General features: G+C 54.7%; 56 protein-coding genes, 1 tRNA gene, 2 pseudogenes and 2 riboswitches. Of the genes and pseudogenes, 48 read left to right on the top strand and 11 right to left on the bottom strand.

The genetic code is table 11. From position 1 onward, the window contains the following. Window positions 1-332: 332 nt before the first annotated feature. The 15 genes from A6M21_RS16415 to A6M21_RS16345 all read left to right on the top strand — a co-directional run bounded on the left by A6M21_RS16415 (window position 333) and on the right by A6M21_RS16345 (window position 11,701). Window positions 333-1,658 (top strand): sigma-54 interaction domain-containing protein, encoded by a 1,326-nt coding sequence (locus tag A6M21_RS16415; protein WP_066671259.1) that lies wholly within the window; start codon window positions 333-335, stop codon window positions 1,656-1,658. 204 nt (window positions 1,659-1,862) lie between these two features. Then, window positions 1,863-2,231, top strand: coding sequence for a NifB/NifX family molybdenum-iron cluster-binding protein (locus A6M21_RS16410; protein ID WP_066671256.1), 369 nt, complete (start codon window positions 1,863-1,865; stop codon window positions 2,229-2,231). After that, window positions 2,222-2,644, top strand: a complete 423-nt coding sequence (locus tag A6M21_RS16405) for a DUF5320 domain-containing protein (protein ID WP_242868893.1) — start codon at window positions 2,222-2,224, stop codon at window positions 2,642-2,644. The genes A6M21_RS16410 and A6M21_RS16405 overlap by 10 nt, the downstream gene beginning before the upstream one ends. Before the next feature lie 84 nt (window positions 2,645-2,728). After that, complete coding sequence (locus A6M21_RS16400; RefSeq protein ID WP_066671250.1) at window positions 2,729-3,109, top strand: iron-sulfur cluster assembly scaffold protein; 381 nt, start codon at window positions 2,729-2,731, stop codon at window positions 3,107-3,109. 129 nt (window positions 3,110-3,238) lie between these two features. After that, entirely contained in the window at window positions 3,239-3,442 is a 204-nt protein-coding gene (locus tag A6M21_RS18855; RefSeq protein ID WP_161486104.1) for a hypothetical protein, read from the top strand. Window positions 3,443-3,457: 15 nt separating this feature from the next. Further along, the gene (locus A6M21_RS16390; RefSeq protein WP_066671246.1) at window positions 3,458-3,859 is read left to right on the top strand and encodes a pyridoxamine 5'-phosphate oxidase family protein; all 402 of its coding nucleotides are present in this window, start codon (window positions 3,458-3,460) and stop codon (window positions 3,857-3,859) included. A gap of 62 nt (window positions 3,860-3,921) precedes the next feature. After that, the gene (locus A6M21_RS16385; protein ID WP_066671244.1) at window positions 3,922-4,161 is read left to right on the top strand and encodes a hypothetical protein; all 240 of its coding nucleotides are present in this window, start codon (window positions 3,922-3,924) and stop codon (window positions 4,159-4,161) included. 55 nt (window positions 4,162-4,216) lie between these two features. After that, on the top strand, window positions 4,217-4,507 hold the full coding sequence (locus A6M21_RS16380; RefSeq protein WP_345788114.1) for a hypothetical protein: 291 nt from the start codon (window positions 4,217-4,219) through the stop codon (window positions 4,505-4,507). 241 nt (window positions 4,508-4,748) lie between these two features. Beyond that, window positions 4,749-4,997, top strand: a complete 249-nt coding sequence (locus tag A6M21_RS16375) for a TM1266 family iron-only hydrogenase system putative regulator (RefSeq protein ID WP_066671243.1) — start codon at window positions 4,749-4,751, stop codon at window positions 4,995-4,997. Between the two features lie 23 nt (window positions 4,998-5,020). Further along, the gene (hydG, locus tag A6M21_RS16370) at window positions 5,021-6,472 is read left to right on the top strand and encodes a [FeFe] hydrogenase H-cluster radical SAM maturase HydG (RefSeq protein ID WP_066671241.1); all 1,452 of its coding nucleotides are present in this window, start codon (window positions 5,021-5,023) and stop codon (window positions 6,470-6,472) included. Window positions 6,473-6,878: 406 nt separating this feature from the next. After that, window positions 6,879-6,995, top strand: a riboswitch (molybdenum cofactor riboswitch). 122 nt (window positions 6,996-7,117) lie between these two features. Next, complete coding sequence (gene modA / locus A6M21_RS16365; protein ID WP_066671238.1) at window positions 7,118-7,954, top strand: molybdate ABC transporter substrate-binding protein; 837 nt, start codon at window positions 7,118-7,120, stop codon at window positions 7,952-7,954. A 29-nt stretch (window positions 7,955-7,983) separates the two neighbouring features. Beyond that, window positions 7,984-8,796 (top strand): ABC transporter permease, encoded by an 813-nt coding sequence (locus A6M21_RS16360; protein WP_242868892.1) that lies wholly within the window; start codon window positions 7,984-7,986, stop codon window positions 8,794-8,796. Between the two features lie 31 nt (window positions 8,797-8,827). Beyond that, on the top strand, window positions 8,828-9,565 hold the full coding sequence (locus A6M21_RS16355; protein ID WP_066671236.1) for a Rossmann-like domain-containing protein: 738 nt from the start codon (window positions 8,828-8,830) through the stop codon (window positions 9,563-9,565). Between the two features lie 23 nt (window positions 9,566-9,588). Beyond that, window positions 9,589-10,659, top strand: a complete 1,071-nt coding sequence (locus tag A6M21_RS16350; RefSeq protein WP_066671234.1) for an ABC transporter ATP-binding protein — start codon at window positions 9,589-9,591, stop codon at window positions 10,657-10,659. A gap of 265 nt (window positions 10,660-10,924) precedes the next feature. Next, window positions 10,925-11,701, top strand: a complete 777-nt coding sequence (locus A6M21_RS16345) for an enoyl-CoA hydratase (RefSeq protein ID WP_066671232.1) — start codon at window positions 10,925-10,927, stop codon at window positions 11,699-11,701. Between the two features lie 107 nt (window positions 11,702-11,808). Here A6M21_RS16345 and A6M21_RS18525 read toward each other — a convergent pair. Then, window positions 11,809-11,905: transfer RNA gene (locus A6M21_RS18525), tRNA-OTHER, on the bottom strand. Between the two features lie 136 nt (window positions 11,906-12,041). Here A6M21_RS18525 and A6M21_RS16340 point away from each other — a divergent pair. From A6M21_RS16340 to A6M21_RS16325, 4 genes are all read left to right on the top strand, one after another. Then, a complete protein-coding gene (locus tag A6M21_RS16340; protein WP_078060817.1) occupies window positions 12,042-12,530 on the top strand; it encodes a YidH family protein in 489 nt (162 codons plus the stop codon). Window positions 12,531-12,669: 139 nt separating this feature from the next. Continuing rightward, window positions 12,670-13,473: an ABC transporter substrate-binding protein gene (locus tag A6M21_RS16335; protein ID WP_066671293.1), complete on the top strand. Its 804-nt coding sequence runs from the start codon at window positions 12,670-12,672 to the stop codon at window positions 13,471-13,473. Window positions 13,474-13,958: 485 nt separating this feature from the next. Then, the gene (locus A6M21_RS16330) at window positions 13,959-14,657 is read left to right on the top strand and encodes a response regulator transcription factor (protein ID WP_066671229.1); all 699 of its coding nucleotides are present in this window, start codon (window positions 13,959-13,961) and stop codon (window positions 14,655-14,657) included. A gap of 1 nt (window position 14,658) precedes the next feature. After that, on the top strand, window positions 14,659-16,029 hold the full coding sequence (locus A6M21_RS16325; protein WP_066671228.1) for a sensor histidine kinase: 1,371 nt from the start codon (window positions 14,659-14,661) through the stop codon (window positions 16,027-16,029). A 56-nt stretch (window positions 16,030-16,085) separates the two neighbouring features. Here A6M21_RS16325 and A6M21_RS19525 read toward each other — a convergent pair whose 3' ends face one another. From A6M21_RS19525 to A6M21_RS16300, 5 genes are all read right to left on the bottom strand, one after another. Beyond that, window positions 16,086-16,394 (bottom strand): ArsR/SmtB family transcription factor, encoded by a 309-nt coding sequence (locus tag A6M21_RS19525; protein WP_427854643.1) that lies wholly within the window; start codon window positions 16,392-16,394, stop codon window positions 16,086-16,088. Continuing rightward, window positions 16,378-16,635 (bottom strand): FmdB family zinc ribbon protein, encoded by a 258-nt coding sequence (locus tag A6M21_RS16315; protein WP_066671215.1) that lies wholly within the window; start codon window positions 16,633-16,635, stop codon window positions 16,378-16,380. Before A6M21_RS16315 ends, A6M21_RS19525 begins: the two co-directional genes overlap by 17 nt. Before the next feature lie 79 nt (window positions 16,636-16,714). Beyond that, entirely contained in the window at window positions 16,715-17,572 is an 858-nt protein-coding gene (locus tag A6M21_RS16310) for an ATP-binding protein (protein ID WP_066671213.1), read from the bottom strand. Further along, window positions 17,560-18,411, bottom strand: a complete 852-nt coding sequence (locus A6M21_RS16305) for a P-loop NTPase (RefSeq protein WP_066671211.1) — start codon at window positions 18,409-18,411, stop codon at window positions 17,560-17,562. The genes A6M21_RS16310 and A6M21_RS16305 overlap by 13 nt, the downstream gene beginning before the upstream one ends. Beyond that, a complete protein-coding gene (locus tag A6M21_RS16300) occupies window positions 18,408-18,791 on the bottom strand; it encodes a NifB/NifX family molybdenum-iron cluster-binding protein (RefSeq protein ID WP_066671206.1) in 384 nt (127 codons plus the stop codon). Before A6M21_RS16300 ends, A6M21_RS16305 begins: the two co-directional genes overlap by 4 nt. Before the next feature lie 564 nt (window positions 18,792-19,355). Here A6M21_RS16300 and A6M21_RS16295 point away from each other — a divergent pair. Next, the gene (locus tag A6M21_RS16295; protein ID WP_066671290.1) at window positions 19,356-20,579 is read left to right on the top strand and encodes a (Fe-S)-binding protein; all 1,224 of its coding nucleotides are present in this window, start codon (window positions 19,356-19,358) and stop codon (window positions 20,577-20,579) included. 368 nt (window positions 20,580-20,947) lie between these two features. Here the strand turns inward: A6M21_RS16295 and A6M21_RS16290 are convergent, their stop codons facing one another. Further along, window positions 20,948-22,339 (bottom strand): aspartate aminotransferase family protein, encoded by a 1,392-nt coding sequence (locus A6M21_RS16290; RefSeq protein ID WP_242868891.1) that lies wholly within the window; start codon window positions 22,337-22,339, stop codon window positions 20,948-20,950. 380 nt (window positions 22,340-22,719) lie between these two features. Between A6M21_RS16290 and ylxM the strand changes: the two genes are divergently transcribed. The 22 genes from ylxM (at window position 22,720) to A6M21_RS16180 (ending at window position 39,617) form a co-directional block, all read left to right on the top strand. Continuing rightward, window positions 22,720-23,064 (top strand): YlxM family DNA-binding protein, encoded by a 345-nt coding sequence (gene ylxM, locus A6M21_RS16285; protein ID WP_066671202.1) that lies wholly within the window; start codon window positions 22,720-22,722, stop codon window positions 23,062-23,064. Window positions 23,065-23,086: 22 nt separating this feature from the next. Next, complete coding sequence (gene ffh / locus A6M21_RS16280) at window positions 23,087-24,457, top strand: signal recognition particle protein (protein WP_066671287.1); 1,371 nt, start codon at window positions 23,087-23,089, stop codon at window positions 24,455-24,457. 32 nt (window positions 24,458-24,489) lie between these two features. Next, window positions 24,490-24,756 carry a 30S ribosomal protein S16 gene (gene rpsP / locus A6M21_RS16275; RefSeq protein ID WP_066671200.1) on the top strand — a complete coding sequence of 89 codons (267 nt, stop codon included), beginning with the start codon at window positions 24,490-24,492 and terminating at the stop codon, window positions 24,754-24,756. Window positions 24,757-24,783: 27 nt separating this feature from the next. Continuing rightward, window positions 24,784-25,011 (top strand): KH domain-containing protein, encoded by a 228-nt coding sequence (locus tag A6M21_RS16270; protein WP_066671182.1) that lies wholly within the window; start codon window positions 24,784-24,786, stop codon window positions 25,009-25,011. A gap of 82 nt (window positions 25,012-25,093) precedes the next feature. After that, entirely contained in the window at window positions 25,094-25,516 is a 423-nt protein-coding gene (locus tag A6M21_RS16265; protein ID WP_066671180.1) for a YlqD family protein, read from the top strand. Next, window positions 25,509-26,021 (top strand): ribosome maturation factor RimM, encoded by a 513-nt coding sequence (rimM, locus tag A6M21_RS16260; RefSeq protein ID WP_066671178.1) that lies wholly within the window; start codon window positions 25,509-25,511, stop codon window positions 26,019-26,021. Before A6M21_RS16265 ends, rimM begins: the two co-directional genes overlap by 8 nt. A 1-nt stretch (window position 26,022) precedes the next feature. Next, window positions 26,023-26,811: a tRNA (guanosine(37)-N1)-methyltransferase TrmD gene (gene trmD / locus A6M21_RS16255; RefSeq protein WP_066671176.1), complete on the top strand. Its 789-nt coding sequence runs from the start codon at window positions 26,023-26,025 to the stop codon at window positions 26,809-26,811. 78 nt (window positions 26,812-26,889) lie between these two features. After that, on the top strand, window positions 26,890-27,231 hold the full coding sequence (gene rplS / locus A6M21_RS16250; protein WP_066671173.1) for a 50S ribosomal protein L19: 342 nt from the start codon (window positions 26,890-26,892) through the stop codon (window positions 27,229-27,231). A 68-nt stretch (window positions 27,232-27,299) separates the two neighbouring features. Beyond that, window positions 27,300-27,863 carry a signal peptidase I gene (gene lepB, locus A6M21_RS16245; RefSeq protein WP_066671171.1) on the top strand — a complete coding sequence of 188 codons (564 nt, stop codon included), beginning with the start codon at window positions 27,300-27,302 and terminating at the stop codon, window positions 27,861-27,863. A 37-nt stretch (window positions 27,864-27,900) separates the two neighbouring features. After that, window positions 27,901-28,746, top strand: coding sequence for a ribosome biogenesis GTPase YlqF (gene ylqF / locus A6M21_RS16240; protein WP_066671169.1), 846 nt, complete (start codon window positions 27,901-27,903; stop codon window positions 28,744-28,746). A gap of 96 nt (window positions 28,747-28,842) precedes the next feature. Further along, complete coding sequence (locus tag A6M21_RS16235) at window positions 28,843-29,637, top strand: ribonuclease HII (protein ID WP_066671167.1); 795 nt, start codon at window positions 28,843-28,845, stop codon at window positions 29,635-29,637. Window positions 29,638-29,823: 186 nt separating this feature from the next. Continuing rightward, window positions 29,824-30,180, top strand: coding sequence for an NADH-quinone oxidoreductase subunit A (locus tag A6M21_RS16230; RefSeq protein WP_066671164.1), 357 nt, complete (start codon window positions 29,824-29,826; stop codon window positions 30,178-30,180). Then, complete coding sequence (locus tag A6M21_RS16225; RefSeq protein ID WP_078060812.1) at window positions 30,171-30,710, top strand: NADH-quinone oxidoreductase subunit B; 540 nt, start codon at window positions 30,171-30,173, stop codon at window positions 30,708-30,710. Before A6M21_RS16230 ends, A6M21_RS16225 begins: the two co-directional genes overlap by 10 nt. Beyond that, window positions 30,703-31,161: an NADH-quinone oxidoreductase subunit C gene (locus A6M21_RS16220; protein WP_242868890.1), complete on the top strand. Its 459-nt coding sequence runs from the start codon at window positions 30,703-30,705 to the stop codon at window positions 31,159-31,161. The genes A6M21_RS16225 and A6M21_RS16220 overlap by 8 nt, the downstream gene beginning before the upstream one ends. Before the next feature lie 36 nt (window positions 31,162-31,197). Continuing rightward, complete coding sequence (locus A6M21_RS16215; RefSeq protein WP_078060811.1) at window positions 31,198-32,298, top strand: NADH-quinone oxidoreductase subunit D; 1,101 nt, start codon at window positions 31,198-31,200, stop codon at window positions 32,296-32,298. 24 nt (window positions 32,299-32,322) lie between these two features. Beyond that, window positions 32,323-33,375 carry an NADH-quinone oxidoreductase subunit NuoH gene (gene nuoH / locus A6M21_RS16210; RefSeq protein ID WP_066671159.1) on the top strand — a complete coding sequence of 351 codons (1,053 nt, stop codon included), beginning with the start codon at window positions 32,323-32,325 and terminating at the stop codon, window positions 33,373-33,375. 4 nt (window positions 33,376-33,379) lie between these two features. Beyond that, window positions 33,380-33,892, top strand: a complete 513-nt coding sequence (locus A6M21_RS16205; protein ID WP_066671156.1) for a NuoI/complex I 23 kDa subunit family protein — start codon at window positions 33,380-33,382, stop codon at window positions 33,890-33,892. After that, a complete protein-coding gene (locus A6M21_RS16200; RefSeq protein WP_066671153.1) occupies window positions 33,892-34,404 on the top strand; it encodes an NADH-quinone oxidoreductase subunit J family protein in 513 nt (170 codons plus the stop codon). The genes A6M21_RS16205 and A6M21_RS16200 overlap by 1 nt, the downstream gene beginning before the upstream one ends. Further along, window positions 34,398-34,718: an NADH-quinone oxidoreductase subunit NuoK gene (nuoK, locus tag A6M21_RS16195; RefSeq protein WP_427854641.1), complete on the top strand. Its 321-nt coding sequence runs from the start codon at window positions 34,398-34,400 to the stop codon at window positions 34,716-34,718. Before A6M21_RS16200 ends, nuoK begins: the two co-directional genes overlap by 7 nt. A gap of 32 nt (window positions 34,719-34,750) precedes the next feature. Further along, entirely contained in the window at window positions 34,751-36,670 is a 1,920-nt protein-coding gene (gene nuoL, locus A6M21_RS16190; RefSeq protein ID WP_066671151.1) for an NADH-quinone oxidoreductase subunit L, read from the top strand. 1 nt (window position 36,671) lies between these two features. Then, window positions 36,672-38,192, top strand: coding sequence for a complex I subunit 4 family protein (locus A6M21_RS16185; protein ID WP_066671149.1), 1,521 nt, complete (start codon window positions 36,672-36,674; stop codon window positions 38,190-38,192). Then, a complete protein-coding gene (locus tag A6M21_RS16180) occupies window positions 38,193-39,617 on the top strand; it encodes an NADH-quinone oxidoreductase subunit N (protein ID WP_066671146.1) in 1,425 nt (474 codons plus the stop codon). A 151-nt stretch (window positions 39,618-39,768) separates the two neighbouring features. Here A6M21_RS16180 and A6M21_RS16175 read toward each other — a convergent pair whose 3' ends face one another. Further along, entirely contained in the window at window positions 39,769-40,569 is an 801-nt protein-coding gene (locus A6M21_RS16175) for a DUF4367 domain-containing protein (protein ID WP_066671141.1), read from the bottom strand. 225 nt (window positions 40,570-40,794) lie between these two features. Here A6M21_RS16175 and tnpB point away from each other — a divergent pair, with 225 nt between their 5' ends. Next, the gene (gene tnpB, locus A6M21_RS19520; protein ID WP_066671138.1) at window positions 40,795-41,154 is read left to right on the top strand and encodes an IS66 family insertion sequence element accessory protein TnpB; all 360 of its coding nucleotides are present in this window, start codon (window positions 40,795-40,797) and stop codon (window positions 41,152-41,154) included. Between the two features lie 67 nt (window positions 41,155-41,221). Further along, a pseudogene (locus A6M21_RS16165) lies at window positions 41,222-42,169 on the top strand (IS66 family transposase). A gap of 426 nt (window positions 42,170-42,595) precedes the next feature. Here the strand turns inward: A6M21_RS16165 and A6M21_RS16160 are convergent. The 3 genes from A6M21_RS16160 to A6M21_RS16150 all read right to left on the bottom strand — a co-directional run bounded on the left by A6M21_RS16160 (window position 42,596) and on the right by A6M21_RS16150 (window position 44,142). Next, on the bottom strand, window positions 42,596-42,919 hold the full coding sequence (locus A6M21_RS16160; RefSeq protein WP_066671135.1) for a type II toxin-antitoxin system RelE/ParE family toxin: 324 nt from the start codon (window positions 42,917-42,919) through the stop codon (window positions 42,596-42,598). Then, window positions 42,916-43,221, bottom strand: a complete 306-nt coding sequence (locus A6M21_RS16155) for a type II toxin-antitoxin system RelB/DinJ family antitoxin (RefSeq protein ID WP_066671129.1) — start codon at window positions 43,219-43,221, stop codon at window positions 42,916-42,918. The genes A6M21_RS16160 and A6M21_RS16155 overlap by 4 nt, the downstream gene beginning before the upstream one ends. Window positions 43,222-43,407: 186 nt before the next feature. Next, window positions 43,408-44,142 (bottom strand): superoxide dismutase, encoded by a 735-nt coding sequence (locus A6M21_RS16150; protein WP_078060809.1) that lies wholly within the window; start codon window positions 44,140-44,142, stop codon window positions 43,408-43,410. 204 nt (window positions 44,143-44,346) lie between these two features. On the opposite strand from A6M21_RS16150, the gene A6M21_RS16145 reads away from it, so the two are divergent. The 4 genes and pseudogenes from A6M21_RS16145 to A6M21_RS16130 form a co-directional block, all read left to right on the top strand. Further along, window positions 44,347-44,796: a C-GCAxxG-C-C family (seleno)protein gene (locus tag A6M21_RS16145; protein WP_066671271.1), complete on the top strand. Its 450-nt coding sequence runs from the start codon at window positions 44,347-44,349 to the stop codon at window positions 44,794-44,796. A 235-nt stretch (window positions 44,797-45,031) separates the two neighbouring features. Next, window positions 45,032-45,394 carry a YraN family protein gene (locus tag A6M21_RS16140; RefSeq protein WP_066671268.1) on the top strand — a complete coding sequence of 121 codons (363 nt, stop codon included), beginning with the start codon at window positions 45,032-45,034 and terminating at the stop codon, window positions 45,392-45,394. A 222-nt stretch (window positions 45,395-45,616) separates the two neighbouring features. After that, window positions 45,617-45,751: riboswitch (glycine riboswitch) on the top strand. A gap of 71 nt (window positions 45,752-45,822) precedes the next feature. Continuing rightward, window positions 45,823-46,923 (top strand): annotated as a pseudogene (gcvT, locus tag A6M21_RS16135) (glycine cleavage system aminomethyltransferase GcvT); the annotation flags it as partial. Between the two features lie 338 nt (window positions 46,924-47,261). Continuing rightward, a partial coding sequence (locus A6M21_RS16130) for a biotin/lipoyl attachment domain-containing protein (protein WP_486599218.1) occupies window positions 47,262-47,412 on the top strand: 151 nt, incomplete at its 3' end.

Raw genomic sequence — 47,412 nt, 5'->3', positions numbered from 1 at the left:
ATTTATGGGTCCATTATACCCCTTGTTCTTGTATCCTGGTGAATATCCCGGAATTGCTCTTAGCATGTTCTTTATAGTATAAAAGATACCTGCCGGGGAAGGTTGCCGGTTTCCTGGATTTTAGCGGCAACCGTTATCCGGTCGGCAGTGGTCACCGTCCATGTCGGTCTAAAACAGCCGCTTGTTGGCAGCCTGGAGAAAGTATATTTATTGGGAGTCCGGGTGGCATTATCCCCGGACTTTTTACCATGTACAGAAGAAAACCATTGACGGCATAATGGACGTATGTTATAAATTAATTAAAACGGTTATGATCTCAGTGGGGACTGAATATGAAAAAACCCGATTTTAACGAAATCATTTTGAACAGCGTTACTGATGGCGTTTTTACTGTTGATAGCGACTGGCGGATAACTTTTTTCAATCAAGCGGCGGAGAAAATCACCGGCGTTTATGCCTGTGAAGCCACCGCCAGAATGTGCTGGGATGTGTTCCGGGCCAATATTTGCGAATCACAATGTGCGCTGAAGAACACTTTAATCACTGGTAAGCCGGTAGTAAATAAGGCGATATTTATAGTTAACGCCGACGGTAAAAGAGTGCCCGTCAGTATCAGCACTGGCATATTAAAAGATGAAAATGGACGGATGATTGGCGGTGTGGAAACGTTTCGTGATCTTTCCGTAGTGGAGAAGCTGCGTCAGGAATTGGAAAAAAACTATACCGTTGGCGATATGATCAGCAAAAACCACCAAATGCGCGAGATTTTTAAAATTTTGCCTGCTATTGCTGCCAGCGATTGCACTGTGCTGATCACCGGACCCACCGGAACAGGGAAGGAGTTGCTGGCCAGGGCTGTTCACAATTTAAGCCCGCGCCGTGAAAAACCATTTATTGCCGTGAATTGTGCCGCCTTGCCGGATACTTTGCTGGAATCGGAGTTGTTCGGTTATGAAGCAGGCGCTTTTACCGATGCGCGGAAAAGTAAACCAGGCCGTTTTGCCCGGGCACAAGGGGGAACCCTCTTTTTGGATGAAATAGGCGATGTTTCACCAGGCGTGCAGGTTAAATTATTACGTGTGCTTCAGGAGAAGGAATATGAGCCGCTTGGCGCCATTCACCCCGTACGGGCGGATGTGCGTTTGCTGGCGGCGACCAATAAAAACCTTGCTGAAGCTATAGAGAAGGATTGCTTCCGGGCGGATCTTTATTACCGCTTAAATGTAATCAATCTTAACCTTCCTTCCCTGGTTGAGCGCCGGGAGGATATACCGTTATTGGTGGAACATTTTATCGATCATAATAATGCTTTATCTGAAAAAACAATTAGCGGCATATCCGGGCCGGCGCTGAACAGTCTGATGAATCATGATTTTCCCGGCAATATTCGCGAGTTGGCCAACGCAATTGAACACGCTTTTGTTCTTTGTCCGGGCGGGTTGATCGAACCAAAACATTTGCCGTCTTATCTGCATTCAGGTGGAAATGATGCCGTACCGTGCACACTGGCCGGAATGGAAGCGCAATTTATACGTGATGCCCTGGTGCGTAACAACTGGAAAAGGGTAGCCGTGGCAAAAGAACTGGGCATTGATAAAAGCACCCTGTGGCGAAAAATGAAGCAATATAATATCCGGGCGGAAATTAGCAGTCCGTGATTCCGATTCCGGCTTGAAATCGGCGCGGTGAAGAATTCATTGCATTTTGCAATGCCTGGAGCGTCAGATAGGTGCAAAACGCAATCTTTTTTATGCATTTAATCGCCGGTTTATCTTGCTGGTTGCTTATGACTGATTCTTTTCGTTTTATTATTTGATTGGCACGAATGTTGCAAAACATAAAAAGGCAAAAGGGGGTGTCAAATGAATGTAGCGGTTATAAGCTGGAACTCGCTAATTTCTCCTCTTTTTGAAGGGGCACAGAAGGCGCTGGTATTCCGGGTTGGTGCCGGACAAGTTGTTTTCAGCCGGGAAATTAATCTTGATTGTCCATATCCCTTGCAAAAGATGGAGCGGTTATGCGAAGCAGGTGTGCGGACGGTTATTTGCGGCGGAATCAGTGATATTTCCTGCCGGCAGCTTTCAGGCATGGGCATACAGGTTATCTCCTGGGTTACCGGAAGTGTGGATGAGGTTCTTGATGCTTACATTAAAGGCCGGTTGAACCGTGAAAAATTTGCTATGCCCGGCATTTGGCGGCGGCGGTGCCGTTTCCGGAAGGGATGCCGCTAGGCAATACTAAAATTAATCAACAGGAGGTTTTTATTATGCCGCGTGGAGATCGTACCGGTCCTATGGGTGCAGGAGCAATGAGTGGAAGAGGAATAGGTTTTTGTGCCGGGTATAATACGCCCGGGTTTGCCAACCCGGCCAACATTGGCATGGGAATGGGGCGCGGCGGTTTTGGCCGCGGCCGCGGTTGGTTTGCCGGTGCCGGTGGTTATGGCTATGGCCGCGGTGGCAGGTGGAACGCTTTTGGCGGTTACGGCTATCCGGTGGCGGCCGGCGTCAACCCCCAAGCGGGAGCGTTGGATGAAGCCGGTATGTTGAGGGAAAAAGCCAGTTATTTCGAAGGAATGCTGGCAGACATCAAAAAACGTTTAGATGTTTTAACGACCAAAGATGAACCGGAAGCAAAAAAATAAAAACTTAAGCTGGTCACTTGCGTCCGGCCCGGAAACGGTGCACTGTACGTTTCCGGGCCGGTTGGCCATAATCGGGGGGATTGTATGTATACTGATATACTGATGGATCACTTTCAAAGGCCGCGTAATGTCGGTGAAATCCCTGGTGCTGACGGGGTGGGTGTAGTTGGTGATCCCGGATGTGGTGATCATGTTAAAATGCACATCAAGGTTGAGAGAGATTTCCTGGCCGACATAAAATATAAAGTTTTCGGCTGCCCGGCAGCTATAGCAACGACCAGTATATTTACTGAACTGGTCAAAGGGAAGCGTTTGGAAGAAGCCGGGGAAATAACCGATGATGACATTGCTGCCGCTCTGGGCGGGCTGTCCGAGCAAAAAATACATTGCTCCAATCTGGCCACCCGGGCGTTTTACAAGGCTGTTTTAAATTATATTGCCGGCGGTTCGCCACAAAACAAATGAATTTTTTGCCACCAGTAGACGTCAGAATACGAATTGGTAATTGACATGTGCTTTTAAGAATCATATAATGGACTTATGTAAAATATTTTCCACTCTGAAGTGGGAAGAAGGTGAGTTGAATGCCTCGCGGTGATGGTACCGGCCCGCAGGGCAAGGGCCAGGGAAAAGGTGGCGGCGGATGCGGCGGCCAGGGAAAACAAGGTAGCGGCCGCGGTCAGGGCCGGGGCTGTGATCAGGGTCAGGGCAAGGGCCGGGGTTGCGGTCAGGGTCAAGGTCAAGGTCAGGGCCAAGCTTCCGGTGGAAAGCAGGGAACCTCCAATATTTAGTGTGTAAAAAAGGAGCGTTAAGATGAGTAAGTTAACAACCGAAGTCAAAAATGTGATTTCCAGGCAGGGTGTTTTCCCCATCGCCACTGCTTCCAGGGACGGAGTACCCAACGTGGTGCCGATGACTTTCGTCAAAGTTTATGACGATGAAAACCTGTTGGTTGTCGATAATTTTATGCATAAGACCAAACAAAACATAGAATCCAACCCATACATGTCCATTTGTGTTTGGGATCAGGAAAATAAGTTGTCTTACCAAATCAAAGGTAAAGTAACCATTCATGATTTGGGACCGGTTTTTGATCAGGCCCGGGTTTGGGTGAAAGAAAAAATGCCGGCGCTGCAACCAAAATCCGCCGTTTTACTCAAAGTAACCAATATTTACGTTTGTCAGCCGGGTGAAAGCTTGGGTCAAGAGCTATAAATATCCCCTTATGGAGTGAGGTGATAGCCGGTTCCCGGGGCCTTGCGAGGACCGGTTTCTTTATGTTGACTATGCGTAAATTTCACCGTATTTTGGGATTGATTTCGGCGTTCTTTTTTGTTTACATGGCTTTTACCGGCCTGGCAATCAGTCAATTCTCCGGCGTATGGAGAGGCCGGGGCGGAGGCGTAATTTTCAAACTGCATGCGTTGCATATTTTGGGTCTGCCCGTTGCTGAGTTAACAGCACTTGCCCTGATATTTTCGACCCTGTCCGGGGTATATTTATGTATCAAGCGCTAGAAAAATATATTATGAGAATCTTATTTTTATATAAAGCAAGCATTGGAGCTGATTTATGTTGAAGCATCCAACCAACACGCGGATCATTTTTGCTGATTCTATTGATGAGGCCCGAAGAAAATACCGGGATCTCAAAATTAAAAGTAAGGATCCCACCCCTGTATTAACATGCTTTAAAGTCACCGAAATTGAAGATTTTGATCTTTCCGCCGGTTTTAACCTGGTGGGGGAAATTTCTGTGTCTCCGCCGATAATGGAAGAAATACGGCAGGATCCGGCCAGGGCGTATGTGCTGTATATGATGGAAGATACTGATCACGAGAAAAAAATAACTAAATCTAATTGATAACGAGAAGGAAAGATTATCTTTACAGCATAAAGAGCAAGTGTTACAATATTAATGAAATTTGCCATATACCTGCTGGCGGTTTGCCCGGGGGTATAGGGCTTGTTGTTTCACCCGACCGCAAGGCATTTCCAAGCGGGAAGGCATGCATACGGCATGTGTATTTTGTTTTGTCGTTTTGCTCCCTTTCCGTGCCATTGACGGGAAGGGAGTTTTTGGCTGTTGAGGGGGTTATGGCCAGGTGGAAACGAGAATTGGCATTGTCGGTATTGTAGTTGAAGATCTTGCCAGCGCGGAACAGGTTAATGCAATACTTCATGATCATGCATCATTGTTTGTGGGCAGAATGGGGATCCCCTATAGGAAACGTGGCGTGTCTATTATAGCATTGATTGTCGATGGAAGTAACGACGAGATCAGCGCTTTAACCGGCAAACTCGGCCGCGTGCCCGGTGTAACAGTAAAATCCATGATGACTAAAAATAAATAATTAAATGAAAAGGGGCGGAAAGCATGAGTTTTCTAGAAAAGTATCAAAATGAATTTGCGGAATATGACAAACTTGATCATGACTTCATTGATGATGATAAGATCTGGGCGCAGTTAAATAAATGGGAGAACCCGTCCAGAGGGGATGTCCGGAGCGTACTGAAAAAAGCTGAGCAATGCGTGCGGCTGGATCCGGAAGAAACTGCGATTCTTTTGCAAAACAGGGATGAGGCCACCATCCAAGAAATGTATGAATTAGCTCATCAACTAAAAGAAGAAGTCTATGGAGACCGTATCGTGTTTTTCGCTCCATTATATATCAGTGATGAATGCGCAAATAACTGTAAATATTGTGGTTTTCGCAGCAGCAACAAAGCGGTGCACCGCAAAACGCTCAGCATGGATGAAATAGAGCAGGAAGTACGTGTGATGATTGGAGAAGGCCAGAAACGGACTGTGCTTGTTTATGGGGAATCCCCGAAAACGGAAGCGGATTTTATCTGTGAAACGATAAAAAAAGTATACAGTGTGAAAACGCAGCACGGCGAGATCCGGCGCGCCAATATCAACTGCGCGCCGCTCACTGTTGATGAGCTTAAAAAATTAAAAGCTGTCGGAATCGGTACATTTCAGGTCTTCCAGGAAACTTACCATCACCCGACCTACCGTGAAATGCATCCGGAAGGCACCATAAAAGGTCATTACCGCTGGCGGCTTTACTGCATGGATCGAGCACAGCAAGCCGGCGTCGACGACAACGGAATCGGCGTTTTGTTTGGTTTGTACGATTGGCGTTTTGAGGTTATGGGCCTTCTGTACCATACGATTCACCTGGAAGAAACATTTAACGGTGTCGGTCCGCACACAATTTCCTTCCCCAGAATCAACCCGGCCACCGGTACGCCTTTTTCCGAGCATCCTGAATATGCGGTCAGTGATAGCGACTTCAAGAAACTAGTAGCCGTGCTGCGCCTTTCCGTCCCCTATACCGGCATGATTTGCACCGCGCGCGAACCGGAAGAGGTGCGCCGGGAGGTACTTCCGCTGGGAGTCTCGCAGATTGATGCCGGGACACGCATCGGTGTCGGTGCTTATACGCAGTCGAAACGCGCAAATGAGCTTCCCGACAAGGAGCAATTTTCGATTGGCGACTCGCGGACACTTGATGATGTAGTGAAGGAGATATGTGATATGCATTGTATCCCGTCCTTTTGCACCGCATGCTATCGTGCCGGTCGTACGGGAGAACAGTTTATGAAAGTGGCCAAATCCAGGTTTGTGCATAACTTTTGCGTCCCGAATGCCATTTTCACCTTAAAGGAATACCTGCTCGATTATGCCTCCGGGAAAACAAGGCTAAGAGGTGAAGAAACGTTAAAACAGCACATTGAACAGTTTAAAGGTGAACCGGTTTATGACACTATTCTCAAAAATTTAAAGAGAATTGAAAGCGGTGAACGCGATCTGCGCTTATAGGCATGACCGTATAAAATTTAAGTAACACCAGAAGGAGATTGGCCTCCTAAAAAAAGACATGAGACCTCATCTAAAGAAATACCTCAAAAAGAAAACCAGGTGAGGTCTCATGTCATTTATATTTTGCGGGGTACACGGTAACGTCAAAGTCGCTCTTATGCCACCATATATAGAGAGCCTATCGCTTGCCGGCTACTGCATATGGTAATGAAAAGGGACTTTGACGTGACCTTGTTGCGGGGTATCCCTGGATCACGGACGTTGCCGGATCATGTGGATGGCGATGGAGCCATTTACCGAACGGCCCGTGAAATCGTCTTACAGCTATTAACCAGGCGCCTTAAACAAAATTTTTTGATCAGGAAGGAATAACTATCCGGAAACAGAAATAAACAGAAATAAATAAAAGAAAATTGATCTCCGAGCCCGGTTACCTAAAGCAGTCGCCATGGTGCCAGGGCCGATAGGGTGTGCGGGGAAACCGACACACCTCCCGTGCGGAAAGGAGATGGCTTACAATGACGTGACCATTTTTTTGGCCAGGTATGCCCTTTCGCGCATACCTGGCTTTTGTCGTTTTGGCAGTACGGCATCCGTGGAATAGTTACACTATTTAAGTTTATCGTAAATAGGGAGGTTGGTATTATGTCAAGTAACAAGCCCCTTCGGATAACCATGCTGTTTCTGGTAATGATTGTCTTGCTGGCAACCGGGTGCGGCCGGAGCACCAACCCCAAGCCGGATCAACCGGGAAGCAAGGCAGGCGTTCAGGGAAGCACAAGTCAAGCCACCGGCGGAAAAGAGGCATTACTGGTTTACAGCGGCGCGGGCTTGCGCAAGCCGATGGATGAAATCGGCCGGGTTTTTACAAAAAAGACCGGCATCCCGGTTACCTACACTTATGCCGGGGCAGGGCAGAATAACAGTCAGATCCTGCTGACTAAAAAGGGTGATGTTTGTATACCGGGCGATATTACGGAACTTAATCCCTTGAAAAAAGAAAATCTGGTGGGATGGAACAAGAAAGTGGTTTACCACCGGCCGGCCCTGGCTGTGCCCAAGGGCAACCCGGCTGGCATACACTCTTTGGCTGATCTGGCCAGGCCCGGAGTAAAGGTGGTGCTGGGTGATCCCAAGGCCAACCCGATGGGTAAACTCTCCGATGCCGTTTTAAAGCATGCCGGGCTGTTGGAAAAAGTGGACCGGAACGTAGTGGCACGTACGCCTACGATTAATGAACTGCTGATTTACTTGAGTATGAAGCAGGCCGATGCGGCCATCATCGGGGCAGAAAACTACCCCGGCTTCAAGGATAAGGTGGATTTGGTCCCGGTACCCGAATTGGAGAAGGTATCCATGGTGGTTCCGGTAGCCGTGCTGACTTGTTCAAAACAATCTGAAAAGGCGCGGCAATTTGCCGAATTCGTAGCTTCTAACGAGGCGCGGGCGATTTGGAAGAAAAACGGTTTTAAACCCTATTAGCAGTCTCTGGTTTGCAAGGAGGCGGTGGGGTGGCTAAAAGGACGGGCTTCAACCTGCTGTTTTATTCTTTTAACTTGATGATTACCTTAACGATCTTATGTTTTATCCTGTTTGCCGTGGTACTGGTTTTATTAAATGGTTTTGGACATATATGGAATGTGTTACAAACCGCAGAAATTAATTTTGCCCTGGGTTTAAGTCTTAAAACGTCTTTTATTTCCACATTTCTCTGTGCTCTGGCCGCTTTACCCATGGCATACTGCCTGGCCGGTTACCGCTTGCCCGGCCGGCATATTTTAAATTTAATCATTAAAATACCGCTGGCCATGCCGCCCATTGTATCGGGAGTTTGTCTTTTACTGGTCTTCGGTACCACTTCTTTGGGTAATATTCTGTCCGCGCTGGGTGTAAAACTGATCTTTACAGTAACCGGGATTATCGTCGCGCAGTTTTTTGTCAATTTACCCTATCTGGTGGTGGTAATCAAAGCAGCCATAGAGGATGTAGATCCGCGCTTGGAATTTGTGGCCCGTACGCTGGGTTGCAATCAATTTCAGGCCTTTACCCGGGTGACCTTGCCCTTGATTAAAAACGGGCTGTTGGCCGGTTTGGTGATTACCTGGGCCAAGTCCCTGGGAGAGTTTGGCGCGGTGTTGATGTTGGCCGGGGCGACCAGAATGCGTACGGAAACCCTCCCCATTTCCCTTTATCTCAATTTGACTGTAGGCGATATGGATGCAGTGATGGCTGTAGCTGCCATTCTGATTATAATTTCCATAATATCATTGTTTGTTTTTGAGTTGCTGGGTAAAAGAGAGCACAGTCGGCTTACCGGATTGTAAAAAGTCAAGTCAAAATACAGGGAGGTAAATTATGACTAGCGCTCCTGTTTATGAACAACTACGGAAAAAGTTGGCTGCTTTAGCCGGGCAGCATGATCTCTTAAACGAAAGGGTCAATGTACAGGCCGATATACTCACTGCTGTACAGGCCATCGGCCGGCCGGAACGTCAGGATTTTCCATTGCTCAAGGGTAAGGAAAAGATGGTGGAGGCAGATCTGCAAGGAGCAAAGGGACAGGCTTTTACCAACCGTCCCGGGTTTTACCGGGGCACACTGGCCGGTGTGCTGGAATTGACATTGGATGATAACTTTGAACGGGCCATTTTTGTTGCTGCTTTAAACGCCCTGTGCCGCCGGGCGGGCCTAGTGGAAAACACCCGTCACTGCCGCAACCAGGGGCCGGCGGAATGCGGGCGGCAGGTGATTGCTTTTTTACAGGGCCGTTACGGAAAATCCCGTTTGGGTATGGTCGGTTTGCAACCGGCCCTGTTGGCGGCCTGCGCGCCGGTATTTCCACTGCGGGTGGTTGATCTCGATCCGGAAAATATCGGTCAAAAAAAGGAAGGTGTGCTCATTGAGGACGGTGAAACGGCGGCCGGAGATATGGTGGAATGGGCGCAGGTATTATTCGTCACCGGCAGTACACTGGTAAACGACACCATTGATTATTGGTTAAATGTATCCAAACCGGTGGTTTTCTACGGCAATACCATTGCCGGTGCGGCGGCCTTGTTGGGGCTGCAGCGGTATTGCCCCTGTTCCACCTGAACTGGAAAAGGAGAAGATAAACTGTGTTGAAACTGGCCGGGGTAAATAAAAAACTGGCCGGGTTTCATTTGCAGGATATCAACCTGGAGGTGAAACCCAAAGAATTCTTTGTTATTCTGGGTCCTACCGGCAGTGGTAAAACTGTACTTTTGGAATGTCTGGCCGGGATGTACCGCCTGGATTCCGGCCGGATATTTTTTGCCGGTAAAGAAATTACCCATTGTCCGCCGGAAAGCAGGCAAATTGGTTTTGTCTATCAGGATTACGCTCTTTTCCCGCATTTGAATGTCAGACAAAACATACTGTTTGGCTTAAAGTGCCGTAAAATGCCGGCTGATCAGCGGAAGGAAAAACTGATCCGGATCTGTGGTTTGCTGGGAATTAATCCCCTGCTCGATCGTTTTCCCGGCACTTTAAGCGGTGGGGAGCAGCAACGGGTGGCCTTGGCCCGGGCGCTGGTCATGGAGCCGCAAATGCTGCTGCTGGATGAACCGATGAGCGCCCTGGATCCCCGGACCAGGGAAAACTTTCAGCGTGTGCTGCGCCGCATGCAGAAAGACACCGGTATTTTGACCATACACGTAACCCATGATTTTGAGGAGGCGGCCTTTCTGGCTGACCGCATCGCTGTTATGCACCGGGGAAGGCTGGAACAGACCGGTACTCCGGAAGAAATCTTCAAGCGGCCGGCTTCCCTTTTTGCCGCCCGCTTTACTGGTGCGCCCAACGTATTTACCGGCGAGGTGCTGCGTTATAACGGACATCAGGTAATACGGACCGGTCACCTGAGGCTACCGGTTCAGACCGGTCTTACCGGACCGGTAGGCTTTGTACTGCACCCGGAATACTTGGAGCTTTTAAGAACGCCGCTTGACAAAAGCAACTGTTTTCCCGGCCGGGTAATAGCTGTATATCAAAAGCGTTATTTTTACGAAGTTACCGTAAAGGTTGATCAATTAATGCTTTATATGCCGGTTGCCGGGAATAATAGCCACCGGAGCAGCCTTCCCGGGGCGGGCGATGAAGTCTGGTGCCGGATCCTCCCGGGTGGCTTGCATTTCTTTCCACTGGAAGACGCTTCGATAAACTTATAATTGTTAACCAGCCCGCTAAAATTATCCCCAAAAATTCCCCGGCGTTTTGCCGGTTCTGACGGGATAGCTGAAATAATCGGCCGCCAACGTTTACTTATAACACTGCATAGTATGCGGGTGTTGCCTTTAGCGTTGTGGCCGGCGGCTTTTTCTTTAACGGAACAAGGAGCCTGTTCATTCTTCAGAATTTTATGATATAATTAAGTAAATACCAACGGGAGGTGAGGACCCGGCTTGCCGCTTTACTGCAAGCCGGGTTTATGCCATGAACTATCAATACCTTTTGTACAGCGAAAAAGAAAAAACCGGCTATATTTCCCTGAACCGGCCGGAGAAGCGCAACGCCCTGTCCCGGGCATTGCTGGAGGAACTGACGGATTTACTCAATAAGATTGGGGCGGAGAAAAGGGTTAATGTGGTGGTCGTCAAGGGGATCGGCAAGATTTTTTCCGCCGGTCATGACTTGAAAGAGGTGTCGGATGGCGGTCCGCAGGATGTGCTGCAGCTTTTTCAGACCTGCTTCGGCACCATGCGTGCGATCCGGGAGATGCCTCAGCCAGTGATCGCCCAGGTGCATGGCGTGGCCACGGCGGCCGGCTGCCAGTTGGTGGCGGCCTGCGACCTGGCCGTGGCCGCCGAGGACGCCCTTTTCGCCACCCCGGGGGTGAAAATCGGCCTTTTCTGCACCACTCCGGCTGTTTTTCTGAGCCGGAACGTGGGCCGCAAAAAGGCGCTGGAAATGCTCTTGACCGGTGAGTTCATGCCGGCCAAAGATGCCCTGGTTTATGGTCTGGTGAACCGGGTGGTGCCGCCCGGTGAGTTGGAGGAAGCCACACAGAAACTGGCCGCCACCATTGCCCGGCACAGTCCTTCCGCCGTTGCCGTGGGTAAGCGGGCCTTTTACCGGCAATTGAACATGGAGGACTTCCAGGCATTGAACTACGCCACCGAGGTGATTTCCCTGAACAGCACCACGGAAGACGCCCGGGAGGGGATTAGGGCTTTCCTGGAAAAAAGGGAACCAGAATGGACCGGCCGCTGAAAAGCTTTCTGTTTCTGCATCTGATGCCGGCAGAGCAAGCAAAGGAACCGTCCCTGTTTACCTGATTGAAAGAAGCCAAGGGAGCGTTCCCTTGCTTGCCATTGAAATGGAGGGGAGTAGTCGGAATCGAACCGGACTCCAGCCTGTTCTGCAGGCCGGCCGCCGGGTTTGCAGCCCGCGGGGGGCACCAGCCCCGTACTCCCCGTAAAAGTTTCTTGTAATTATTTATTCGCAAAAACATATGCAAATCCTTTATGGTTGCCATTCAATTAACTGATGAGCCCAACCGGTCCAGATAATGAATCCTTATTTTCCAGTCCTGCCCGGGATGGTGGTCGATATGTCGTGTACTGATCAAAAAGTGGGGATCGATTCCAGCCGCAGCCGCCGGCCGGGTGAGACGTCCGGGGATGAGGCGCCCGAAGGACCCGGGGAAGCCGGCCCTGTCCGCGTCGATGACCGGATGCACATCCGGGAACACCTGGCCAATGAGCGTACCTTCCTGGCCTGGATCCGCACGGCTGTGACCATACTGGCCTTCGGCTTCGTGATTGAAAAATTTTCGGTTTACCTTCGCCTGCTGGAATGGCAGGCCGGCGTGGCTTCAGCACCGGCCCCGGGCACCACGGCCTATTTGGGCGTGGCCTTCAGCGCAGTGGCCGGTTTGGTGGTCATTTTGGCCGCCGCCCGTTATCAGCAGACCAGGAGGCAGATCGATCAGGGTATCTACCGTCCGTCGCTGACTGCCGACATGCTTTTGGCCGCCATATTGCTTCTGGTTACGGTGCTGGTGGTGGTCTACCTGCTGCGTACCGCTTTGCCCCGCTGATTTTTCACCTGCAGTTTCAGCGAATGGATACAGGTTCCGGTACGTGAGCAACCGGCAAAAGAGCAGGCGGCTGCTTTTTCAGCCGGCCCTTGACTTTCAATGTTACCCTGCACAAATTTTAGCATTGGGGTGTGTTTTTATGCGTATTGTCTCACTGGTCCCGGCGCACACAGAAATCCTTTTCACCCTCGGTTTGGGTGAGCAGGTGGTTGGTGTGACCGGACACTGCGACTTTCCACCGGCAGTGGCCGACAAACCGCGGGTGGGTCATTTCGCCCGTCCGGAGCCGACGGAAATAATTGCCCTCAAGCCGGATCTGGTGCTGGCCGGCGGTCCGGTGCACCGTCAGGTGACGGCGGAACTGCGGGAGGCCGGAGTCAACGTCTTTGAATTTTCCCCGTCCACTGTAGAACAGCTGCTGGACGGCATGAAGGAAATTGCGGGACTGGCCGGAACTGAGTCAACCGGCCGGCAGGTAGTGGCTGCGCTGCGCGCAAGGGTGGATGCAGTCAAGGCGAAGACGTCCGGTAAAGACAGACCGGCGGTGCTTTTCCTGATGGGCGGGGATCCCTTGACCACCCCCGGGCCGGGTTCCTGCCAGTATGACGCCCTGTACACCGCCGGAGCCGGCATGATGACAGTTGCCGCTGGTGAACCGTTCGCTTTTATCGATTGGGAAGATGTGGTCAATTATGATCCGGAAATCATCCTGGCCTGCGGACACACACCGGGGCAGCCCCGGCGGAAAAGGTGCCCGGGGTGCAAACTGGAAAAACCACCCTGTCACCGTAATGTGGAGGAACTTTATGACTACCCGCAGTTGGCCAGTGTGCGGGCTGTTAAGGCGCACCATGTTTATCCCATGCCCTGTCACTACGTTTGCCGCCCCGGTCCGCGGATGGTGGAGGGGATGGAGAAACTAAGTGAACTTATTAATTCGTAATTTTAAAAAAACAGCATGGCCCTGAAATCATCCCGGCGAGCCGGCAACCCCGGGCAAAACGGTATATGGAAGAAACTACTCCGGACAAAAAGCGGGGCTTTCTAATCCGGACGGCGTCTCTTTCATCCGGTGGTGCAAAACCGCAGGTTTTCAATGCTGCCAAATGGAAAAAATCGGCACCTCCTGTTCACAGGAGGTGCCATTCTATATTTCAACCCCTGATCGGGGATAGCGAGGAGGCAGTCCAACCACCTGCTCTCAACCACTCACAAAGAGCGGCTGGCGGAAGCCCTGGCAGATAACTGCAAAGTGGTATAACGGCCGGTGGTGGGAGAGCGCTCCGTCTGAAGGGCCGCTTTTCCGGCCGGCAATGTTAACATAACAGACCGGGATTAAGAATGCCTTAGACAGGCATTAGAACCGGATTAGAAATTTTTAAGGAAGCCTTAATGAAGGTGGTGTAAAATAAAACGGGGTGAACTGGTATGTGTGTTGAACAGGACAAGCCGCGTATCCTGGTGGTGGAGGATGAAAGCAGTCTGGCCCGCTTCCTGCAATTGGAACTCGGTCATGAAGGATACCGGGTGGAAGTGGCCGCCGACGGCCGCGAGGCGGTGGACCGGATAGCAGGGGAATGCTGGGATCTGGTGCTGCTGGATGTGATGCTGCCCGGCCTGGATGGTTTCGAAGTCTGCCGCCGCATCCGGGAATGCTCGGGTGTGCCCGTGATTATGCTCACGGCACGGGGCGCCACCCCGGACAAAGTGAGAGGTCTGGACGCCGGCGCCGATGACTACCTGACCAAGCCCTTCGCCACGGAAGAACTGCTGGCCCGCGTCCGGGCGCGCCTGCGCCGGGCGCCGGCAGCGATCAAAAGCAGTAACAAACTGATTGCCGGCGGGCTGGTAATTCATTACGACACCCGTCAGGTGGAGCGCGGCGGGCAAAACATCTCCCTAACCAAGCGTGAGTTCGATCTGCTGGCCTACCTGGCGGAGAACACCGGCATTGTTTTGAGCCGTGAAACCATCCTGAACCATGTATGGGGATACGATTATTACGGGGATACCAATGTGGTGGATGTTTACATCCGCTACCTGCGGGCCAAGATTGACGAACCATTCCCCGCCCGTTTGCTGCACACGGTGCGTGGTGTGGGCTATACATTGCGGGAGGAAGATTGAAGTGCGCTCGATCACCTGGCGTCTGACTGTCTGGTATGCGGCCATACTGGTGTCCATCCTGGCCATTTGCGGATTGGCCGCCTTCTGGAGTATGCGCTACGTGCTCTTCAGCGGGGCGGCCCAGGAGGCGGCGTCAGCCGTGACTGCGGTGCAGAAAATGGCCGCTTCACAGGAAGGCAACGGCCGGGGCAACTATAATCATATCGATCTGGATGATCCGGAGTTAATCAATGCGACTGGAAACAATATGCTGCTGGTGCAGATTACTTCTTCCGGCGGCCGGGTGTTGAACAGTTCCTGGGCCTTGAAAAATGCCGCCCTGGCGCCCGGTTATGCCGGACCGCCGGTGCTTTCCCGCTTTCAGGGGGAGGAGGTTTACCTGGCCGGCGGCCGGCTTTCCGGCGGCGCCCTGGTACAGGTGGCCCGGCCGCTTACCCGGGAGGAGGATTTTCTCAAGGACCTGGCCCGGGTTTTTATGTTGTTGGTTCTGGCCGGGCTGTTGCTGGCCCTGGCCGGTGGATGGGTGATTACCCGGGCGGCGCTGCGCCCGGTGCATAGTCTGACCCGCACGGCCCGGCAAATCAGCACCTCTGATTTGCGCCGGCGCATCAGCCTGCATGGGGGGCGGGATGAACTGTACGTGCTGGGCGAAACTTTCAACCAGATGCTCGACCGTCTGGAGCGCGGTTTCCGCAGCCAGCAGGAATTTGTGGCCGCTGCTTCCCACGATCTGCGCACTCCGCTGACGGTAATCAAGAGCTATGCCGATTTATTGAACCGCTGGGGGAAAAACGAGCCGGCGGTGGTAGACGAATCGGTGCAGGCCATCACCCGGGCGGCCGGGCTGATGGAAAGACTGGTCAACGATTTGCTGTTGCTGGCCCACATGGATGCCGGGCCGCCTTTAAAACCGGCTCCTCTGGATCTGGCCGAACTGGCCGCCGAAACGGTGCAGGAAGCCCGGGCTGTTGCGAAGGATGTAAGCGTGGAAATGAACCCGCCATCCCCCGTGCCGGTTGAGGCCGATGAGCATTACCTGCGCCGCGCCATCTGGGTGCTGGTGGATAATGCGATCAAATATAACCGGCCGGGCGGGAAGGTGGAACTTGTAGCGGGGGAGGAGGGAGGACAGGCCTTTTTGCGTGTATCCGATACCGGACGGGGAATCGGGCAGGGGGACCTGGCCCATATCTTTGAGCGCTTCTACCGGGCGGACCAGGCCCGTGGCCAGGGCAAGGGGTTCGGTCTGGGGTTGGCCCTGGCCAAGAGCATTGTTGAGGCGCACGGCGGTAAAATAACCGTGCAAAGTGAACCGGGCAAGGGTAGCAGTTTTACCATCATGTTACCGCAACAAAAGAACATAGTTGGGTGAACCGGTACCGGAAAAATTTGACGTATGCCCGTGCGGGCGATGATGTTGTCAATGCGTTATGTTTGTTCTTTTGCCAGTAACCGTAAATATTCCAAAAGGTCATATATTTCCTTACTCCGTATGCTATAATAAACATTTCTTTCTTCCCGCCGTTTGCTCACATAACCCCTGGACATCAGGATCTTTAGTTGCTGGGAAATATTGGACGGCTTGGCGTTGAGCAGGGCGGCGATTTCCCCCACGCTTTTTTCATGATCATGTAAGGTACACAGGACTTTTAAGCGCACCGGGTTTGAAAATCCCTGCAAAAATTCTGATACCTGTTGACATTCCTCCCATGACAGCACGTCACGGCAGTTTGACATAATCATCGTTTGCCGGCCATGGATGTCCGCAGCATTCACCCGGTGTGCAGCTGTCCTTCCGGTTGCCGTGGCAACAGGAAGTGCCTTCGCTCTTGCTTCTCACTACAGTTGCGGACATAATCCTGAACACATCGCCGCTGCCGCAATGCCGGCAGCGGGGCGGTTCGCCGGCGTTGCCGGCGCCAGTGAGCAGTTCGGTCACCTCTCCGCAGGCCCGGCAACGATATTCATAAATCGGCATTTACTTTCCCTCCCGCCGGATTTAATTTTTTCGAGCGCTCAATCAAGCCGCCGCCGCAATATGCCTGACCGGCTTGATTTTAGACCAGCCTGGTGCGTAATTCATCCCACAAAGCCACAATTCCGTCCACCACCGGCCCGGAACCATACTGGACCACCGGTTGTGCCCGGCATGCTGCTTCCTTGACTATTTGATCATAGGGCAGACGGACCGGAACGGGAACATCTCGCCGCCGGCAGGAGGCTTCAATACTTTCCGTGTTCCCCGGATGCAGATCCCATTTATTGATGCAGACCACTGCTTTTACGTTGAAGAAATCCGCCAGGTCCAGCATTCGTTCCATGTCGTGCATGCCGGAAAGGGTGGGTTCGGTGACCACGAGCACCAGGTCTATTCCGGACAGGCATGAAATCACCGGGCAGCCGACCCCGGGCGGTCCGTCGGTGATGATCAATTCCTTTTTTTCCGCTTCAGCCACCTGGCGCGCTTTTTTGCGCACGGCGGCCACCAGTTTGCCCGAGTTATCCTCGGCCACACCCAGATTGGCGTGTACCAGCGGTCCGTACCTGGTTTTGGAAAGGTGCAGTTCGCCGGCAATGTGCGGGAGCATTTCGACAGCCTCGCAAGGGCAGGCGTGGTAGCAGACGCCGCATCCCTCGCAATTTCCGGTCAGCACCCGCTGACCGCGGATGGCATTGAAACGGCAGAGGTGGGCGCATAAATCGCAGGCCAGGCACAGATCATCGTTTATTTGGGCTTTGGGCAGTCCGTAAAAAGGGGAGGACGATTTTATTTCCGGTTCCAGCAGCAAGTGCAGATTGGCCGCGTCCACGTCGCAATCGGCCAGCACCTTGTTGGCCGCCAGTACGGCCAGGCTGCCGCAGATGCTTGTTTTGCCGGTACCCCCCTTGCCGCTCAGCACGACTAACTCACGCATTGCTTTCCCGCCTCCAGCCCGTCCAGTAAGTTTTGGAACAGCGGCTTCCACGCCGGCCGTACGGTTACGGCCGGCATACCGCCGGCATAACCCTCCGCCACCATCCGGTCTTCCGGCAAGCGGAAGAGGACAGGGATATGCATGTCCCGGCTGAATTCCACGATTAGTTGATCCTGGCCATCGGAACGGTTGATGATTATTCCGCAAGGTATGCCGAGCTTTTTAACCATCTTGACCGCCAGTCTCAGATCATGCAGCCCGAAGGGGGTCGGTTCGGTGACCAGTATGCAAAAGCCGGCGTTAGTCACCGTTTTAATCACCGGGCAGGATGTGCCCGGCGGAGCGTCAAGAATGGTCAGCGTCCCTGGGGCGGCCTGCTCTTTTACTGCTCCAATCAAGGGTGTGCAAATGGCTTCGCCCACCTGTAGACAACCGTGGACGAACTGTATGGCACCGCTTTGCCCTGTTTCCACGCATCCTATTTCCCGTTTGTTTTCCGTAATTGCTTTCATCGGGCAAAAGTATTGACAGCCACCGCAACCGTGGCAGAGTTCGGGAAACACCAACACTTCGTCCGGTAACACGGCCAGGGCATGGAAGGCGCAAATTTGGGCGCATCTTCCGCAAAAATTGCATTTGTCCCGGTCAATCACCGGTACGGGGACGGTTACCGCCCGCCTGTGCTCCCATGCGGGGTGAAGCAGCAGGTGACCATTTGGTTCTTCCACATCGCAGTCAAGGTATTGCACCGGTCCCTTTTCCGCCGCCACCAGGGCCAGGCTGGCGGCCACGGTGGTTTTGCCGGTGCCTCCCTTGCCGCTGGCCACGGCCACAATCATGCTTTTTTAAACCCTCCTCCCATACCGGCGTGGGCGATGGAATTGGCTCCGTCCAGCAGGGGCAGTTTGCCCCGGTGGTACAAATCAATGCTTTCCCGCACGGTGCCGGTAATACCTCCGAACACCTTGATCCCGGCCCGCTGGAATACAGCCATCGCCTTGGGGCCGATACGCCCGACCAGCACCGCCTCCACCCGGCGGTCAACCAGGGTTTGAGCCGTTTGTATACCCGCACCGCCGCTTGAATTTATCCCCGGGTTCGCAATGGACTCCCAGTAGTTATTCTCCCGGTTAACAAGCACCAGACACTGGCAGCGGCCGAAGCGCGGATCCACCGCGGCGTCCGGACTGCCTTCCTGAGCACAGACGGCTACCTGCATGAAAGAAAACCTCCTTAAAATTCGCCACAAAAAATGGACTGGCTATGTGAACTGGTGTTCAAAACTATAATATTCCTATAGATGACGTATGTCAACTACAAATCTGGACCGGCTGAAAATTTTTATTTGCTTTGGGAGTTTTCGCAGGTTGGTGACTGGTGGGGTATTGACACGGCTGCAGCTCAAAAACAGCATTAGGAACAGTTATCTTTTCTGAAAGTATGCAATTTGGACTCAGTGCTAATTATTTGTTCGTATTTCAATATATTGCACGTAAAACGCATGTAGTCGTTTTATTTGACCATTGCTCAGAAGTTTTTGGCAAGAGTAAAATAATTAAGATCGGAACAAGGTGGGGAAGGACTGGATTTCCCTGCTGGAGCGGGGCTGGACAAGCCGGCTCTTTTGCATGGGTTCGGGCTCTGACTCAGAGCTTTAACCACCCCGGTGGTTGATTTAAGCTGCAACCGGCCGGGATAGTCTCCTTGTATGCGGGCAGGCGGGGTCCGGTCAACCCTGTCTGCCGGATCTCTTTTTATTTACGGAGGGGAGGAGCATTTTTATATGGAAGCCTTAAAGGCCGCGCAACTGGATCCTTCGTTCAAAGATGAAGTGATCGCCAAGTTCTGCACCGACAAAGACCCGGTGGATCTCTCCAACTGCCTCACCTGCGGTATGTGCAGCGCCGGCTGTCCATATAACGGCGTGCACGACCACGCCGACCCGCGCAAATTTGTACGCCAGATTGCCCTGGGCATGCGGGAAGAGGTGTTGAACTCCACTTTTATTTGGGCCTGCACCATGTGCGGACGCTGTACTTTCAGCTGTCCGATGAATGTGGATGTGGCCGGACTGGTGCGCACCATCCGCGGCAACTTCGGGCTCAAATCACCGGGTTTCTTGCAGGAAGTAGTGGACAATCAGCTCCGCACCGGCAACCAGATGGAAGTAACCAAAGAGGATTATCTGGACACCCTGGACTGGATGCAGGAAGAACTGCAGGCCGAGGTGGGGGATCCGGGCGCCAAGATTGAAGTGGACAAGGAAGGCGCCGATTACCTTTTCTTATGGGACCCCCGGGAGATCAAATATTACCCGCAGGATGTGCAAAGCATTGCCAAAATATTCTGGGCTGCCGGCGCCAGCTGGACATGCAGCAGTCAGTGGTGGGACGCCACCCACTATGCCCTGTTCAGCGGGGATGACGAAGCTTCCACCATCATGCTGGAACGCATCCGGGGTGAATACCGACGTTTGAAAGCCAAGGCGGTGGTGGTCACCGAGTGCGGGCACGCCACCCGGGCGCAGATGTGGGGACGCAAGGTCTGGCTGCATGACAACTACCCGGTGATCAGCATTCTGCAGTTGATGGCCAAATGGATTGAAGACGGCACGATCAAAGTGGATGCAACCAGAAACACGGAAAGGGTCACCTTCCACGACCCCTGCAATTCGGTGCGCAAAGAGGGGATTGTGGAAGAACCGCGCTATATTTTAAACCATGTGGTCACCGATTTTGTGGAAATGTGGCCCAACCGGCAGTACAACTACTGCTGCGGCGGGGGCGGCGGACTACTGGCCATGGGCAAGGATATTTATCCCTACCGGATGGCCAAGGGCAAGTTAAAAGCCGATCAGATCCAGGCCACCGGGGCCAAAATTGTGGTTACACCCTGCCATAACTGTTACGACCAGTTGAACGACATCATCAAATATTACAAGCTGGATTGCCGTTTGAGCCACATCCATCATCTGGTCAGCAACGCACTGATCCTGCCGGAAAAATAAAGCTTGCCGCCGGTCCTCAGGCAGCGGCCGGGACGGACGAGGCGGATATTTTCCGGCCGGCTTGATAAGCGCGATTATTCCGGCAGAAACGGCTGCTTGTGGTGCTCAACCCGATAAAGGAGAAGGTTTCCGGATGTGCCGGGCGTGGAAGCGGAAGCGGCCACGGTGACTATAAACTGACCCAAGTGCGGGGGACGGTTCTTGTGCAACCGCCCCCTTTTTATTTCTTTTACGGGCTGCGTAAAAATTCCTTTAGAAAACGTCTACCGCAGGTCCATACCGGACACCGGATTTACAATACCTGGCAGTTTCGGCTTCCGCTTTTAGTAGCAGTTATTGTCGTGGTGGAACCGCCCCATATTGTCCCGTTATTTGCCGGTCAGGGACTTGAACACCGTTTTCACCCCGCCGGCGGCCATGCTGAGAAATCCCTTGTGTTTGGTCAATATATCCTGCAGCGCGGCCAGCACCCGGTCGATTTGAGCGCGGGTGACCGTCAGGGGCGGCTCCAGGCGGATTACATTCGGATTGTTCAATGTGTAGGCGGTGATGATACCGTGGTCGTTGAGCAGTTCCCCGGCCACCAGGCTGCCCATATACTCCCCGGCCAGTTTGCCGGCCAGGCCGAAGGAGGCTTTGTCGGCCAGTCCGCCGGGCTGGTTGAATTCCAGGCCGATCATCAGTCCCCGGCCGCGCACTTCCTTGAGCAGAGGGAACATTTCCTGCAAACCCTTTAATTTTTCCAGGAAGTAGGCGCCGTTTTCCCGTGCCCGGGCGGCCAGATTTTCCCCGGTAATCACCTCCAGCGCGGCCAGGGCGGCGGCCGCCGCCAGCGTGTTGCCGCCGAACGTGGAGGTGTGCAGCAGTGCCTTTTCCATACTGCCGTAAGCCTTCTTCCAGATTGCGTCGGTGGTGATGAAGGCGCCGACGGGCATCACCCCGCCGCCCAACGACTTGGCCAGGCAGATCACATCCGGTTCCACCTGTTCGGCCTCGCAGGCGAACAGATGGCCGGTGCGGCCGAAACCGGTTTGTATTTCGTCGGCAATGAACAAAGCGCCGTGGCGGGTGCATAATTCCCGGGCGCCGGACAGGTAGCCCGGTGGTGGCAGGATGATGCCCCCTTCGCCCTGAACCGGTTCGACTATAAAGGCGGCCGCCCGCCCGGGACGCAGCGCCTTCTCCAGCGCTTTCAAATCACCGAAGGGAACGGCGGCGCAGCCGGGTAAAAGCGGTTTGAAGGGCTCCTGATACTTGGTGCGGCCAGTCACGGAAAGGGCGCCGAAGGTTTTGCCGTGAAAGGAGTCCCGGCAGTAAATGATTTCCTCCCGGCCGGTGGCGATGCGGGCCAGTTTTAAAGCGCCCTCCACCGCCTCGGCGCCGCTGTTGCCGAAAAAGCAGCGTTGCAGCCCGCCGGGAGTGAGCAGGGCCAGATTGTGAGCCAGCGCTCCGGCCAGCGGGTTCAGCGAGGCCTGTAGCAGGTTGGGCATCTCCCGTACTTTTTCCAGCGCGGCCAGCACCGCCGGGTGGTTGTGGCCCAGGTTCAACGCCCCGTAGGCGCCCAGAAAGTCCAGGTATTCCTTCCCTTCACTGTCCCATACCGACACGTCCCGCGCCCGCACGAAATGCTTGTCAAAGCCCAGCAGTGCGAGCATGCCGGTCAAGCTGGCATTGCCGTAATTCTTATGCAGTTCCCGGATTTGCCGGCGGTCCAGTTTTATCGCGTCATCCAGGGAATATAGCTTGTCGTCCGTATGCAAAAAAATCACCTCATATTGGCCGGTCCGGACCGGATTGATGCCGGTTGTGCCAGTTTAATCCAATAGTATCACCGGCCCGCCAGGCTGTCAAACCGGAAAACAGTTTGCGCCGTTGTCTTGAAGACGTGCCTTATGCCAAGGAATGCCGGCGGTCCGCGCCGGGATCCGGCGCTGTTTTGCGGCGCGGGGCATTGGAGCCTTGACGTGGTATTCCCCGTCCGCTCACTTCAGGTTTAGCTGCTGTTCCGCCGGCGCGGGGTATTGCGGGGTACGGCTAATATCTTTTTGCTGCTCCGGCTTGACAGCCGCCCGCCGGGTGGGTTAAAATCTATCTGTAAAGCATCCACCCTTTATAGTCTTGCGCCCCGGAGGGGACGGTTATGGAAAAGTGGGCCTGGATCAATTTTCTTTACGATTTTTACGGGCAGTTGCTGACTCCGCGTCAGCAAAAGTTTACCGAATTGTACTACGCCAACGACCTGTCCCTGGGGGAGATTGCCGAACAGTTTGCCATCAGCCGGCAGGCGGTGCATGATGTGTTGAAAAGGGCCGAGCATACATTGAGTGGCTACGAAGAAAAGCTGGGTTTGGCAGGCAAGTTTCTGGCCCAGAAAGAACGCCTGGCGGAAGCCGGGGCGCTGCTGGCCGGCTACCGGCCCGGGCAGGAGGAAAAGATTGTCCGGGCGCGGGAAATCTTGAAAGAAGTGACCGAACTGGAGCGGTAAAGTGATCAAGGGGGTGAAACAGATGGTATTTTCCGGCCTGGCGGAAAAACTGCAGGAAACCTTCCGCCGTTTGAAGGGCAAAGGCCGCCTGACGGAGGCGGATGTGGACGAGGCGATGAAAGAGGTAAAACGGGCCCTTTTGGGTGCCGATGTCAACTTTCAGGTGGTCAAAAAATTCGTTCAGCGTGTCAAGGAGCGGGCCATCGGCCAGGATATACTGGACAGTCTGACGCCGGGACAGCAGGTGATCAAAATTGTGCGCGACGAACTGGCCGCACTGATGGGCGGTACGCAGAGCAAGATCAACGTGTCCCCCAAGCCGCCCACCCTGGTGATGCTGGTGGGCCTGCACGGGGCCGGCAAAACCACCAGCGCGGCCAAACTGGCCAATACTTTGCGCAAAACCGGCCGCCGTCCCCTGCTGGTGGCCGGCGACGTCTACCGCCCGGCGGCGATCAAGCAACTGCAGGTGCTCGGGCAGCAGCTGGACGTACCCGTTTTCTCCATGGGCGACCGGCAAAGCCCGGTGGATATCGCCCGGGCGGCCGTGGAGCATGCGGTGGGTACGGGACGGGATCTGGTCATTATTGATACCGCCGGCCGGCTGCAGATTGATCAGGAAATGATGGACGAACTGGCCGCCATCAAGGCCGCGGTGCATCCGCATGAAATTCTGCTGGTGGTGGACGCCATGACCGGTCAGGTGGCTGTAAACGTGGCGGAAGCCTTTAACAGCCGTTTGGGTTTGGACGGGGTGATTCTGACCAAACTGGACGGCGATGCCCGGGGCGGCGCCGCCCTGTCCATGAAGGCGGTTACCGGCTGCCCGGTCAAATTCGCCGGGGTGGGGGAAAAGCTGGACGCCCTGGAGCCTTTTCACCCTGACCGCATGGCCGACCGCATCCTGGGCATGGGCGATGTGCTGACGCTGATTGAAAAGGCGCAGGCCAGCTTTGACGCCGACCAGGTGGCCAAATTAAATCAAAAGATTAAAAACGTGGAATTTACACTGGATGATTTTCTGGAACAGCTGCAGGAAGTGCGCAAACTGGGGCCGATCCAGCAGATCATCGGCATGATTCCGGGGCTCGGCAGCATGAAAAAAATGAAGGAACTGGGCGACATAGACGATAAGGAACTGGTCTATGTGGAGGCGATCATCAAATCGATGACCCCGTGGGAGCGCAACCGCCCTCACGAGATCAACGGCAGCCGCCGGCGGCGCATCGCCCGGGGCAGTGGCACCTCGGTGCAGCAGGTAAACAGTGTGCTCAAACAGTTTGAACAGACTAAAAAGATGATGCGCCAGTTCAGCGAAATGGGTAAAAGTATGAAAAAAGGCGGCCGCGTTCCGGGCAACCTGTTTACCGGCAAAGGCAATCCGCTTTTTTGACATCGGACGGATCCCATGAAGGAGGTGAGACAATGGCTGTCAAGATCAGGCTGAAGAGAATGGGGGCCAAGAAAAACCCCTTTTACCGCATTGTGGTGGCCGACTCCCGTGCACCGCGGGACGGCCGGTTTGTGGAGGAACTGGGTTATTATGATCCCTTGAAAAAACCGGCTGAAATCAAAATTGATGCGGACAGGGCGCTGAACTGGCTGAAAAACGGCGCCCAACTTACCGATACCACCCGGGCGCTGTTTAATAAAGCCGGACTGCTGAACAAACCCGCCGCGGAGAATGAGTAGCAGGATGGCAAGGAGGTCGCCGCGCGCATGAAAGAAGTGGTTGAGATCCTGGCCAAAGCCCTTGTGGACCGGCCGGACCAGGTTTCGGTCAATATGATTGAAAAGGAAAAATCCTACCTGATCGAGTTGAAGGTGGCCCCCGAGGACATGGGAAAAGTAATTGGCAAGCAGGGCCGGATTGCCCGGGCCATCCGCATGGTGGTCAAGGCCGCCGCCACCAGGCAGCGCAAGAAAGTGATTGTGGAAATAATTTAAATCCGGCAAACGGCGGCCGATCAGCGGCCGGGGCGCAGTTCCGCCAACCGGGAAACGAATCCGCCGCACGGGAGGTCCGGTCATGTCCAGGCTCACCATTACCCGGCCGGTAGTGGTCAAGATCAGGGTAACGGACAACTATAAAAAGGCTGTGGCTGCTGAACTGCAGGAAGCCGTCACCCGGTTGGACGCACAGCTCAAGCAACTGGAATGGCAGTCCCGCCGCATTGACGCCGCTTCCGGCAAGCCGGACGCGGCCGCGGCAGCGGTCCGGCAGCAGCTTGAGAGCGGTCGCGCCGCCTGTTTAAGCAAACGTCAGGAATTACTGGAAAAGCTGAAAAGTGTGGGCCGGCTGGCGCCGGGCGAGGAAGTGCTGCACGGCCGGGTGGAAAGTATTGTGGAATTGCAGGTGGGCGATGACTGGCGCCGGGTAATGGGTGCGGAAATCGTGGTCGAGGACGGTGTAGTGGTGGAGATCAGGACGGGCGGGCCGGACAATGCTTGAAGAATATATTACCATCGGCAAGATTGTAAATACCCAGGGCAACCGCGGTCAGGTCAGGGTGGTGCCGCTGACGGATTTTCCGGAGCGTTTTGCGCAAATGGAGCAGGTGCTGGTGGCCCGGGGTGAAAGCCGCCGGCTTTACCACATTGAAACAGTGGGTTACCACAAGCGGTTTGTGATCGTCAAATTTGCCGGCGTGCCGGACATGAACGCCGCACAGGCCTTGAAGGGCGCCTTGCTGCAGGTTACCCGCGACCAATTGGTGCCCCTGCCCGCAGACACTTACTATGTATTCGACATCATCGGCCTGCGCGTGTACACCGGAACGGGTGAATACCTGGGGACGGTCCGTGATGTGCTGGCCAACCCCGCCCATGATGTCTATGTGGTGCAGGAGGGGGTGAAGCCGCCGCTGCTGGTGCCGGCACGCAAAGAGATGGTGCGGGAGATCGATTTGCCGGGGAAACGCATGGTGGTGGCGCTGCCCGCCGGATTGAGGGACTAGTATGTTTATTGATATCTTAACCCTATTCCCCGAAATGTTCACCGGCCCTTTGCATGCCAGCATGCTCGGCCGGGCCGGGGAAAAGGGTTTGCTCGACATCAACATCATCAATATCCGGGATTTTTCCCGCAACAAGCATCATACGGTCGATGATACGCCGTTCGGTGGCGGCGCCGGGATGGTTATGGCGGCTGAACCGCTGTTTGAAGCCATGGACTGGCTGCGTGCCCGCCGCGGGGGGGCGGACCGGGTGGTTTTGCTCAGCCCGGCCGGTTATCCCTTCAGCCAGGCGGTGGCCGGCGAACTGGCCAAAGAAAAGCACCTTGTTTTCATCTGCGGTCATTACGAGGGCGTTGATGACCGGGTGGCCGCCAGCCTGGTTACGGATGAAATCTCGATCGGTGATTACGTGCTCACCGGGGGGGAACTGCCGGCCATGGTCGTGGTGGATGCAGTGGCGCGCCTGATTCCCGGTGTGCTGGGGGAGGAAGCTTCGGTGCTGGAGGAGTCTTTTGCCGGCGGGCTGCTGGAGTATCCCCAGTACACCCGTCCCCGGGAATACCGGGGGCAAGCGGTGCCGGATGTGCTGTTCAGCGGTCATCACGCCCGGATCGACCAGTGGCGGCGACGGCAGTCCCTGTGGCGCACCCTGGCCTTGCGGCCCGAACTGCTGGCCAACGTTGCTTTGAGCAGGGAAGATATCGGCATTTTGCGTGCCATGCAGACAGAAATTGGACACCTGCTGGAACGACACACAAAACTTGCTCCGGAGCAAGACGGTGTGTTATAATTGGCTTTGGTGATTACGGACGGTCCGCTGTCTCTTAAAGAGGCATGAACGTCCAGGCGGGAAGGAGGGTATATTGGGATGAATTTGGTAGAATCCCTGGAACAAGAACAATTAAAGGATGGCATTCCCGGTTTTAAATCCGGGGATACCGTGCGTGTGCATGTGAAGGTGGTCGAGGGCAACCGGGAACGCATTCAGGTTTTCGAAGGCGTTGTGATCCGGCGCCGGGGCGGCGGCCTGGGTGAAACCTTCACCGTGCGCCGGGTTTCCTACGGAGTGGGCGTGGAAAGAACCTTTCCCGTTCATTCGCCGCGGATTGAGCGCATTGAACTGATGCGCCGCGGGTTGGTGCGCCGGGCCAGACTTTACTACCTGCGTGAATTGCGCGGTAAGGCCGCCCGGATCAAAGACAAAAGGTAATCAAGGACCGGGGACTGCCATGCCAGTCCCTTTTTGGCTTTTTTTAAACCGGTGGGGAGGTTGGCGCAATGATCGAAGAGGCGGACCGTAACGCCGGCCCGGTGCCGGAACCGGCGGGTAAAAAATCGGCACTCGGCGAATTGCTGGAATCTGTAATCATCGCCGTGGTGCTGGCCGCTGTAATCAGGCTTTTTATCCTGGCCCCATTTTACATCCCATCCGGCTCCATGGAACCCACCCTGCTCGTCAATGACCGGATTATTGTTAGCAAGCTGGCCTATCACCTGGGCGAGCCCCACCGGGGCGATATTGTCGTTTTTAAATATCCCCTGGATCCCAGCCGGGACTTTGTCAAAAGATTGATTGCCGTCGGCGGCGAAACGGTGGAACTGCGCAACAGCCACCTGTATATCAACGGCCGGGAAATGCCGGAAAACTACCTGCCCCCGGGCATGACGTTTGCGAATTTCGGTCCGAAGAAGGTGCCCAAGGGAAGTTACTTCATGCTCGGCGACAACCGGAACAACAGCGATGACAGCCGGGTCTGGGGGCCGCTGCCCCGGCAGGACATAATCGGCAAGGCCATTATGATTTACTGGCCGCTGGACCGTATCGGGTTATTAAAGCGCTGAGCAAAGCATATCCTGGTAAAGGACAACGGGTGATCGGATGGATATCCAGTGGTATCCCGGCCATATGGCCAGGGCCAAACGCCTGGTTCAGGAAAACCTGAAGCTGGTGGACGTGGTGATCGAATTGCTGGACGCCCGTCTGCCGGCAAGCAGCCGCAATCCGCTAATTGATGAGGTTACCCGGCACAAGCCCCGGTTGGTGGTGTTGAACAAGACCGATCTGGCCGATCCGGCGGAAACAGCGCGCTGGTTGTTGTGGTTCAACCAGCAGGGCATGGGCGCCCTGGCGGTGGATGCGGCGCACGGGCGGGGGGTCAGGGAGGTGCCGGCGGCGGTGCAGCGTCTGGCGGCGGCACGTATTGCCGCCCTGGCCGCCGCCGGCCGCCGGCCGCGGCCGCCCCGCTGCATGGTGCTCGGCATCCCCAATGTGGGCAAGTCCATGTTGATCAACGCCCTGGCCGGCCGGGCGGCCACCCGTACAGCCAACCGTCCCGGGGTGACCCGCGGGCAGCAGTGGGTGCGTCTGGCCAGGGGGGTGGAACTGCTGGACACACCGGGTGTGCTCTGGCCGAAGTTCGGCGATCAGGAGGCGGCTATGAAGCTGGCTGCCACAGGTGCAATCAGGGAAGAGGTCTATCAGCCGGAGGAAGTGGCCGTCTGGCTGGCCGGCTGGCTCCGGCAAAGGCACCCCCGGGTTTTACCGGAGCGTTACGCTATGGCTGAAAATGCGGGTGAACCGGTTTTGGAGCAAATCGCCGTCAAAAGGGGGTTGCTTGGACCCGGCGGACGGCCGGACGTTTCCCGGGCGGCCGGACATCTGTTAAAAGAATTCCGGGAAGGGAAGCTGGGGCGTATTACTCTGGATCCGCCGCCTGGTAATTAAAAAAAGGCGTAAAAAATCTTTTTTGGGGGCAGGGATTTAGCACTTGAGCGCGAAAAAATATTAAAGTTAAGGTTTTTTTACGGAGGTTCTCCTTTTTTGGATCTCAGCGCCCTCACCGTCAGTGAAATCAAGCACCTGGCCGATCAGCGCGTTGCCGACGGGCGGTTGGCAGGGGCACTGCTTGCCGATGCGCGGGTTGCCGTTAGACAGATCGGCGGCCGCTTGTGCCGGCGGCTGAATGAGCAGCAGCGGGAGAATGAGCGTTTAACCGGTTTGTGGTGTCATGAAAAAGAGCTTTATGCACAAGGGTTTGTCCTGCCGGCCGGTGTGGATGAGGCCGGCCGGGGTCCGCTGGCCGGACCGGTGGTGGCTGCAGCGGTGATTTTGCCGGCCGGAGTAAGCCTGCCCGGGTTGAACGATTCCAAGAAACTTTCGGCCGGCAAACGTGAAGCCCTGGCCTGGCAGATCAAAAAAATGTCCCTGGCCTGGTCGGTCGGCCTGGCCACGGTGGCGGAAATTGAGCGCATCAACATCCACCGGGCTTCGCTGCTGGCCATGTGGCGGGCGGTGAACGGACTGGCGCCGTCACCGCAATTCCTGCTGGTGGACGGGCGTCATGCCATAGACATTGACCTTCCCCAACGGCCGCTGGTCGGGGGGGACGGGTTAAGCGCCTCCATTGCCGCCGCCTCCATTCTGGCCAAAATGACGCGCGACCATCTGATGCAGGCGCTCGACCGGCTTTATCCCCCGTATGGTTTTGCCGTCCACAAGGGCTATCCCACCCCGGAGCACCTGCAGGCGTTGGACCGCTTCGGCCCCTGCGCGTTGCACCGCGCCGGTTTCAAGCCGGTGCGGGCCTGGCTGGAGGCGCACGGGCAGGATGATTAATCAGTTTACTGGCTTAAATCCGGTCTGGAAAAAGTATTTTGGTTCAATACTGAAAAGTAGCAAAAGTTCCTGTCGCTGCCGGGAGTTACAAAATTCACAAACCCTACTTTTTTATGCCGGACATGGCTGGTCCGGCTGTGCATATGTGAGGTGAGTTATTTTACATAGGAAAGGGGGGAGAAATAGATGCTTTCGCCATGGGGAGCGGTTTTTATTTTCCTGGCGGTGGGAATTGTTTTCGGAGCCGGCGGAATTGCGACCAGCTTTCTGGTTCATCCGCGCCGCCAGTACGCCTCCAAGTATGAGCCGTACGAATGCGGTATGGAAACCATCGGACCCACCTGGGTGCAGTTTAAAACCAGCTACTTCCTGTATGCCCTGCTTTTCGTCATCTTTGACGTGGAAACAATTTACCTCTATCCATGGGCCGTCAAGTTCCAGAGCTTGGGATTGTTTGCTTTTATCGAGATGCTGGTCTTTATTTTTATCCTGGTGGTCGGCCTGTGGTACGCCTGGAAGGAAGGAGCGTTAGAATGGATGTGACAAAAGACAACCATCCGGTTGAACAAATGACCAAGGACCCGGTGGTGATCGATCAGGTCAAGCGTCTGGTCCACATAGCGCCCCTGGAAAAGCTCTTCAATGTAGCCCGGGCGCATTCGCTGTGGCCGCTGGGGTTCGGCCTGGCCTGCTGCGCCATCGAAGGCTTGATGGCGGCCAGTATGCCCCGTTTTGATCTGGCGCGCTTTGGGTATGAGGTCATTCGCGGTACACCGCGGCAGTCGGATGTAATGCTGGTGGCCGGCACGGTGACCAAAAAGGCGGCTCCCTTTGTGGTGCGCCTCTACGAGCAGATGACCGAACCCAAATGGGTCATCGCCATGGGCAGTTGCGCCATATCCGGCGGCCCGTTTGTGGATTCCTACCATGTGGTGCCCGGTGTGGATAAGCTCATTCCGGTGGACGTTTATGTGCCCGGTTGCCCGCCCAGGCCGGAGGCCGTTATCGACGCCTATATCATGTTGAAGGAAAAGATTATGAACCCGAAGGTGGTGGAACTGCCCCGTGGCTAGTTATGATCTACCGGTGGAAATGCTGGAACCGCTGAAAGAGAAGTTTCCCGGCGTGGAAGTGTCCGGAACCGGTGTGCTGCTGGTGCCGGCGGCGGATCTGCCGGCGGTGGCGCAGGAGTTGAGAGACAATCCGGATTATGGCTTTAATATGCTGACCAATTTGACGGCGGTGGATTATAATGACCATTTCATAGCGGTCTACAACCTGGTTTCCCTGACCCACGGCCACAACCTGATGCTCAAGGTGAAGCTGGCGGACCGGACGGCTCCGGCGGTGCCTTCGCTGTGTCCCGTGTGGCATGCGGCCGACTGGCAGGAGCGGGAGGCCTACGACCTGCTCGGGATCAATTATACCGGCTGTCCCGGCCATCCCACCCGCATCCTGCTGGACGACTGTTTTGAAGGACATCCCCTGCGCAAGGATTATCAGTGGGAAGGCGGCCGGGAATAGTGGCCTTTGACTTTCAGGACAAGAGGTGTGGTTGATTTGAAAACACAAACATATTCCCTGAACATGGGCCCCCAGCACCCCAGTACCCACGGCGTATTCCGGATTGTTCTGGAGCTGGACGGCGAGGTGGTGGTCAAGGCCACCCCGGTGCCGGGCTATTTGCACCGGGGTATTGAAAAGCTGGCTGAAGCCCGCACCTATACCCAGGTCATTCCCTACACCGACCGCATGGACTACCTGGCTTCCATGTTGATGAACTGGGGCTATGTGGCGGCGGTGGAAAAATTGATGGGCATTGAGGAAGAAATCCCCGAACGTGCCCAGTACATCCGGGTAATCACCGGTGAGCTGTCCCGTATCGCCAGCCACATGATCGCCACCGGCGACTACGCCGGTAATATCGGCGGCTTGACTGGTTTTACGTATACCTTCCGGGACCGGGAAAGAATTATGGACATGTTTGAAATGGTCTGCGGTTCCCGGATGACAGTGAGTTACTTCCGCATCGGCGGCGTGGCTGCGGATTTGCCCGACGAATTCTTTCCCGCCTGCCGGCAGTTCATTTCCGATTTGCCGTCTATGTGCGACGAATATGACGGTTTGATCACCGGCAATGAAATTTTCCAGGCGCGCACCAAGCATGTTGGTATCATCACCCCGGAGGATGGGATCAACTATGGCATCACCGGTCCCTCCCTGCGCGGCAGCGGTATTGCTTACGATCTGCGCAAAGTGCGTCCCTACAGTGTCTACGACCGCTTTGACTTTGAAGTGCCGCTGGGCGAGCGGGGTGACTGCTTCGACCGTTTTTCCTGCCGGATAAAAGAAATGCGCCAGTCGGCACGGATTATCGGGCAGGCGCTGGACAACCTGCCCGACGGACCGATCCTGGCCAAGGTGCCCAAAGTGATCAAACCGCCGGCCGGTGACGCGTATGCAGAGATAGAGAGTTCCAAGGGCGTGCTGGGCTGTTATGTGGTCAGTGACGGCAGCCCCAAACCCTACCGGGTGCATTTCCGGCGGCCTTCATTCATCAACCTGGGTATGCTGGGCAAGATGTGCGAGGGCTGGAAAATCGCCGACGTGATTGCCATTCTGGGCAGCATTGATATCGTTTTGGGAGAAGTGGACTGCTAAATTAGGATTTAGGGGAGAAGAGGCATGGGTGAAAATCTTTTTACCGGCATAGCCGCCTGGTTGAGCGCCCTGCTGAATGCTGCAGGGGTACCGCTGATCGCCAACGATATCATTTTGATGGTGGTCAAGTTTGTGGCTATCCTGGTCTTTATTCTGGTCAACGTGCTCTGGCTGGTATATATGGAACGAAAAGTTTCCGCCTACATCCAGTGCCGGATCGGACCCAACCGGGTGGGTCCGAAGGGTTTGTTGCAAACAGTCGCTGATATCGGCAAGCTGTTGAGCAAGGAAATCATCATTCCCCGGTTATCAGACAAAATCGTGTTCCTGCTCGCGCCGGTGCTGATCTTCGTACCGCCGCTGATGATTATGGTAGTGGTGCCCTGGGGCCGCGACATGGCAGCCGTCAATATGAATATCGGCGTCTTTTACTTCCTGGCGCTGGCTTCCCTGTCCACCCTCATTTTCTGGATGGGCGGCTGGTCGTCTTACAACAAATACTCCCTGGTGGGCGCCATGCGTGTGGTCGCCCAGATGGTCAGCTATGAACTGCCCCTGGTGCTGGCCCTGCTGGGAGTAATTATGCTCACCGGCACGCTGAATATGAACACCATTATCGAAGCCCAGCGCCATACCTGGTTTATCTTCGCCCAACCGCTGGCTTTTCTGATTTATTTCATCGCCGGGGTGTCGGAAACCAACCGCACGCCTTTCGACCTGGTGGAAGGGGAATCGGAGATTATCGCCGGTCCTTACACCGAGTACAGCGGCATGGGTTATGCCATGTTTATGCTGGCCGAATACGCCAACGTAATGCTGGTTTCGATTATGTGCACGGTCATGTTTCTGGGCGGCTGGCTGGCTCCCTTCGGCTGGACGTTTATTCCCTCCTGGTTCTGGTTCTTCATCAAGGTTTACGTCATGATTTTCATCTTCATGTGGATTCGCTGGACCTATCCCCGTATCCGGGTTGACCAGTTGATGGGTTTCGGCTGGAAGGTGCTGGTCCCCCTGTCTCTGGCCAATATTTTCGTCACCGGTGTGGGGATGTACATTTACCGGGCGATAGGGTGGTGATCAGATGTTTGGACAAGGATTAATCAAGGGCCTGCAGGTTACCTGGCATGAGATGTTCAAGAAAAAGGTGACCGTGCAGTATCCCGAGGAACACGCCCCGCTGGCCGCCCGCTACCACGGACGTTTTCAGCTGGATGCGGACAAGTGTATTGCCTGCGGCATGTGCGCCAACGCCTGCCCGAACAAGGTGATCCAGATTACCAAGGAAAAGGTGGGCAAGAAACAGTATCTGACCAAATATGTGATGCGCATCGAATACTGCCTCTTTTGCGGCCTGTGCGTGGAAAGCTGTCCGAAAGACGCCATTGCATTCAGCCATATCATAAACATGAACCAGTTCTACCGCGACAAGGTGCGCCTGGTGCTGGTGGACCGCCCGGCGCCGGAGTCCCTCCCCGAAGGTGAAGCGGCGGAACCGGATGCCGGCGGCGCGGCCGCGGGCAAAGCCGCCCGGGTGCAGCAGGCGGCCAGGGCGCAGGCGGCTGCCGGCAAGGCTGCGGACAAGGAGGGCGAATGATGGACAACAGTATTTGGATGGTGGCGGCGTTCTATCTGCTGTCCGCCGTGATCATCGTGTCAGCGCTGCTGGTGGTGTTCCTGAAAAACATTGTGCATTCGGTGCTCTGGCTGGCGGTGTGCTTTATCGCCCTGGCCGGCCTGTTCCTGACCCTGGACGCCGACTTCCTGGCCGCCGTACAGGTGCTGGTTTACGCCGGCGCGGTCTGCATCATGGTGGTTTTCGGGATTATGCTCATTCAGCGCGGGGATATGGGCAAGACCAACCTGTTCAACAGCCAGACCGGTGTGGCCGCCGGCGTGGTGGCCCTGGTGCTGGTGGTCAGCGGCTACCTTTCCGCCGCCACTCACTGGGTGGGCACGGCGGCGCCCGTGCCGCACAAAACGGTCGAGCATATCGCAACTCTGTTGCTGAGCAAATATGTGATTCCCTTTGAAGTGGCCGCCCTGCTATTGCTGGTGGCCCTGGTGGGAGCGATCATCCTGGCCAAGGAGGTGAAGGCCAAGTGTTGACTTTAAGTGTTGGCCTGACCCAGTACATGGTGCTTTCGGCCATTTTGTTCGGTATCGGCCTCTTTGGCGTCCTGTCCAAGAAAAATGCCATTGCAGTGTTGATCTGCATTGAGCTCATGCTCAACGCGGTGAATATCAATCTGCTCGCCTTCAACAAGTTCGTCACCCCGACCCAGTTTATCGGGCAGATTTTCGCCATCTTTGTCATTACTGTGGCGGCTGCCGAGGTGGGTGTGGGCTTGGCCATCATTATCGCCATTTACCGCAACAAGCTGTCGGTCAACCTGGATGAGTTCGACTGGCTCAAGTGGTAGGATCTCAATACGAAGGTAGGTGCTGAACTGAAATGGTTGATTTCGCGATGCAGCACGCCTGGCTGGTGCCGCTCCTGCCCGCGCTCGCCTTTGTGGTGATTGTCTTTCTGACCAAGCCTTGGCAGAAACTGAGCGCGCTGGTGGCTGTCGCCGGCATAGTGGGGGCGTTTGTCTTTGCCGCCCTGGCTGCTTACGGAGTGTTCACCCATCCGGAATTTACCGAGGGATCGCTAGTCTACGGTGTCCGCTGGCTTTCCATGCCCGGGCTGCATATAAACGTGGGCATCATGCTGGACCCCACCTCGGCCATGATGATCTTCATGGTATCCCTGGTCTCCTCGTTGATCTTTATTTACGCCACCGGCTATATGAAAGGTGATCCGGGATTTTCCGTATTCTTCTCTTATGTTTCCCTGTTTGCCGCTTCCATGCTCCTGTTGGTTCTCTCCAGCAACCTGCTGGAAATGTTCGTGGGCTGGGAGCTGGTCGGCCTTTGTTCCTATCTGTTGATTGGTTTTTACACGCACAAGATATCGGCCCGGGAGGCGGCCAAGAAAGCTTTTGTCACCTGCCGGATCGCCGATTTCGGATTGCTTTTGGGCATGCTTTCCCTGCAAATTGTTTTCGGCACGCTGGACCTGCCGGAGTTGGCGCAGAAAATCGCCCACTTCCACCAGTACACCTCGGCCGGTGTGCTTACACTGATTGCCGTGCTGGTCTTTCTGGGGCCGATCGGCAAGTCGGGCCAGTTCCCGCTACACGTGTGGCTGCCCGATGCCATGGAAGGCCCGACCCCGGTCAGCGCACTGATCCACGCAGCCACCATGGTGGTCGCCGGCGTCTACCTGGTCGGCCGGATGCTGTTCCTGTTCAGTGAGATTCCGTCGGCCATGGAACTGGTGGCCATCACCGGCGCCTTTACAGCCCTGTTTGCCGCCACCATCGCCATCACCCAGCGGGAAATCAAGCGCATCCTGGCTTATTCCACCGTCAGCCAGCTGGGTTACATGATGCTGGCGCTGGGGGTGGGCAGCTTGTCCGCCAGTATGTTCCATATGTGGACACACGCTTTCTTCAAGGCGCTTATGTTCATGGGTGCCGGCAGTGTGCTCACCGCGTTGCACCACAAGGCGGACGTATGGGAAATGGGCGGACTGGTGAAAAAAATGCCCATTACCGCCTGGACTTTTGTGGTCGGCGGCCTGGCCATCGCCGGCATCCCGCCTTTTGCCGGCTTCTGGAGCAAGGATGAAATCCTGGCCACGGCGCTGAACAGCCACCATTATGTGCTTTTTGCCATGGGCGCCTTTACAGCATTTCTGACCGCCTTTTACATGTGGCGGCTGATCTTCCTGGCCTTTTTCGGTGAGGAAAACCCGGCCAACCATCCGGTGGAGTCGCCCTGGAACATGACCGTGCCCCTGATCATCCTGGCCGCGCTGGCCACCGTCGGCGGCTGGGTGGGTACCCCCTGGGACAACGTCTGGTCGCAGTGGATTTTCTTTGGTGAGGTTGAACATGCTGCGCCAAACTACGGGGTGATGATTGGTTCGGTGATCCTGGCCCTGGCCGGCATCTACCTGGCCTACCAGCTTTATTACGTGGACCGCGAGAAGGTCAAGGCCAAAGCGCTGGCCGAGCGCTATCACGGTATCTACACCCTGCTCTTCAACAAGTATTATATCGATGAAATTTACCTCTGGTTCAACCATGCCATCGTGGACGGATCGGCCAAGCTGTTCTACCTGTTCGACATCTACGTGGTGGACGGCATTATTGTAAACGGCCTGGGTGCCTTCACCCGGCTGAGCGGCGAGGGCCTGCGCATCACGGAAACCGGCCGCTTGCAGAACTACGCCCTGGTCTTCTTCCTGGGTGTACTGATTATTGCCGTTGCCCTGGCCTTCAGCTCACCTTCTGCGGCCGGGCTGCTGCTGGGAGGTGTGAAGTAATATGGAAGGTTTTCCGGTCTTGTTGATTACGCTGCTGTCACCCGTACTGGCGGCGTTGATCCTGACCTTCATTCCCCGGGACGAAAACAAGCTGATCAAATGTATCGCCGCAGTGGGCACATTCATCTCCATGGCCCTGTCGCTGTACGTTTATTTCGCCTATGACAAGTCCCTGGGCGGACTGCAGTTTGTCATGCAGGTGCCCTGGATCAAGGACCTGGGTGTGACTTTCTTCCTGGGTGTGGACGGCATCAGCCTGCCCATGCTGCTGCTGACCAACCTGATTGGCTTTTCAGCCGTTTTCGCCTCCTGGAATGTCGACCACCGGCCCAAGGATTTCTTTATCCTGCTGCTCCTGCTGATTGCCGGTGTGATGGGCACCTTTATCGCGCAGGATCTGTTCATCTTCCTGCTCTTCTACGAAGTGGTGGTCATTCCGATCTACATTCTGGTGATCATCTGGGGCAGCACCAAGCGGGTGACCAAGGAATACGCCGGTATGAAGCTGACCATCTACCTGTTGATCGGGTCGGGTTTCCTGCTGGTGGGAGTGATTGCCCTGTTCATGAAGACAACGGCGATTGCCGGTGTTCCGGATATGAGCTTCACCGGGCTGGCCGAGGCCGGGCGAAGGCTGGGCGCCTTTGACCAAAAATGGCTTTTCGCCCTGATGCTCTTCGGCTTCGGCTCCCTGCTCTCCATGTGGCCCTTCCACTCCTGGTCGCCCGACGGCTATGCCGGCGCCCCCACGGCGGTGAGTATGATCCACGCCGGCGTGTTGAAGAAGATCGGCGGGTACGGCTTAATCCGCATCGCCCTGTTTGTGCTGCCGGTGGGCGCCAAGTTCTGGGCGCCGCTGATTGCCGTACTCGGTGTCTGCGGGGTGGCCTATGCGGCCATGGCCGCCCTGGCGCAGAAGGACCTGAAATATATCGTCGGTTATTCCAGCGTCAGCCACATGGGCTATGTACTGCTGGCCATCGGCTCGATGAGCGTGATCGGCCTAAACGGCGCCGTGGCCAATATGTTCGCCCACGGTGTGATGGCGGCACTGTTCTTCTCCATGATCGGCTTCATTTACGAGAAGACCCATACCCGCTGGATTCCCGACATGGGCGGACTGGCCCGTCAGACCCCGCGGCTGGCGGCCGGCTTTATGCTGGCGGCGATGGCCTCGTTGGGACTGCCCGGTCTGGTCAGCTTCATTCCCGAGTTCACCATTTTCGTGGCTTCCTTCAAGGTATACGGTGGGCTGGCGGTGATTGCCATCGCCGGGATCATCATCACCGCGCTCTATGTTTTGCGTGCCGGCGCCAACACCCTGTTCGGGCCGCCGCGTCACGAATATGACCATTTAAAAGACATCCACGGTCCGGAACTGGTACCCCTGGCGGTGCTAGGCACGGCTTTGGTGGTGGGCGGACTGCTCCCCTTCCTGCTCTTCGATATGGTCAACAGCGGCATCGTGCCTTTGATGGCCCAGATCAACGGAGCCCTGCAAATGGTCGGGGGGGTGTTTTAAGTGAACGTGGATCTGTCCTTGCTTAATCCGGAAATCGCCATCTCCATTCTCGGCCTGGCAGTGCTCGTTCTGGGCTTGATTATCCCGAAGGAATCGCGGCACGGCCTGGGCTGGCTGACCGCCCTGGGCCTGCTGGGTGTGCTCGGGCTGACCATCTCCGGGTGGAACAACCAGGGTACGCTGTACCACGGCATGTTCATCGTGGACCAGTATGCCATCTTCTTCAAGATTACCTTCCTGACGGCGGCTTTCCTGGTCACTCTAGGCTCGATGCGCTTTGTCGATGACATGGGGGACCAGAGCGAGTATTACAGCATGATGCTCTTCGCCACCCTGGGCATGATGGTGCTGGCTTCGGCCGGTGACTTCATCACCCTCTACCTGGGTCTGGAGTTGATGACCATCGCCTTTATCGTGCTGGTCTGCTTCAAACGGCTGGACGGCAAGTCGGTGGAGGCCGGCATGAAATATGTCCTGCTGGCCGGTATGTCATCGGCGGTGTTGCTTTACGGCCTCAGCCTGATTTACGGTGTGACCGGTTCGGTGACCATTTCCGAGGTCGGCCGCGCGGTGGCGGTGACGCCGGTGCCGGCGCTGATCCTCGGTCTGGTCATGCTGGTGGCCGGGCTGGGCTTTAAAATCTCGGCGGTGCCCTTCCACATGTGGGCGCCGGATATTTACGAGGGCGCGCCCACGCCGGTAACCTCTTATCTGGCGGTGGGCTCCAAGGCCGCCTCCTTCGCCATTCTACTGCGGGTCTTTGTGGCCGCACTGCCGGGCATCTGGGCAAACTGGACCATGCTGGTGGCGGTGCTGTCGGCGATTACCATCATTGTGGGCAACCTGGTGGCCATCCCGCAGACCAATATCAAACGCCTGCTGGCCTACTCCAGCATCGCCCAGGCCGGCTACATCCTGGTCGGGCTGGTTACGGCCAGCGAGCAGGGGATCAAGGGCGTCATGTTCTATGCCTTCCTGTACGTCTTTGCCACCATCGGCGCCTTTACCGTGGCCACCTACTTCTATAATGTTACCGGCAGTGATGAAATCAAGGACTACGCCGGCTTGAGTCAGCGTTCCCCTTTGATGGCGGTGGTGATGCTCATCTGCATGCTCTCCATGGCCGGCATTCCGCCCCTGGCCGGCTTCGTGGGCAAGTTCTACCTGTTCAAGACCATCGTGGACAACTACCTCTGGCTGGCCTTTATCGGGTTGATCATGAGCATGGTCTCCGTGTACTACTATTTGCGGGTGGCGCTGGTCATGTACCGGGACGAGCCGCTTGACAACAGCCCGATTAATCTCAGTACACCGGTGGCCGTTACCCTGATCATCGCCATGGTGGCCACACTGTTCATCGGCATTTATCCCGGACCGCTGTCCCAGGTGATCAACATGGCGGCACACTCGTTCTTCATGCACTAAAGGATTTTAGTGACGAATACGTTGGGAGCAGGCTGCGGCCTGCTCCTGCTTGTTTTATGGGTAACGGCATAGGTATGGTGTAATTTCAGAATCGTCTAATTCATTTTCCAGCTATATTTTTGTGAATTAACGCTTTAATATAACACCGGGATCACTTTTGATCCCGGTGCACATACATTGAATCAGCTATTTGTTCTGCATCCCGGGCGGACAGCCTCCCGTCCAAATCCAGGCTGATATAGCCGTCAATCCACATCAGGTGTATTAGTTCGTTTTTGTGCAGGGCCAATTTCGCCTGGCAAGGACCGATCGTCACATTTTTGATTGTGGTATCTTCCTTGTCATAACCGAACCCGGTACCCAGTTCTCCGTTAAAGTTAAACTGAGTGATATTGAAATATTTATTCCCAGGCCCATTGTATTCCATGAATATTTGTGCGGTATAAGGGCTTTGTTTTTGGTAAGTAACCTTTTCCAGCCGGTACCCGGGCGGGAGATACCCCGGAACTTTCAACGGAAATGGAGACTGTTCCCGGGCCTGCTTCAATGTGACCACGGACGGTGGCTCCATTTTAATTTCCTTAATCTCACCGGGCGGCGGGGGTGGTTTTGTAGCGTCTTCGCTGGTTACTCCGCCACGCAGGTTCATTTGCGAGCCGTAAAGGAGTTCCGTGATGCCATCCATGACTTTATATCCCAACGCCCCCACTTTTCCGGGAACGCTTAGGGAAATAACTATGGCCGCCAATAGAACAAGTATTGCCGCCACGGCAACGCCGGGCGAATGTCGCGCGTTGAAGTTGATTGGTCGTTTTATCCCCGGCCGATGGGACACCTTATCTTTTAATCGTGTCCAGGTTGCCTCAACCGGCGGGGGATTGCCATCTTCCACGCGTGCCCGCATTACTGCTCTGATGATCAGGTCCAGTTCTTCGTCGGTATATTGTTTCATATCCGGCTCACCCCCTCAATTATTTTACTGGCTCCGGAAATATAAAAACGTTGGCGCGCCTGCCGTGGCGTCATCCCAGTGGTTGTCAGTGGAAATGGCCGAGCAACACCCGGGCAACGTACAGGAGAGCACCCTGCTCGTAAGGTTTGGACACGCAACCATAGAAGTAAAACCGGGTTTCAATCCCACACTACTTTGTGATGTGGTGCGGATCCTGGCAAAGCTATGCTAAACGGAGCCGGCATTGACAGGGTATATCTTGCCTGCGGCCCTACCGACTTACGCAAATCCATTGACGGATTGGCCGTGCTTGTCAGGGAGAGATTTCAGCTGGACCCCTTTACCACCTGCCTTTTTGTCTTTTGCAATCGGCAATGCGATAAATTAAAGATTCTCCAGTGGGAACACAACGGATTCTGGCTCCATTACCGTCGACTGGAGAAAGGAAAATTTCAGTGGCCGGCAAAAAACAGTTCAGGGGTAGTGGCAAAAATTAGCCGGCGTGAATTGCGCTGGCTACTCGACGGATTATCATTGGACCAGCGGCAAGCTCACCCGAAAGTAACCGCGAACATAATATTATGAGTGATTTAGTAGAAAAAATAAATTAAACATTGCAGGGATTAAAGTAACAATGTCGAATTAAGATATCATGAATAATATGCCAGCAAATACAGCGACAATTGACGAACGTAAGCAAGAAAACGCACTTCTAAAGCAGCAAAATGCCGAGCTTACCGCCAAACTCAATTGGTTTGAGGAGCAGTTTCGCTTAAGCCAACATCAGCGGTTTGGCCGTTCCAGCGAACAAACAAATCCTGAACAGCTCAGTCTTTTCAACGAAGCTGAAGTAGAAGCAAAACCTGAATTAGCTAAGCCCACCGTGGAAGAAATCACCTATACCCGCCGCAAAAAAAGTGGCCATCGGGAAGCGATGCTAAAAGACCTTCCAGTGGAAACTATCGAATACCGCTTGCCCGAAGAAAAACAGGTTTGTTCTTGTTGCGGCGGCAAACTGCATGAGATGAGCACTGAAATCAGGCAGGAATTGAAAATTATTGGCACCCGTAGCAGCTAAAGAGGGCCTGGATTTTTGCAACCAGCTTTTTGCAATTGAACAAGAGCTCAAGGATGCTACGCAGGAAGAACGAAGTACCGCCCGGATACAGCGCAGCCGCCCTGTATTGGATGCTTTTTGGGCGTGGCTAAAATACCATAGCCCGAGGGCATTGCCCAAAAGTGCCTTTGGTCAAGCAATACAGTATTGCCGTAACCAGTGGGATAAATTAGGGGCCTTTATGCTTGACGGCCGGTTGGAAATAGACAATAACCGCAGTGAACGCTCCATTAAGCCTTTTGTCATCGGGCGCAAAAATTGGCTGTTTGCCAATACACCCCGGGGGGCAAAGTCCAGTGCTATGATTTACAGTATCGTAGAAACGGCCAAAGAAAATGGGCTGAATCCATTTACCTATCTGACATATCTCTTTGAACGGCTCCCCAATGTGGGTATAAAGGATCCGGGCAATATTGATCCTTTACTACCTGGTCCCCCGCTTTACCGGATTGTTGCCGGGCACCTGGTAATAATTGTACTTGATCCTTTAGCTGTATGCTAGGTGGTGCCTATTTGACGCTTACGTAACAACAATAATAAAGTAAATGAAAGTGATAACTTAAATAAAATATTTCCCAATGCTAATGAGGAAAAATTGATAAAACAGTCCGATTAACTTAAGTACGCCGGTGGCCGTTACCCTGATCATCGCCATGGTGGCCACACTGTTCATCGGCATTTATCCCGGACCGCTGTCCCAGGTGATCAACATGGCGGCACACTCATTCTTCATGCACTAAAGGATTTTAGTGACGAATACGTTGGGAGCAGGCTGCGGCCTGCTCCTGTTTGTTATATGGGTAACGGCATAGGTATGGTGCCGTTTGAAAAATATGAGAAATTTCTAAAAATGCATGACGCCAGGTAAATTTATCAAATTCATTTAAACTGCTTCAGTACACCTTAAGCCTAATATTTACTCAACTGCTTCTCGACATTCCGCCCGCCGTACATAATACGGATTATTGCAATAGATACCCGATCTTCAACGGGCAGATAAAACACCAAGTAATTATCAACCGGCAAAACCCGAAGCCCCTTGCTGCGCCAAGGTTCTTTTTCATACAAACGGCAGCGGAAAGGCATTTCATTTAGTTTTGCCGCAGCTTCAATAATCCGTTTAGTCTGCTTTTTTGCAATTACAGGCTCAAGCAACGAGAAAGCAATGTATTCGTAAATCTCACGCAGGTCGTTTTCCGCCTGTTCGGTATAAACCACTTTCCAAGCGCTCATAGCCCGTAATCCTTGCTCATCCTGTCAAAAACTTTTTCTGCCGGAACAACCTTTCCGCTGTTTAAATCAGCCATGCCTTTCTCAATTTCCGCATTAAACTGCTCCTCGCTGATCTCTTCAATGGACAAAGGCATATTTCGAGGAAGCTTCGTATCAAACGGGATTCCTCGCTGAAGCACAACCTGGCGCAGAAAAAGCCCGATTGCGTTGGACATGGGAATGCCAAGCTGTTCAAGCACCTTTTCAGCCTGTTCTTTAATTTCAGGTTCAACGCGGGCAAATATATTAGCGGTTCTTGCCATTTCAAAACGCCTCCCTCTGCATATATTATACCGAATTGTATTGCAATATGCAAGCGTTACGCAAATTTATAATTTTATGTCCAAAGAATGTTGGAGACGCCGGAAGTTATAGAATTGTAGATACTCGCCAACCCGTCTTCGGGCTTCTCGTGAGCTGTTATACTCGCAGGTACACCTCCCCGTACTTTAGGCTCCTCCAAAGGTGTTACACGGTAGCGTACCGGTGGCGGCCTGATAGCACATGGTGACAAAGGACCAGTTGATGTTCTGGAAAAATGCTTCGATATAGGCCTTGCGATCCGTGCCGTAATCCAGGTAGTAGGCATGTTCGTAAACATCCAGCGCCAGCACGGGCCACATGCGTGTGATAACCCCCACGTTGTGTGCGTCCAGAGAGTAATTATGCAGGCTGTGATCATCAATGTCGTAAGCCAGAGTTACCCAGCCCCTGACCGCCAGTCCGGAGGATTTGAAATCCGTCTCCCAGAACTGATATGAGCCGAAGTTGCGTTCGATCGCTTCGTAAATCACACCGCCGGGCCTGCCCCCGGGGCCGCCCAGGGAATCAAAAAACATTTCATGCAGTTTGACTCCGTTGGTGGCATAGCTTTCTTCCACTTTGAGCGCGCGGAGCGGACTGTAGGTGGCGTTGGCCGTGCTGCGGTCCGCGGTGCGCAGGAGGTTGCGGATTTCATTGGTTTTTTGCACATAGCCCAGGTAAAGCTTATAGTGTTCCTGGATGTTCCGGGCCGATATGCCTCTCAAGTGCAACAGTTCCGGGCGCAGCGGCCGGGGGGAAACCGGTGTGAATGCGCCGGCCGGTCCATAAAAGGGATCTTCCAGCGGGATGTATTGAGTGGTTGCTTTTTCCCCGCCGGGTGGTAATTGATCGCTGGCGTTGCCTTCTTTCTGCTTTCCCATCTCTCCGCCCTCCTTAAAATAATTGATTGTTCAAGCCGGCGGTGTGGTGCCGGAATGGTTAATCACCGGTTCATGATATGGTATATTTATGTTTTGGTGGTATAAAGTGTGATTAAATATTGTTTCATATATTTATATTTTGAAAAGGAAATAAAGCCGGTGTGTAGAAATATTTTGTCAACATAAGCGATGGGAGTGAAGGACATGACAGGGGAAGAACTGATCACAGAGGCGAGAAACCGGGCGGGGAACTATTTCCGCCAGGGATACAACTGTGCCGAATCCATTTTTTTGGCCTTCCGGGAACTGGCGCTGCCGGAGGTGGACCGCGACCTGGTGCGCATGACCACCGGTTTCGGCGGCGGAATGGGGCATGCCGGCTGCATGTGCGGGGCGCTGACCGCTTCCGGTTTGATTATCGGCTTTTTACGTGGGCGAAAAAGTCATGAAGAGGACCGCTACGGCACCTATGACCTGACGCGGCTTTTTCACGACCGTTTTGAGGAAAAATTCGGCGTCACCTGCTGCCGGTCGCTTAATCCGCATCCTTTCGATACGCCGGAGCATCTGCGCAATTGTCTGAAAATAACCGGAAACACGGCCAAACTGCTGATGGAGTATTTGCAGGAAAAAAGCCTGGTACCGGCCGGGTAAACCACTGCCCTGGGCAAGCCCCGGTGCTTCATAGCGGGGGTTCGCATTTTGGAGGGATGTCCTCCGTCCGTGGGACCGGGTGACATTTTTCCGTCCTGCAGGGATGCCCTCCCGATGTGTCCGGTAGAGGTGAGTTAACAGCAGCAGTTTTTAGATTCTGCTGGAAAACAGGTTACCGGTGCGTTCGGACAATAAAGCGACGGGTGAAGGCAAATGCCGGGAAGAAGGTGCTTTGATGACGTTGCGCAGGCAGGCGCTCGGTCGGCGCGGGGAGGAGGCGGCGGCGCGCTATCTGACCGGGTTGGGTTACCGGGTGGTGGTGCGCAACTTTCGTTGCCCGGAAGGGGAAATCGACCTGATCGTGCTCGACGGCGGCATCCTGGTTTTCGTGGAAGTGCGCTCCCGCAGCACGGACGCCTTCGGCCTGCCCCAGGAGAGCGTGACTGTCCGCAAACAGAAAAAAGTGCGCCGGGTGGCCGGGTACTACCTGTCCCTTTCCGGCGGCCACCGGGGGCCGATGCGTTTTGATGTGCTGGCGGTCAAGTTCGGCCGGACGGGAGAGCTGGAAGGCCTGGAACATATTAAGAACGCCTTTTAAGTTCAAATTCGGTTATAATCGATGCCCCGCCGCATAAGATCAAGTAACGGGATCCCGGGGGAAAATTTTTTCAGCGCAGCAGGAAAACGACGGTGAGTGTAGAACTAGCAAATTGTACCGGATGCCGCGTTGCCCGAACTAGACGGGAAGTATGTTCAGTAACCTGGTAAAACTGAAAATGCGGATGAAGGTCGCTTGACGTGAGGAATGCGGAAAGCAGCCGGACGGACCTCTGGAGAGAGCCCGGCTACGGACATGATCCGGACCGGGACACCGACGGGGCAAGTTTTGACGGGCGGCTGTTTAAATGCTGCCGCCGGAAACGAAACTCTCAGGTAACAGGACAGAGGAGATGTTTTAGTCATCTCCTCTGTCTTTGTTTTTGCGGGGGGATGGCTATACTAAATCCCAACCGGAGGTGTAATTGGATGAACAATCTCAGGAGGACGCCGCTTTATGACATGCACGTCAAGTATGGCGGCCGGATGATTGATTTCGGCGGCTGGGAACTGCCCGTGCAGTACACCGGCATTATCGACGAACACCGGGCCGTAAGGGAAAGGGCCGGTCTGTTCGACGTCTCGCACATGGGCGAAATCCGGGTGGCCGGCACCGGCGCCCTGCCCCTGATCCAAAAACTGATCACCAACGACGCCGCCAAAATGTCCGTCCACCAGGCCATCTACAGCCCGGTATGCCTGCCGTCCGGCGGCATTGTGGACGACATCCTGGTCTACCGCCCGGGCGAAAGCGAATACCTGCTGGTGGTCAATGCGGCCAACAAGGACAAGGACTGGCAGTGGATCAGGGAAACGGCCGCCGCCTTCCCCGATGCCGTGGTGGAAGACATTTCGGACCGGACGGCCCAACTGGCGCTGCAGGGTCCGCTGGCGGAACGGGTTCTGGGCAAATTGACCGGCGTTGACCTGAAGGAAATCAGGTATTACTGGTCACGGCCCGGTGTCACCGTGGCCGGCGTAAACTGCCTTTTATCCCGTACCGGCTACACCGGTGGAGACGGTTTTGAACTTTACTGCCCGCCGGGGCAGGCGCCGGCGTTATGGGAGGCGCTGTTGTCCGCGGGCCGTCCGGAAGGGCTGGTTCCGGCCGGGCTGGGCGCCCGGGACACTCTGCGTTTGGAAGCGGCTATGCCCCTTTACGGCAACGAGCTGAACGAAACCACCACCCCCCTGGAAGCGGGACTGGGCCGGTTTGTCAGTTTTGACAAGGGGCATTTCACCGGGCGGGAAATCCTGCAGCAGCAAAAGGCTAACGGCGTCAAGCGTAAACTGGTGGGCTTTGAAATGATTGAGCGGGGCATTCCGCGCCACGGCTATGCGGTGGTTAAAGAGGGGCGGGAAATAGGCGTAGTCACCTCGGGCACGCAAAGCCCGGCGCTGGGCAAAGCGATTGGTCTGGCTTACGTGCCGGCGCAGTATGCCGGTATAAACACGGAACTGGCGGTGGTCATCCGCAACCGGACCGTCCGGGCAGGCGTGGTGCCCCGGCCGTTTTACCGGAAAAGCGGGGCAGGGACCGGGCAAAAGGGCGTTGAGCACCGTCCGGAAGTGGTTTACACGCACCCGGAACAAAATCCCGTCTGATCAGCCTTTACGGGTGGCGCAACTGCGTTGCTGAACGGGCGTGTCAACCTGGGGTATGATATCATCCGGTGTTGAGGGATAAAGGCCGCATGTTCTCAAGACCTTATATCACACTGTGTTTACAGTTCATGCGCCGGCACTGGATATCCGCATTGCGGCTGAATCCGTGGAAAAATGAGTTCACAAGGCAGGAGATTCGTACTAAAGAGCAAATAATAGTGCAAAAATAAACTGTATTATTATTTTTAAGGAGGCAGATATTAATGTACCCACAAGAGCTGAAATATTCCAAGGAGCACGAATGGCTGCGGGTGGAAGGCAACAAGGGCACGATCGGCATCACCCACTACGCCCAGGAATCGCTGGGGGATGTGGTCTACGTGGACCTGCCGGCAGTGGGCGACGAAGTAACGG

It is taken from the genome of Desulfotomaculum copahuensis (assembly GCF_001655685.1).
GTDB lineage: Bacteria > Bacillota > Desulfotomaculia > Desulfotomaculales > Desulfovirgulaceae > Desulfotomaculum_G > Desulfotomaculum_G copahuensis.
Note: the sequence above shows the minus strand (reverse complement) of the source record. Positions and strands in the feature narration are given on the sequence as shown.

Coding starts and splice junctions, on each gene's coding strand:
- A6M21_RS16400 (WP_066671250.1), top strand. CDS start 2,729: ATGTATACTGATATACTGATGGATCACTTTCAAAGGCCGCGTAATGTC.
- A6M21_RS16330 (WP_066671229.1), top strand. CDS start 13,959: ATGTGTGTTGAACAGGACAAGCCGCGTATCCTGGTGGTGGAGGATGAA.
- ylxM (WP_066671202.1), top strand. CDS start 22,720: ATGGAAAAGTGGGCCTGGATCAATTTTCTTTACGATTTTTACGGGCAG.
- A6M21_RS16160 (WP_066671135.1), bottom strand. CDS start 42,919: ATGAGCGCTTGGAAAGTGGTTTATACCGAACAGGCGGAAAACGACCTG.
- rplS (WP_066671173.1), top strand. CDS start 26,890: ATGAATTTGGTAGAATCCCTGGAACAAGAACAATTAAAGGATGGCATT.
- A6M21_RS16200 (WP_066671153.1), top strand. CDS start 33,892: ATGGACAACAGTATTTGGATGGTGGCGGCGTTCTATCTGCTGTCCGCC.
- A6M21_RS16150 (WP_078060809.1), bottom strand. CDS start 44,142: ATGGGAAAGCAGAAAGAAGGCAACGCCAGCGATCAATTACCACCCGGC.
- A6M21_RS16415 (WP_066671259.1), top strand. CDS start 333: ATGAAAAAACCCGATTTTAACGAAATCATTTTGAACAGCGTTACTGAT.
- A6M21_RS16295 (WP_066671290.1), top strand. CDS start 19,356: ATGGAAGCCTTAAAGGCCGCGCAACTGGATCCTTCGTTCAAAGATGAA.
- A6M21_RS16225 (WP_078060812.1), top strand. CDS start 30,171: ATGGATGTGACAAAAGACAACCATCCGGTTGAACAAATGACCAAGGAC.
- A6M21_RS16265 (WP_066671180.1), top strand. CDS start 25,094: ATGTCCAGGCTCACCATTACCCGGCCGGTAGTGGTCAAGATCAGGGTA.
- A6M21_RS16175 (WP_066671141.1), bottom strand. CDS start 40,569: ATGAAACAATATACCGACGAAGAACTGGACCTGATCATCAGAGCAGTA.
- A6M21_RS16355 (WP_066671236.1), top strand. CDS start 8,828: ATGACTAGCGCTCCTGTTTATGAACAACTACGGAAAAAGTTGGCTGCT.
- nuoL (WP_066671151.1), top strand. CDS start 34,751: ATGGTTGATTTCGCGATGCAGCACGCCTGGCTGGTGCCGCTCCTGCCC.
- A6M21_RS16205 (WP_066671156.1), top strand. CDS start 33,380: ATGTTTGGACAAGGATTAATCAAGGGCCTGCAGGTTACCTGGCATGAG.
- hydG (WP_066671241.1), top strand. CDS start 5,021: ATGAGTTTTCTAGAAAAGTATCAAAATGAATTTGCGGAATATGACAAA.
- nuoH (WP_066671159.1), top strand. CDS start 32,323: ATGGGTGAAAATCTTTTTACCGGCATAGCCGCCTGGTTGAGCGCCCTG.
- lepB (WP_066671171.1), top strand. CDS start 27,300: ATGATCGAAGAGGCGGACCGTAACGCCGGCCCGGTGCCGGAACCGGCG.
- A6M21_RS16310 (WP_066671213.1), bottom strand. CDS start 17,572: ATGCGTGAGTTAGTCGTGCTGAGCGGCAAGGGGGGTACCGGCAAAACA.
- trmD (WP_066671176.1), top strand. CDS start 26,023: ATGTTTATTGATATCTTAACCCTATTCCCCGAAATGTTCACCGGCCCT.
- A6M21_RS16390 (WP_066671246.1), top strand. CDS start 3,458: ATGAGTAAGTTAACAACCGAAGTCAAAAATGTGATTTCCAGGCAGGGT.
- rimM (WP_066671178.1), top strand. CDS start 25,509: ATGCTTGAAGAATATATTACCATCGGCAAGATTGTAAATACCCAGGGC.
- A6M21_RS16145 (WP_066671271.1), top strand. CDS start 44,347: ATGACAGGGGAAGAACTGATCACAGAGGCGAGAAACCGGGCGGGGAAC.
- A6M21_RS16405 (WP_242868893.1), top strand. CDS start 2,222: ATGCCGCTAGGCAATACTAAAATTAATCAACAGGAGGTTTTTATTATG.
- A6M21_RS16380 (WP_345788114.1), top strand. CDS start 4,217: ATGTTGAAGCATCCAACCAACACGCGGATCATTTTTGCTGATTCTATT.
- A6M21_RS16335 (WP_066671293.1), top strand. CDS start 12,670: ATGCGTATTGTCTCACTGGTCCCGGCGCACACAGAAATCCTTTTCACC.
- A6M21_RS16315 (WP_066671215.1), bottom strand. CDS start 16,635: ATGCCGATTTATGAATATCGTTGCCGGGCCTGCGGAGAGGTGACCGAA.
- A6M21_RS16340 (WP_078060817.1), top strand. CDS start 12,042: ATGTCGTGTACTGATCAAAAAGTGGGGATCGATTCCAGCCGCAGCCGC.
- A6M21_RS19525 (WP_427854643.1), bottom strand. CDS start 16,394: ATGTCAAACTGCCGTGACGTGCTGTCATGGGAGGAATGTCAACAGGTA.
- A6M21_RS16230 (WP_066671164.1), top strand. CDS start 29,824: ATGCTTTCGCCATGGGGAGCGGTTTTTATTTTCCTGGCGGTGGGAATT.
- A6M21_RS16345 (WP_066671232.1), top strand. CDS start 10,925: ATGAACTATCAATACCTTTTGTACAGCGAAAAAGAAAAAACCGGCTAT.
- modA (WP_066671238.1), top strand. CDS start 7,118: ATGTCAAGTAACAAGCCCCTTCGGATAACCATGCTGTTTCTGGTAATG.
- A6M21_RS16155 (WP_066671129.1), bottom strand. CDS start 43,221: ATGGCAAGAACCGCTAATATATTTGCCCGCGTTGAACCTGAAATTAAA.
- A6M21_RS16385 (WP_066671244.1), top strand. CDS start 3,922: ATGTTGACTATGCGTAAATTTCACCGTATTTTGGGATTGATTTCGGCG.
- ffh (WP_066671287.1), top strand. CDS start 23,087: ATGGTATTTTCCGGCCTGGCGGAAAAACTGCAGGAAACCTTCCGCCGT.
- ylqF (WP_066671169.1), top strand. CDS start 27,901: ATGGATATCCAGTGGTATCCCGGCCATATGGCCAGGGCCAAACGCCTG.
- A6M21_RS16300 (WP_066671206.1), bottom strand. CDS start 18,791: ATGCAGGTAGCCGTCTGTGCTCAGGAAGGCAGTCCGGACGCCGCGGTG.
- rpsP (WP_066671200.1), top strand. CDS start 24,490: ATGGCTGTCAAGATCAGGCTGAAGAGAATGGGGGCCAAGAAAAACCCC.
- A6M21_RS16270 (WP_066671182.1), top strand. CDS start 24,784: ATGAAAGAAGTGGTTGAGATCCTGGCCAAAGCCCTTGTGGACCGGCCG.
- A6M21_RS16305 (WP_066671211.1), bottom strand. CDS start 18,411: ATGATTGTGGCCGTGGCCAGCGGCAAGGGAGGCACCGGCAAAACCACC.
- A6M21_RS16185 (WP_066671149.1), top strand. CDS start 36,672: ATGGAAGGTTTTCCGGTCTTGTTGATTACGCTGCTGTCACCCGTACTG.
- A6M21_RS16140 (WP_066671268.1), top strand. CDS start 45,032: ATGACGTTGCGCAGGCAGGCGCTCGGTCGGCGCGGGGAGGAGGCGGCG.
- A6M21_RS16410 (WP_066671256.1), top strand. CDS start 1,863: ATGAATGTAGCGGTTATAAGCTGGAACTCGCTAATTTCTCCTCTTTTT.
- tnpB (WP_066671138.1), top strand. CDS start 40,795: ATGCTAAACGGAGCCGGCATTGACAGGGTATATCTTGCCTGCGGCCCT.